Source organism: Paenibacillus helianthi (assembly GCF_001909055.1).
Taxonomy (GTDB): domain Bacteria; phylum Bacillota; class Bacilli; order Paenibacillales; family Paenibacillaceae; genus Paenibacillus_AQ; species Paenibacillus_AQ helianthi.
Genome location: NZ_LVWI01000046.1, coordinates 1 through 56,431 on the forward strand (window position 1 = coordinate 1; position 56,431 = coordinate 56,431).

Genomic DNA, 56,431 nt, shown 5'->3' on the forward strand with positions numbered 1-56,431 from the left:
CTTCCGTTCCCAGCGGATGAGGAATGTCCTCGAAACGGTATTTACCGCCGTGCTTCAGTTTCTGGCTGACGAAAAATACGTGTCTCTGGAGCATTATTTTGTGGACGGCACTAAGATCGAGGCGAATGCCAATCGCTACACCTTTGTTTGGGGCAAAGCGGTCAGCAAACACAAAGCGAAATTACAGGAGAAGGTACACGCTCTGTTTGCTGACATTGAAGCGGCAGAGCACCAAGAAGAACAGGAGTTCCAGGGAAAGGACCTCGCCGAATTCGGAGAATCTTGTGAGATGAACAGTGGCGGGTAGTTTTGTGATTTTGTATGAGGCGACATTTAAAAATTAATAGCATCGTCAACCGCCTCCATAGGCAGAATCAGCCGTGTCACGCCTTTGCCATGCCGCCAGGCAACGCGGGAAGGCAAACAGACATCTTTCAGTGATGCTGCCCAGGAATGGCTTGCAGACTACTCCAGAACCGAAGTTAAGTCAAGCTCCATTCGTCTAAGAACAAAAACATTGAAAGTGCTGGAAAAACATATTTCTAAGATCAACATTGATCAAGTTACACATCGGCAATATAAAAAAATACTAAACGATCTGTTTGATGAAGGATACTCAAAATCTTATTTGAAAAGCATACACGTTTGTGCGAATATGATCTTCGAATGGGCAATCCTAAATAATCTACGAGATGATAATCCGTGTAAAGGCGCAAAAATACCACAACGTGTACAGACAGTGGATGATATTGAAAATAGTTTGATCACCGAGAAATTTCTGGAGAAGAATGAAATCCAGGAGTTTTTAGCAGAGGTACGTAAAAGAGGATTGTACGGTGATTTAGAAGCCTTCTATTTGCTAATTTACTCGGCCTTCGTCTGGTGAGTTGTGTGCATTGAAGTGGTCAGACCTCAATTTTAGCACAGGGATGTTACGTATTAGCAAAACGCTATACAGTCCCGAAAGCAATATGTACAAGATTGAAATCACACCACCCAAAACAAATGCTGCAATACGAAATTTTGATTTGGATGATGTAATTATTAAGATGCTAAAGGCATATAAAGCAGACCAAGAAGAACGCCAAAAGCGCTATAAGCAAGTGAACGACGATTTCTATGATGAAAAATATATGTTTTCTCGTCCAAACGGCAGACCCTTAAACCAAAAGTTTTTGTTAAATCGTATGGATCGATTACTGAAACGGACAACTATTACTAAACATGCTACACCCTATATATTTCGACACACACACATCAGTATGCTCGCTGAGGCAAAGGTTGACCTAGCGGTTATCATGCAGCGGGTAGGACACGATGATTCAAAAACCACGTTAAAAATTTATACGCACGTTACAGCTGTCATAACCAGTGATGCATCGAATAAAGTGAAGATACACTTTGATAACATCATTAATCCTAAGAAATCGCCGGAAATGTGATTTTTGCGTGATTTTTGTTAATCAGATAAACACCTCAACTCGCAATACGCCAGTGTTTTCAGGCATTACTAACAAGCATCGGCGTCACCCAGCGCATCATCGATGGCGTCACCCAGGCTTCAAAACCGGAGACGCCCAACACCAGCACCGCCAGTCCAAGGGAAAGCAGGGTGTACATGGCGAATGGCCGGGTTACCGGAGAGCGCCGCTGACCCAGCACCCGGCTGCGGATCATCAGCAGGGAAAAAGCAATCGCTGCCGCGCTGCCTACCAGCAGTACCGGAATCAGCACGAGATTATGCGGCGCAACCGAGACCAGCGCGAACAGCATGCCATGCCAGGAATACTCGCTGACCAGAGTGCCGACGGTAAAGCCGATCAGCACGCCTTTGAGAAAATCAAGAATCAGAATACCGGGCAGTCCGATCACAGACAACCCCAGAATCCAAATCAGACCGATCCACTTCAGATTCAGCGCAGCAATGTCCCAGTAAGAATCCGGTGCTGTAGGAAGCCCCTGCTGATCAACGGTGACGAAGAAATTCCCCAGGTAATCCCCAAGCTCCTGCTGCTGATCCAGCGTCAGTGCACTCACAATCAAAGCCCCGAAAACGACCCCAACCAAAAACAATACCGCGACAAAAATATAAAGAGGCGTCTGTTCCTTCATCATCAGCCGTAAACTGCGCATCGGGACGTTCTCCTTTCCGGTCATATGTTACACCATATGAAGAAACGTCCCACTCTATGACTTGTCCGCTGCCGTTAGCTTTTCACTACCTTGCCGTAGGTCCCTCCGCCGCCCGACGACAGCGCAAGCGTGCCGGAACGGGCTCTCACAATCTGCGATGCCAGATCTGCTCCGGCAACAGCGGCCAATTCCGCCTCACCGGCAGAGTGCAGGATTCTCATCTCTGTGCCAAAAGCCTGCAGCAACAGCTCCAGCTTGCGCTTGCCCAGCCCCGGAATAAACTCCAGCGGCACCTGGTAATGGTACGCTGGCCGATGTGGAGGAATTAAAGGCTCATCGCGGTCTGCAATCGCCAGAATCCGGTCTAACACACCTTGCACCAGCTTTGGGCTACCGCAATACGGACAACGCTCCGAAGTGGCATATGCCTCGTCAACGATACTGCCACAGCCCGCACAATAGGTACGGTGATACTTGCCGAGCCGCGGATTCAACCCATAGTTGGCGCTGACCCTGCGCCCTTCCTGACGCGCCAGCGCGAGCCGCAACTCAGCGAAAGAGGGCTTTTCCATCTCAATCACATTATACTCGCGGCCGATTTTACCAAGTGAATGGGCATCGGAGTTGGTCAGGAAGGTGTAAGGGTCAAGCTCGGATATATAACCTGCCATTCCCGAATCGGCGCTCAGCCCTAGCTCCACCGCAGCAATCCTCTCCAGGTCAAATAGTTCGGCCATTCGTTCAGCGGCACACCCATACAGTCCTTTATGGGGGGTGAAAATATGTGCCGGAATGAGTATCCCGCCCCGCCCGCAGATCTCATCCTGCAGCTGCCGGGCCGGAACATACAGCCGCTGGGAGCTCAGGTTAATGTTACGCATATGCTTGCTCATCCAGTTGCTGAATGCCTCCATCGCCGTAAGATCCGGCAGGAAAGCCAGGACATGACACTCTTTACGCCCGGGCTCACGGATTTCGATTTCCGTTCCCAGTACAATCGTCGTTCCCTGGTAAGCGATCCCGCCTCCTTCTGCTTCGCTCATCTCACCTGAGGCCAGCAGTGTACGGATATCCGCCTGAACTCCCGGCGCATGGCTGTCGATAATGCCGATCAGCTCCATTCCTTTGCGCTGCGCCGCCTCTTTGGCGATGTTAGCAAAAGTAAGGCTGCTGCTTCCGCTGATTTTGACAGCTTGCCCTTCCGATGTCCGCCCGATATGCACATGAAGGTCGCAATAAAAGCCTTGAAGCTTAGCTCCTAGTGCCATTGGCCTGTAAGCGTATATAAATGCCAGGCGTAGACGGCCATCATGGTTTTGGCGTCGGCAATTCGCCCATCCGCGATGTATTGATACGCTTCCTCCAGTGTCAGCTCCGAGACCTCCAGAAACTCATCATCATCCAGCGACATATCTCCCGTCTGGGCATTGTCCGTGACATACAAGTGGATGATTTCATCCGCAAAACCGGGAGAAGTATAGAACGACTTCAGCAGCTTTAGCTCACCGCTATGAAAACCCGTTTCTTCCTGAAGCTCCCGCCCGGCTGCCACCAGCGGATCTTCACCTATATCCAGCTTGCCTGCTGGAATTTCCACTTCGGTGCGGTGCATCGGCTGACGGTACTGCTCAACCACCAGCATTTTACCCTTGTTCAGCGCCAGTACGGCTACAGCCCCCGGATGCTTCACGACCTCGCGCGTTGCGGTATTGCCATCAGGCAGCTTGACAGTATCCACCTGCAGCGAAATGATTTTACCTTCAAAAATCGGCTGTGTGGATAAAGTTTCTTCGTCCAGTGCGGGATTGCGTTTGATTTCATCATTTTTCATAGGTTAATGGTCTCCTTTGGCTTCAATCTGCATAGGGTGTATTATAGCAAACTTAAGAGGGAAGAAGGAATGCAGGCATGAATGATATCCTTGTCCATACAAGCTCATCCGCCGTCGCAATGGTAGGCAGACCGGAGCAAATTAAGGCTGTGATAGCCGGGTGGATACAGCAATATGGACGTGATATGCCGCTGGCCTATATCCTGCTGCTGCATTCCGAAGAACGGAACCGTAATGCGAACAAGGCCGGATAATCTCTTGGGCGCCCTCTCTGGTGTTCATCAGGGTGAGTAAACATAAGGAGCTGTTCCCGGGGATGGACCGGAGACAGCTCCTTCATGTATGTCACGCAGCAACCTAAGCTGCCCGTGGCTGGATCAGCCTTTTACACTTTCCTTCACAATAGCAACAACGAGTTCGGCCACCTTCGCGATATCCTCGGCTTTGATCCGCTCTTTGGTCGTATGGATATTTTGATAGCCGACCGCCAGGTTTACCGTTGGAACCTTCAATCCGTTGAACACATTGGCATCGCTGCCGCCGCCCGACGCGAACAATCTTGGGGACAGCCCAAGTGATGTAATCGCACGTTCCGCCAGCTTCACTACCGGATCATGCTCATTGAAGCTGAATGCCGGATAGATAATTTCACTGCGGAACTCACTTTCCGCACCGTATTCGCGGGCCGTAGTCTCCAGCGCTTCACGCATGGAAGCAATCTGCCGCTCTACCTTTTCCTGCACAATACTGCGCGCTTCGGCATCCAGCTGCACATGGTCACAGACCACATTTGTTGGGCCGCCTCCGGCAAATTTGCCGATATTGGCTGTTGTCTCCTTGTCGATGCGTCCAAGCTTCATCGCCGAGATAGCTTTGCTGGCGACTTGAATCGCGCTGATTCCATCCTCCGGATTCACGCCAGCATGAGCGGATTTGCCAAAAATCTGCATGGTCACCTTCGCCTGGGTCGGTGCAGCGACTGCTATCGCTCCCACTTCACCGTTGGAGTCCAGGGCAAAGCCGAACTCGGCATCCAAATGGCTCGGGTCCATGTTCCGGGCACCCAGCAGCCCTGACTCTTCACCTGCGGTAATGACAAACTGAATCTGTCCATGTGGCAGTTTGTGCTCCTGAATCACACGAATGGCTTCGAATACAGCAGCGAGTCCAGCCTTGTCATCCGAGCCAAGAATTGTGCTGCCATCGCTGGTAATCCAGCCGTCTGCGCCCAAGAAAGGCTTAATATTTTTACCCGGAACCACGGTATCCATATGGCAGGTGAACAGCATCTTAGGGGCAGAAGTCCCCTCCTCGGCTGGCCAAGTCACGAATAAATTGCCTGCTCCATGACCCGTGCGTTCTTTGGAATCATCTTCAATGGCGGTAAGGCCCAGGGCGCTGAATTTTTCTGTGAGCACATCGGCAATCTGCCGTTCGTTTCCTGTTTCACTATCTACACGGACAAGCTCCATGAATTCCTGAATCAAGCGGTCTTGTGAGATCATTGGACTTCCCTCTCTTTCACGGATACGTTACAATAGCATTATTGTGTTAAACCTTCCATACGCTTTTAACTTAAACTAATTTCAAAGGAGTCACTCATGCAACGTCAAAAATGGTTCCGCATCGTTATCTATGTTATGCTGATCGCCATGATCGCCTCTACCGTACTCTTCGTCCTTGAGCCCTTCCTGGCCGGCTGATCATCCCCTTGGCCCGTTAATAATAGCGTCCGGATGCTCCGGGCGCTATTTGACTTGAGCGTACCTGAGAATGCTCGTCGGCTTAATCGGTCTGCAGCGAATCCGCCTGAAGTACAGCATCAGACATCTCATAAGGAAAATACTTCAGGAAATAGGGAATCAATTCTCCGGCTACCTCCCGGAGTTCAAACGGACGCCCGGCGCATTCCTCCAGTGAGGTGACTCCATACTCGGTAATCCCGCAAGGAATGATCCCCTGAAATCCCTGTTCCCCGATTCCCGCTGTAATATTGAACGCGAACCCGTGGCTGGTGATAAAGCCTTTGCGGAATTTGCTTTTATTGAATTTGACTCCAATGGCACAGATTTTCTCATCGCCAACCCACACACCCGTATATTCCGGTTTGCGGCTGCCTTCAATGCCGTAAGAAGCCAAAAAATCAATAATTACAGACTCCAGACGGCGCAGATAGCCGTGCAAATCCACCTTGCCATCCACCCCAAGCTTCAGCAGCGGGTATCCAACCAGCTGGCCGGGACCATGATATGTAATATCTCCTCCCCGGTCGATTTCAAACAGCGAAATGCCTTTTTGCTTAAGCTGTTCGGCACTGAGGAGAAGATGTTCAGGATGATGCTGGGAGCCGATGGTATAGGTTGGCGGATGCTGCAAAAGAATCAGCCGCTCCGGCCCTGTACCGGCATCAATTGCCTGAACAGCCTCCTTTTGCAGCTCCCAGGCCGCCCCGTATTCCATCAGCGGAAGATATGAAACTTCCAGTAAGCTTAGATTCGTGCTGCTCATGCTCTCAGGTCCCCTTTGTATTACAGTCTCCTGTTACAGGGTTATACCATTCATTAATACACCTTCGTATCCGGTGTATAGCCCTCCACATTCTCCTTGACACGCTGCAGGAACCGTCCAGAAATAACGCCGTCCAGAATCCGGTGATCCAGTGACAGACAGATATTAGCCATGGAACGTACGGCGATCATATCGTTGATCACAACAGGTTTTTTCACAATGGATTCGAAGGTAAGTATAGCTGCCTGCGGGTAATTGATGATCGGATAGGACAGAATCGAGCCGAATGAACCGGTATTGTTCACTGTAAATGTGCCGCCCTGCATATCCTCCAGACGCAGCTTGCCTTCACGGGTCTTCATAGCCAGCTCGTCGATTTCGCGGGCAAGTCCCGCAACATTCTTCTGATCGGCTTTTTTGATAACCGGGGTCATCACTGAATCCTCAGTACCGACAGCCAGCGAGATGTTGATGTCGCGTTTGACGATAATTTTATCAACAGCCCATACCGAGTTCATGATCGGGTAATCCTTAATGGCACTTACGACAGCTTTCATCAAGAAGGCCAGATAAGTCAGGTTAATACCTTCTTTGCGTTTGAACTCATCCTTCAGCTTGTTACGCAGCATGACCAGATTGGTCACATCCACTTCGATCATCGTCCAGGCATGCGGAATCTCGGAGACACTCTGACGCATTCTTGTTGCAATCGTGTTGCGGATTGGGGTTACGTCGATCAGATACTCCGAACTGCTGCCCCGTCCCCCCTCTACCTCAATTGTAGGAATACGCGGTGTTTCACTTAGATGAAGCCCTGAATGGCGGACTGGTACCATTGCATCCTGTACTTCTTCCTGAATCCCCTGGATCGCAGGCTGCTGCGAAACTTCCGGTGCCTGCTGTCCAGCAGAGGCTGCTGGGGTAACAGACAAGCCAGCGGCGGATGCGCCGCCGTTATCAAGGAACGTCAGCACGTCCTTGCGCGTAATGCGGCCGCCAAGGCCGGTCCCCGGCACCGCCGTGAGATCAATGCCGTGCTCCGCGGCAAGGGTCTGCACCGCCGGTGAATACCGGGAGCGCATCGGTGCGGATGCGTCAAACGCAGCAGCCGGCACCGGTGGTCTGCCCGCTGCTGGCGCTTGATTGGGCGCCGGACGGGTCACGGATTGCGCTTGCGGCGCAGCATTCGCAGTAGGAGCGGCCGCTGGAGCAGCCGGTGCGCTTGATGCGGCAGGTGCAGCTACGGCTATGCGTGCAATCACCTCTCCTACGCTCACGGTCTGTCCTTCTTCCGCCAGCAGCTCCACCAGTGTGCCATCTACGGTGGCAGGCAACTCCGCATTGACTTTATCCGTAATCAGATCACAGAGCGGTTCGTACTGCTCGATGGAATCCCCTGGCTGCTTCAGCCATTTACCGATCGTCGCCGACACCAGCGACTCCGCCAGCTGCGGCATAATCACATCGGTCAGCATTGTGTTGTCAGACATAATGTCACTCCTTAAAGTTTTGTAAGCATATGCTTACAGATAGTACTTCGTACAAAACTCACTTCGGAAGCATTCGCTTAAGTTTTGTAAGCATATGCTTACAGATAGTTCTTCGTACAAAACTCGGCGAATTCTCTGAGAGCTATAAGATTCAACAAGAAATCAGGTTAGATTCTTAAGTTCACTCTATATTAAGTGGAAAAAGAAAGTAAAACTAATTTGCTGTAAACCTGACTCGATAAGGTTTTAGTGGGATTTTGTACACTTAAATCATACCTATTCATTACATACAGGGTTTTTCAGCCGGATTAGTGGTACTTTTTCCCACTTGGGTTATTCCATAAGCTGAATGAGTCCAATTCATGATACTTTTTCCACTAACGATGACTGCCCCTTCAAGCTCGGTCTAACTGGTATAAAACTTAGTACTGCGCAAGGCGCAGCATTTCCGCTTTCACTTTATCCTTGCTCAGCATAAAGAACTTCTCCATCGGCGGGCTGATGGGCATCGCCGGCACGTCCGGTCCGCAGAGACGGAAGATCGGCGCATCCAGTTCGAACAGGCAGTGTTCTGCGATAATTGCCGCCACTTCTCCGCCGATGCCACCGGTCTTGTTGTCCTCGTGAACAATCAGGACCTTCCCGGTCTGGCGGGCAGCGGCAATAATGGCCTCGCGGTCCAGCGGCTGCAAGGTGCGCAGATCAAGGATATGCGCGGTAATGCCTTCCTCGCGCTCCAGCTCTTCCGCAGCCTGCATGGCAAAATGCAGCGGCAGACTGTACCCGATTACTGTAATATCGCTGCCTTCACGCAGCAGATTTGCTTCACCGATCGGAACGGTGTAATCCCCTTCCGGCACATCTTCCTTAATCAGCTTATAGCACTTTTTGTTCTCGAAGAAGAGGACCGGATCAGGATCACGCACAGCTGCCTTCAACAGCCCTTTGGCGTCATACGCCGAGTACGGTGCTACTATCTTAAGCCCTGGCGTCCCGAAGAAAATCGATTCCGGGCATTGCGAATGGTACAGTCCGCCGAAGATCCCCCCGCCAATGGGAGCACGGATCACCACCGGACAGCTCCAGTCGTTATTGGAGCGGTAGCGGATTTTGGCAGCTTCGCTGATGATCTGGTTAGTCGCCGGAAGCATGAAGTCAGAATACTGCATTTCAGCAATCGGCTTCATCCCGTACATCGCTGCACCGATAGCCACACCGGCTATGGCAGATTCTGCCAGTGGTGTATCCATGACGCGTTCTTCCCCGAACTGCTCCTGCAGCCCTTTGGTGGTGGTAAAGACTCCACCCTTAACGCCGACATCCTCGCCGAGCACGAACACCGATTCATCGCGCTCCAGTTCTTCCTTCATTGCCAGCCGGATGGCATCGATATATTCCATAATCGCCATGGGTTAGGCTCCTCCCTTGAGGTCAGATTCACTGTATACATGCAGCAGCGTATCTTCCGGTTTCGGAAACGGCGCATTTTCAGCGTATTCAATGGCTGCCTTCAGCTCCAGATTGTATTCTGCAGCCAGATCACGTTCCTGCTCGTCACTCCAGAGTCCAAGTTCAATCAAGTAGGTGCGGAAGGCGGCAATGCCGTCTTTTTTCCAGTTGGCATCCACTTCCTCCTTCGTCCGGTAAGCCAGATCATTATCCGAGGTGGAGTGCGGAGATAAGCGGTACATCATCGCCTCAATCAGGGTCGGGCCTTCACCGGCTAGCGCACGCTCACGCGCTTCCTTCACCACGCGGTACACCTCCAGCGGATCATTGCCGTCTACCTGGATACCCGGGAAGCCGTAGCCCAGTGCACGGTCGCTGACTTTACCCCCAAGCTGCTTGTGGGCCGGAACCGAAATTGCATACTGGTTGTTCTGGCAAAAAATGATGACCGGCAGCTTATTCACCCCGGCGAAATTGCACGCTTCATGGAAATCCCCCTGGTTGCTGGAGCCTTCCCCGAAGGTGACAAACGAAACGAATTTCTTCTTCTGCATTTTGGCTGCCAGGGCAAAGCCCACGGCATGCGGCACCTGTGTGGTCACCGGACTTGATCCGGTCACAATCCGCAGGCGTTTACTTCCGAAATGGCCCGGCATCTGCCGGCCTCCGCTATTAGGGTCTTCGGCTTTGGCGAACACAGACAGCATCAGTTCACGCGTTGTCATACCCACAGTCAGCACAAAGGCATAGTCACGGTAATAAGGTAAAAAATAGTCATTCTCCCGGTCCAGCGCAAAAGCTGCTGCTACCTGGGCCGCCTCCTGGCCGATCCCGGAGACATGAAAGTTAATCTTCCCGGCGCGCTGAAGCAGCAGGCTGCGTTCATCGTACTTCCGCCCGAGCTGCATATATCTGTACATATCGATGACCTGGCCGTCACTGAGTCCAAGCGGCTTATGTCTGTTAACGGTTTCTACAGTACCTTGGGATTCCATATGAGGTACCTCCTAAAAGTTTGTTAAGCGATGCTTCCTTGATTTTCTTCGTACAACTTGCATCAAGCGGCATACACTCAAGCTAATCTGTGCCTGATCTTAAAACCAGGTACTAAATCGTACTCCAGTCCATTATAATCCCTTTTCCTCTAAAAAGAAAAGCCACGAAAAGCCGGTTTGGAGCTGTTTTGACGCATATGGCGCCTTCAGCTCCGCCCGGCATTCCCGTGGGGGCATTCATCGTTTCTTAGAATCCGATTGCTCTTCCATCCACAGCGAGCATAGCTTCGCCAATGATCTCGGAAAGTGTAGGATGGGCATGAATCGCTTCCCCGACTTCCCAAGGTGTGGCATCCAGCAGCTGTGCCAGTGCCGCTTCCCCGATTAGATCCGTAACATGGGGACCGATCATCTGCACACCGAGAATATCTCCGCTGCTCCGGTCGGCAACGACTTTGACGAAACCGTCCTTCATCCCGTAGACAATCGCTTTTCCAATGGCCGAAAACGGGAACTTACCAGTGACCACATCCGCTCCAATCGCCTTGGCCTCTTTTTCCGTATACCCTACGCTCGCCACTTCAGGACGCGTGTAGACACAGCGCGGAACCAGGTGCGGGTGATAGGGATGAAGCTTCTCCCCCGCCAAATGGTTCACTGCACGTATTCCCTCATGACTTGCAGCATGGGCCAGCTGGAGTCCGCCGATGCAATCGCCAATCGCATAGATATGCGGTTCATTAGTCTGCATGTTGGCATTAACTTCAATTACACCTTTATCAAAATGGATATCAGTATTCTCCATACCAATATTCTCAATATTAGCTACTCTGCCTACAGATACCAGGAGCTTCTCCGCCGTCAGGGTCTGGACCTGTTCACCCTTACGGGCTTCAATAGTAACTCCCGATTCTGAAATTACACAGGTCTCAGCATCTACAGTTGTCCCGGTCAGCACCTTCACGCCGCGTTTCTTCAACAGCCGCAGCAGTTCGCGGGCGATCTCCTCGTCTTCGAGAGGCAGCAATTGTCCTGCCGCTTCGACCACAGTGACCTGCACGCCAAAATCAGCCAGCATCGAAGCCCATTCCACACCGATGACTCCGCCGCCCACAATAATGATCGAGGCTGGCAGTTCTTCCAGTGTCAACGCTTCTTCGCTGCTCAGTATAACCTTGCCGTCCGGCTTCAGACCGGGCAGCACGCGTGGACGCGAGCCGGTTGCCACAATGAGATTGCCGGAAACCACAGTCTCCATCTCGCCATTCTCCAGCTCCACTGCCACGGCCCCGCTGCGCGGAGAGAAAATCGAAGGGCCAATAATGCGTCCTTTTCCCTTCAGCACCTGGATTTTATTTTTACGCATCAGAAACTGCACACCCTGATGCAGCTGCTCGACCACAGCTTCCTTGCGGGCCTGCACCTTCGGGAATACCAGCTGCACCCCCGCAGTCTCGATGCCATAACTCTCACTCTCTTGTATTTCAGCGTATACCTCGGCACTGCGCAGCAGCGATTTGCTCGGAATGCAGCCGCGGTGCAGACAGGTTCCGCCCAGTTTGTCCATTTCAATGACAACGACAGATTTCCCGAGCTGAGCTGCGCGGATCGCCGCCACATAACCTCCGGTACCTCCGCCAAGAATGGCCACGTCACATGAAATCGTCATATATGTATCCTCCATTCATCACTCGTAAGTTCTAAATTAACCTATTACATTGTACTCTCTTTTATCCCCATAACAAAGCTTACAAACGTCATATATACATGGACTTTTACCCGTTGAAGCGTTATCATATGGGTGAATTCAATGGGATACAAGTGGAAAAGGAGGAAATCATGAAACTGCTCACCACACGCTTCATTGCCATCCTGATTCTGGTGATTCCCGGCCTCCTCGCGATGACAGGCTTCCTGATGATGAAAGACGATATTTTCAACTATATTTCCATGCATGGCGACGATAACGCAACTCCTGTTTTTGCCTGGCTTCATTTTGGCGGAGGGCTGCTGCTGTTCCTGGCCGGAATGAGCTTCCTCGGCGGCTGGATTCTGACCCGTGACCGGAAGCGCAATTACGTCGGTCCCCGTTTCAAGGAGAAGCAAAAGACCCAGCAGCCCCCCTCACCGGATGCCTCCAGCTAAGCGATAGTAATCACAGGCGAGACTAGCATAGCCGTTCCCCTTATAGACAGCAAAGGCAGTTCCGAAGAATTTCGGACTGCCTTTTTTTTATAACCTACCCCGTCGCTGAATCCGAAGTCCCCCGTACCAGCTCACTGTACAATCCGCCCTCCTGCAGCAGTTCTTTATGCGCCCCCTGCTGCAGAATCCGTCCGCCCTGAAGCACCAGAATACGGTCTGCCGCACGGATCGTCCCCAGACGGTGGGCGATCACGAAGCTGGTCCGGCCTTTCATCAGCGCCTGCAGTCCCTCCTGGATCTTGATCTCCGTTACAGTGTCGATGCTGCTTGTCGCTTCATCCAGCACCAGCATGGACGGATTGGCAAGAATCGCTCGGGCTATAGCCAGCAGCTGCTTTTGTCCCTGGCTGATCCCTGTGCCGTCCACAGACAGCATCCGTTCGTAGCCGCCTTTCATCCGCATAATAAAAGAATGGGCATTCGCCAGCTTCGCCGCTTCCTCCACTTCCTCGTCACTGGCATCCAGCCGGCCGTAGCGGATATTATCACGGATCGTTCCCTTGAACAAGAAAGAATCCTGCAGCACAAAGGCCATGTGGCTGCGCAAGCTCTCACGGCGGATCGAAGACAGGTCCCTGCCATCCAGCGTAATGCTGCCCTTGTCAGGATCATAGAAGCGGGACAGCAAGCCGATCAACGTGGTTTTACCTGCCCCGGTTGGCCCAACTAGTGCAATCATCTCGCCGGGCTTGGCCTCGAAGCTGATATCCTGCAGCGTATCGGTTCCGTCATCATACGAGAAGGACACTCCGGAGAATTTCACCGCACCCTCCACGTGATCCAGCGCTCCCGCTGTTCCTTCATCCTTGGCTTCGGCTCCTTCATCCAGCACCTCAAATACCCGTTCTGCACCGGCAATCGCCGACAGCAGCGTGTTCCACTGGTTCGCCAGATCATTCAGCGGCCGCGTGAATTGGCGCGTGTATTCCACGAATGCGATAATAACGCCTACGGTAACTAAATCCCGGATAGCCAGCAGACCGCCGACTCCGGCTACAATGGCAAAGCTCAGATTGTTCAGGCCGTTCATCAGCTTGGGAATAAAGCCCGAAATCGCCTGAGCCCAGTAGCCCGACAGCATAATCCGCGTATTGCGCTCACGAAAGCCCGCAATGACCCGCTCCTCCTGCGAAAAAGCCTTGATGATTCTCTGCCCCGACAACGTCTCCTCAATAAACCCGTTAAGCTCGCCCATATTGCGCTGGCGTTCCTTGAACAGCGGACCGGTCCGCCGTGTAATCCAGCGCATGCCCAGGATCATCAGCGGTACTACGATGAAGGTCAGCAACGTGAGCAACGGGCTTAGCCACAGCATCACACCCACCGTGCCGAGCAGTGTCAGCACGCTTGAGAAAATCTGAATCGCCGAGCTGTTCAACGTGGAACTAATATTCTCAATATCATTGGTCAGACGGCTCATAATTTCACCCTGCTGCCTGCGGTTGAAGAACGGAATCGGCAACCGGTGCAGATGGGCGAACAGATCGGTACGCATCCGGAATACGGTCTCCTGGGCAATCTCGATCATCCAGATGTTCTGCAGCCAGGAGGTCAAGGAATTGAACAGATATACGGCGGCAAGCGTGATTAGGAAGAATCCCCAGGTTCTGCCTCCATTTCCTTCCAGATAGTGGTCCACCGCTCTGCTGATCAAATAAGGTCCGAGCAGAGCAAGTCCGGAGCTGAGAAACACCATCACCAGTACAAGCGCGAGCTTGGCCTTGCGTTTCGCCAGGTAGCTCCAGATTCTCTGTAGTGTGGCCGACCAGTTCTTGGCTTTTGCCTTTGGTTTACGTCCTCCCGGCGAACCGAAGCTTGCCGCATCACCAAGTCCGACACTCAGCTTCGGGTGGCGAAAAGGGTCAAGTAAAGCTTTGAACATGCTGCGCCACCTCCCTGTCTTGGGATTCATTGATCTTCCGGTACAGCTCCGAATCCTTCATCAGCTCATCATGCGTCCCCTTCGCAATCAGTCGGCCTTCATCCAGCAGTAAGATAAGGTCAGCAGAGACGGTCGAGCTGATTTTTTGCGTAATAAGAAATGTGGTGCAGGACATGTTTTTCAGTTCTGCCAGCAGCCGGCCTTCGGTAACCGCATCCAGTGCACTGGTGCTGTCATCCAGAATTAGAACCGCGGGTTTTCTAACCAGCGCTCTGGCAATCGTCAGCCGCTGCTTCTGCCCCCCGGAGAGATTGACTCCCCGCTGTCCCAGCATGGTGTCATAGCCATGCGGTAATTCTTTTACCGTATCATGTATTTGCGCGGCTGCAGCTGCCCGTTCAATCTCCTCCTGGGTGGCATCCGGCTTGCCCCAGACCATGTTCTCCCGCACCGATCCGGTAAACAGCAGGACCTCCTGGGGAACATATCCGATGGCGCCGCGCAGTCTGGACATTTCCATCTCTGAACTTGCCGTCCCGTCGATCCGGATGACACCGCTGTTCTGCTCATACAAACGGGGAATCAAGCCTACCAGAGATGATTTGCCTGAGCCGGTAGCTCCCATAATTGCCACCCGTTTTCCCGGCTGCACCGTAAACGAAATATCCTCCAGCACAGCAATATCACTCTCCGGATAACGGAAGCTAACATGCTGGAACTCAACTTCACCCTGAATAGGTGCTGTCTTTCTTATAGTTCCCGCCACTTCATTCTTAGCTTCCAGGTGATCTGCCGACATAACTTCCTGAATCCGCTGCGAAGAAGCCTTGGCCCGGGAAAACGTCGCCATAATCCAGGATAGTGCTGACAAGGCTCCGATCGTACGCAGGGAATAGTTAATTACTGCTACAGTCTGTCCAAGGGTTGCGTCTCCGGCGGAAATCTCGATACGTCCGAACCACAGCACCAGCATAATACCCGCATTCACAATCAGCATAATAAGTGGAGCCGAGGTCTCCGTCAGCCGCAGCGCAGCTACAGTGGAAGTCATCAGTTCCCTGCTGAATGATGCGAAACGGTAAGTCTCATGGCTCATACGCACAAACACCCGAATCAACCGGATACCGGTAAGGTTCTCCTGAATTACACTGTTGACTCCATCCAGCCGGCTCTGCACGCTGCGGAACAATACCGAGGCTTTTCTCATCACCCAGACCAGAAACACAATGAGTACCGGAAGGGTAACTGCCAGCAGCAGCCCCAGCTTCACATGTACGACTAACGCCATCACCACACTGCCCACAACAACGAGCGGCACACGAGTCATGAAGCGGAGTCCCATAAAAATCGTATCCTGCAGCTGTGAAACATCCGCCGTAAGACGGGTGATTAGAGATGAAGTGGGGAAACGGCTGAATACGGCATAGGCAAAGGACTGAACCTTCTCATATAACTTATCCCGCAGATCAAAGGCAAACCCCTGGCTGGCATGAGACGCAAAAAAAGAGCTGAGCACGCCCGCAATAAACGCCAAAACTGCGCTTACTACCAGCACACCGCCCCATAGCCAGACGACCCGGTTGTCCTGTTCCCTGATTCCGTCATCAATAATTTTGGAGATCAGCAGGGGCTGGGACAGCTCCACCGCCAGTTCGATCACCATCATCACCAGCGCGGCGATTGCAGCTACCCTGTATTTGTTGAGATAGGAAAAAATGATGTTCATCAGCGTTACCCCATTTGTCTATTCGTAGAGCGCTTCACGCAGGCGGGTGGACATCGATGAAGATTGTCCCTTCAAAATTACCCGGCGCAGCGCCTTGTTGCTTCGGTTCATTTCAACCAGCTCGCCTAGCATCTCTGTCAGCAAGCTTAACGTTTCCTGTGACAGCTCCCCGTTTTCTTGCAAAGCGGCTATCTTCTCTTTGTAACCTTCCATATGGTCCGTCAATGGTAAGCCTTCTTTCTATAAACGTTCTTCTGAATAAATACACATAACCGCGATCATTATAACATTCTTTAACCATTACCCGTAAATGTTTTCACTGGCTACATTTACTGAGAATATGCTAATCTAATAAAGTCGCATTTTTATAGATGAGGATTCATCAGGCTGATTAACGAAAGGATAGATGGAAGTGGCACAGTTGTTTTTCAAGTATGGAGCAATGAACAGCGGCAAATCCATTGAGATACTCAAGGTTGCGCATAATTACGAGGAGCAGGGCAAGTCGGTGCTCATTTTCACTCCATCCCTTGACGACCGGGACGAAGTCGGATATATATCCTCCCGTATCGGGTTGCGCAAGCAAGCGATCGCGATCGACGAGAATACGGATATATACAGCATTGTCAGCAGCAATTTGCCCAAACCCCATTGTGTACTGATCGATGAATGCCAATTTTTGACGAAGGATTGCATCCTCCAGCTGGTACGGATTGTCGACGAGCTGAATATTCCGGTCATGGCTTTTGGGCTTAAAAATGATTTCCAGAACAATCTGTTCGAAGGCAGCAAATACATGCTGATCTATGCAGACAAAATCGAAGAAATGAAAACAATCTGCTGGTTCTGCGAACGCAAAGCCACGATGGCGCTGCGCGTCGAGAACGGCAAGCCTGTATACAGCGGCAAGCAAATCCAGATCGGCGGCAATGAAGCCTACTACCCGGTATGCCGTAAATGCCACAAGAATCCACCGCTCTAAAAGAAACGAAAAAGCACACACTCTGCGGCAATGGCCGACCTTTCGCATAGTGTGTGCTTTTTGTATGGAGAGCGGAAGCCTTGCGTTAATGGATTGCCTGTGCTGCAAGGTACTCATCTTCCTTGCGGACATAGAGATCATGCTGAACGGAAGCTTTGCCGCCATATAGGACGCGCTGGACCGTAGCCTGCATTCCTCCATTGATTTTGGAACGATGGGGAATGCCAGCCTCAGTAAGGCGGCCTTTGGCTCTAAAATATTGAGCCTGATCAAAAGTCGTGAACACCAGCGTGCGTTCTCTTGGAATGAAGAAATGCAGTATACCTTTAAATAAGCCCACCCGCAGCTTCCTCCTCCCTTTTCACACGGTCTTCGTTGCACCTTATGCCTTACTTCAAGTAGCGTTCGTTCAGAACATTCAGATGATGAAGCTCATGCCCAATGATGACACAAGCTATTGCTCTGACGGAAATCGGATGATTACTGGCTGTCCCTATCCGGGTCCAGGCTTCCTCAGGCAGACTCTCCAGCAGAGCAATGGTAGACATGCGAACCAGCTTGTAGTGCTGTACCATTTCACTCAACGTGAACCGGTCAAATTCCCCTGCCGCCGCATAATCATTCTCCTCATACCCAGGCAGCGGAGCCTTTTCTCCCCTGGCAATAGCAAGCAGACGGTAGGACATGATGCGGTCGTTGTCGGTCAGATGCCCAAGCAGCTGCTTGATGCTCCATTTTCCTTCTGCATAACGGTAGTTCCCCTGCTCCTCGCTCAGCCCTTCTAGCAGTTCATAGATCAAACCGGATTGTTCTCTTAAGATAGACACAAGATCCCCTTCTGGAGGCACCAATGCAATGTATCGGGCCGGAAATTCGCTGTATTCCTTTAGTTCAGGACGCTGGTTCATAATTAACCCTCTCTCATGAAGAAATATTTACCGAAAAGTGTCAAATGCTGTTGTTGTATTTTAGTACATTATGTATAATATTTGCAAGAATAGAAGTTGAGTGAACCTGATCTCCGGGAGTGTAAGCATGCTGGAATTTTTGCTGTATATGGTGTTTTCGGTACTGGAAAGCTCCGCTTTATTTTATCTGGGATTCAAATTATTTAAGATCGATCTATATCCGAAAGAAATCATCTTTGCGGGACTAATAATGGCGTTTTTTTCTTATATCCTTCGTAATGATTACCAGTTGCCAGAGATTGATATCCTTGTTCAGTATACACTTATTATTTGCTTTCTTTGGCTTCTCTTTCGAATACATATTTTTTATTCTTTTATTATGACCGCTATGGCATATCAGTCCTATTTATTAATTCAGTCTGCTATATATTTTATTATGAATACAACGGGTATCTATAATCTTCAGTATCCATTCACATCTACAGGTATCTATATCTTACAGATCGTTACATCAACAATTACATTCATAGTTGGTCATTATACCGGCAAGAAGCGAAAAGGATTTGACTTCATACCAGATAAGCCTGATGCAAAGGTTATCATTTCTAAACGCGAGAAAATCATGCTCGCTTTAACCCTTCCCTCCATATTGTTTATTATGTTAATGCTATATTTTGCAGAACATTTATATCGATTTTTCTTCATAATCCCTTTAATCTATGCCGTTTTTTTATATGGATATTTATATCAATCTGATAAAAAGAACCGTGGTGAGGAATTCTGAACAGCTTAGCAATTAAAATATCTCTCGCTATTAAACGCGCTAATCCTGAGGAAACCTGTTCTATTGAAGTGATGCAATACGCTTTGAATATTCTTCTCAATACATTTTTCACTTTTATAGCTACCCTTATCATTGGCTGGACTTTAAATAATTTGACAGACACTCTAATATTCTATATTTCTTTTTCGTTGCTGCGTGTCTGTTCGGGCGGAAAGCACTTAAAGACCGCAGCAGCCTGCAACATCGTTACATTTTTATCCTGCTCCCTCATTCCATATTTCCTTAGCTTTCCGGGAAATTATCTTTGGATAATTAACGCTGTTTGCTTAATTATAATGATTTTTTTCGCTCCTAATCCAGATCAAAACGCGCAAATTCCTCTTAGATGGTTTCCAGCTTTGAAATTGATTTCAATGGGATTAGTTGGCTGTAATTTTTTCATTAATTCTTCTGTCATCGGATTGGCCTTTTTACTCCAATCCTTAACAGTAATTTCGAGGAAAGGTAGGGGAGAATTATGAAGGCAACAGTGGCCAAGCACGCTTCTATAGCGCTTGAAGCTTCCGCCCGTTTCTTTGTATCAATTATGAAGCTTGGATTTCACAGTCCAGAAGCACCTAAAGAATTGCGGAAGTAATTTACAAGGATGGGGAGAACATGCGGGTCTTGTTAAATGACGGGTTCTCCCGGGATATCCGGGAAGAAGATATATTGTATTTCTCCAGCTATAAGAATACAATATTCGTCCATACGAAAGAAGGCGAGTTTGTTCTCCCTACCACACTTTCCGATCTCTTGGCTGCTTATAAGGGCAAAGGTTTCGAGCGTCTTGACCGCAGCAATGTAGTTAGTCTAAGTAATATTGAAAGTTATGATTCGGAACGTAAAATTGTTACGTTTCAAGAGGGAGAACAATTCGCTACAGTATCAGAACCAAATGAAACAAGGCTCAAACGATTTTTAGCCTCACGCAAAGATACCTCTGAATCATAACATCATACTCAATAAGGCATCATCAGCCATCCCGACAACCACTGGTTTCGAGATGGTTTTTTAATTCCACCGAAAAAAGTTATATATTATCCCATAAGATGCATCAGTTGTAAAGAACTATTCACAGGGCGAATGACAGGAGACGGGTTACCTTCCAAATGGTACCATTTAAATAGATTCGCAGTATTTTCTCAATCTACCAAAATAACCGATGGAGGAATCTAATGGATTATTATTTTCATCCTTCTCCGCGCCCCTCATCCCTGGAGCTATTATCTGACGAACAACTGTTGAACATCTACGAATTGGCAGTGGAGGCCAAAGCCTCACTTGATTTCATTGAGATCATCGAAACTGTTCTGACCGGGAGAAACATGGGTGACTTTGACCGTTCCGAAGATTGACCGTTAATTTCTCAGCACTCCTACATATATCTTATGAACACATGATGTATGATCTGCAACTGACAGCAAAGAAGCCAGCCTCACTATTCAGTGGAGCTGGCTTCTTTATGAGGAACAATGGCAAAAGACTACTCAATAAACTCCGTTTTGAAGACGTTCTCCAGCTTACCGCCCAGTCTTTTTTTCAGGGGAACCTTAATATCCCGGCCCAGCTCCTTGAAGAAAGTATCCACATCACACTTCACGTTCTGTGCCATGGCTATAACCGTTCCGTCACTCACAATATTCTGGTTCACTTCAAGAGGTACATCCACTTCAATGTCATACTTCTTGGTCAATGTTTTGATATATCTGGCAAAGATCTCAAGCAGCTCTTCATTGTTGAAATTCTCAATCGCGGCTTTTCCCTTGCTGGTAAATTTCATATTAACTCTCATTAGGATTTCCCCTTTTCTGTCATACCATTTTTTGTTGGTTGCTATATGGTTCAAGATGAATAGATGGCTGCAAGAAAGGGCAACATTATTCATTATTGAAAACGGATGAGGTCAGCTGTTATTTGAAGGCTCCGTTAACCTGCTGCACTTTAAATTGGGTAAATTCCTTAAGGGCTTGAATGACCTGATCCTGCTCGTCTTCCTTCAGCTCGTAGATACATTCCCGAAGCCACTCTCCGAACATGTACGCCTGTCTGCCTTTACGGGGCTGCTTGCGCAGAGAGTCCAGACTGCCTTCAAATTTATCGTTCAGTACATCGTTAAGATTATATTTCTCAATTTTTTCTATTACCATTCCTGCCCCATATTCCGTTTCATAAACGATCACCTCGTTTGAGTCGAACGATACATAGGAGGTTTCCTTGCCTTCCTTCGCCCGGAATTCCTTCAGCTTGTTGAAAGCTGTCTCATAGATGTAATCCTGCGACTGATTGTGCTGCGGGTGCTTATATCCCTGCTTGAGGGTCTTGATATATTCAAGGTCAGGCATATAATCCGCCAGATGGTACATCCGGTTCTTGAGATCTGCTCCAAGCGCCTCAATAATCTTATCCAGATTATCTTTTAGCGGAATACTCTCGCCCCGTTCAATCTTGCTGAGCTGGGAATAGCTGATACCGCTCTTCTCCTCCAGCCCTCTTAAGGTCAACCCACGGGTTTTTCTGAAGTGCCGGATGAAGTTCCCCAGCTCATCGGGATAGTTATCGAAATCGTTCATAGGAGTCACCTCTACCTATATCATAACACAACATAACACTTTGTGTTTCATTATAACAATTAATACCTGAAAAACTTTGGCCGGAGAAGCCGGGTTTACTTATTTTCCCTTGTCCTATTACCGATATAGCTTTTATATGGAAAATAATTCTTTCATTTAGGAGGAAATCCTCGTGGCATTGATCTCATCTACATCTAATAACACCAGTCCTATTCAAAACCCCAGCCATCAAGCCATTTCAAATTCCAGAGACAAAGAAATTCAAGGCCTGATGGACCAGAAATCCAGACTCAACGAGCAAATTGAAGCCGTAAAATCTAATGAGAATATGGATAAAAAACTAAAGCAGGAACGGGTACAGGCCCTGAAAACATCCATACAGGAAATTGATGCACAGATCGCCCAGATTAAAGCCGAGGAAATGCAGGAAAAAATAGAGAACAGCAAGCCCAATAAGACCGAAACTATAAAGCCTGAAACGGACCCCGCAACGGATATTACCGCTGAATCCATGCATGTCCTACTGCAGAATCATACCACTTATGACCGTCTGGGTAAGCTGGTTGGCCTTAGCAAGAAGGTGGAAGGTGAAATCAAGCCTTTGGAGGGTGAGGTGAAGCTGGAGGAAGTCCGATTATCCAACAACCCAACCCATGATGCCGGAAGAGCCACTATGCTGGAAAATGCGGAACGCACAGTCCTTCAAGCCAAAAGAGACAGGGTGCAGGATATTAAATCTACTGTTCGCGGCATCGACAGCAAGATTGGAGATGTAGTATCCGAACTGAAAGACAACGACAACACGGCAGCAACAAGCAAAGATCTCCCCAGATCACTTTTACATCCCGAAGGTGAAGAGAAAGACGATCAGGACCATTCTTCGGCAAGCCAAAAGAAAACAGGCACCGCTGAGGCCCCAGCCACCGGCGTATCGGGTCAGCAAAATGATAAATCCTCTGGATCACCGTCGATCGATATTCGGGTTTAGGCTCTTAGGACTAGGAAAATAAATACATATATTTAAATTTGAATATTTTTAAATTAAATATAATTCCATTTATTAATAAATTTCCCTCTATTTCAACAATATATGATAGAATATTCCTAGGTGAAATTACCTATATTATTATTTGCTGGAGGAATATAAAATGTCTGGTTCTAACCTAAGAACAGCACAACCAACGAATTCAACTCAAATGAAATTTTGCTTACACTGCGGGGAGAAAATACCTCTAAGAGCAGTCGTGTGTAATAAGTGCGGACTGCAAGTAGAAGAGTTGAAAGGAGCTGCCTCTCAACCCCATATTGTTATTAATAATTCTAATATGAACACTAATGTAAACAACAATGCAGGGTCTGGTAGAAGAAAAAGCAAATGGGTTTCCGTTCTTCTCTGTTTCTTCCTTGGTGTCTTTGGAGTACATAGATTTTATGAAGGCAAAATTGGGACTGGGATCCTTTATCTATTTACTGGAGGGTTGATGGGAATCGGAGCTTTAGTTGATTTCTTCATTCTTTTATTTAAACCAGATCCTTATTTTGTATAGAACAGAAGGACTGGCTCTACATGGGGAGTGTTAACAAAAGGAGGTTGTGGGTGAAAATCCACAACCTCCTTTTGTTGTATGTTACGTTTCTCTCCGTTCTGTCCTCCTTAGATTTTATATGCGACCTATCAATACATCACCGGTCGACGTGGTCGAATAATAACCCGATAAACTTTTTGGTTTATCGGGTGTGTCATGAAAAGTAATCAGATTTCAAAACCCCTCACATATCCTAATCCTTACCCTTTCAAGAAACCTTATGCTCAATCCGCAGCTTGTCAGCTACCATGGCAATAAATTCCGAGTTAGTCGGCTTGGATTTGGAGATATTAATGGTATAGCCGAACAGGTGGGAGATGCTGTCGATGTTGCCACGGGTCCAGGCCACTTCGATGGCGTGGCGGATGGCGCGTTCTACACGAGACGGCGTTGTCTTGAATTTTTCGGCTATTGCCGGGTACAAGGTCTTGGTGATGGCGCCCAGGATCTCAATGTTGTTATAGACCATGGTAATGGCTTCACGCAGATACTGATAACCCTTGATATGCGCAGGTACGCCGATTTCATGAATGATCGAGGTAATGTTGGCATCCAGGTTCTTGCCCTTGGAGAGCGGCACTACGTTGCTTCCTCTGGAGCCCGAATAATTGGACATGCTGGATGAAGTGCTCATGCTGCCCTGTGTACCGGCGAGTTGCCGCACACGGTTGGCGAGAACCTCCATATCGAATGGCTTCAAAATATAATAAGATGCGCCTAACTGCACAGCACGCTGAGTGATGTTCTCCTGACCGAAGGCGGTCAGCATAATGACCTTTGGTTCCGGCTTCAGATCCATATCGCGCAGGCGCTCCAGGACACCCAATCCGTCCAAATGAGGCATGATGATATCAAGGATAAGGACATCGGGAATTTTGCGTGCTTCGCTCAGCATTTGAAGTACTTCTTCCCCATTATAGGCGATGCCCGTCACGGTCATATCTTCTTGTTCCGTAATGTACTCGGCAAGCAAATTCGTAAACTCCCTGTTGTCATCGGCCAACAACACTTCAATGTTCTGCACTGGCTGCTTCCTCCTTATTTATATCTGCTATTCGAAAATAATCATTTATCTTCGCTCCCTTACAGTTTCGACATACTGATTCAATATCCTTCTGTCGAAAATTATTTTTCTTTATTTTTTTTTAGAGTTGGATTATAATTAATTATTTTATTTCATGGTTCGATCTTGTTCGCTGGCCTTCGACAAAAAAATCTTAAGGCTAAACCGCCTTAAGATCATAGGGAAAAGTATGTTCTTGCAGGGCTGCACCGGAATCCTGAAGCATCCATTCGATAAAACAGCCATAACCTGATTTGGGATCATTGACGAATACATGGGTTACCGCACCGACCAAACGCCCATTCTGTACAATAGGACTGCCGCTCATGCCTTGGACTATGCCACCAGTCTTATCAATCAGACGGGGATCGGTAATACGCAGCACCATGCCTTTGGTTGCTGGTGTATCCTGACGTGCTACATGAATGATCTCTACATTAAATCGTTCCACCTGCTGTCCATCCACAACCGTCAGAATTTGCGCCGGACCTTCCTTCACCTCATTGCTCATAGCCACCGGGATTGGTTTCTCGTATAGGCTATGCTCCGGATTACGGGTCATTTTACCGAAGATTCCGAAATCCGTATTACTCTCCACATTCCCGAGGACCTGACTCTCCTTAAGAAAATGTGCCCGTTTCTCACCTGGATCGCCATCCTGGCTCTTGGAAATGGAGGTCACGCTGGATTGCACAATGTGTCCGCTGCCGACGACAATGGGCGTCCCGGTGTTCATATCGGTAATAACATGTCCCAGTGCACCATACACTCCCTGCTCCGGCGCATAAAAGGTCAAAGTCCCGACACCCGCCGCAGAATCGCGGATATAGAGGCCCAGGCGCCATACCTTGTCATTGCGGTCATACGCTGGTGTCAGCTGAGCTGTATGCTCTTTGCCAGCACGTTTGTACACAATGGTAAGGGGTTGATGGGATTTGCCTGCATGCTCCACCAGCCTGGAAACCTTGGACACCTCGTCCAGCTTCACCCCATTGATGGAGATCATCAAATCCCCGGGCAGTAAACCGCTGTTCTCTCCAGGGGAAAGCTTGGACTGCTTTGACACTTCAATTAAATGATGTCCTACAACAAGCACGCCTGCAGACTTTACTTTCACACCAATCGTTTGCCCTCCCGGGATTACCCTGAGGTCACGGGTTTCCCCCAATACGGTCTTGCCAGGCTGGGTATCCTGAGCTGCGGCATAGCTCTGATGAGGACCCGTTATTCCTGATAAGCTGAGAAAGAAGGCAAATAAAAGGCCGGGCATTAACTTCCTGAGGTTTGGCTTCAATGGCTGTCACGCTCCCTTTTGCTTCTTTCGCTTGACGAAAAAGGTGGTCGCCAATTGCGTACCTATAAGATAACCTTGCCCCCAGGCTTTTATTACTGTCAATCATTGTCCCGCTTACCCTGCAGCCGCCTTGCTGGCCTCAGCCAGACCGAGCATTTCCTGTGCGTGGTGCAAGGTTTTTTCGGTAATTTCCACACCGCCCAGCATTCGGGCCAGCTCCATGACGCGGCCTTCCAAGGGCAGCGACTCCACTTCGGTCATCGTTCGTCCGTCTTCCACTTTTTTGCGGATTAGATACTGATGATCAGCCATGCACGCTACCTGAGGCAGATGGGTAATGGAGAACACCTGACAGGTGGCTGAAAGCTTGTACAGCTTGTCAGCGATCGACTGGGCTGCCCTTCCGCTGACCCCGGTGTCCACTTCGTCAAAAATGAGTACAGGGATCGCATCATGCCGGGCAAAAATACTCTTCATCGCCAGCATAATCCGCGACAGCTCACCGCCTGAAGCGATTTTGCCCAACGGGCGGAGCGGCTCACCTGGATTTGGAGAGATCATGAACTCTGCACTGTCGATGCCTTGGCGGGTCAGCCGGTAGCGGCGGTCCTGGTATTCCACACCGCGGGGGTCTTCCAGAATATCCATTTTTACCTGAAGCGAGGTCCGTTCCATCTGCAGGTCCTTCAGTTCACTTTCAACTTGGGTAGCCAAATCTGCTGCACACTGCCGGCGTGCTTCACTGAGCGCTTCCGCTGCTTCCATTAGTGTGTTCAGGAGTCCGTTGCGCTTTACGGTCAGCTTCTCAATATATTCGTCCTTATTCTCCAGCAAATCGGTCTCCCGGCTAATTTGTTCATAATAAGCCAGAATCTGCTCTACACTATCTCCATATTTGCGCCGAAGTCCAGAGATCTGATCCAACCGGTTCTCAATATCCTCGAGCCGTGCCGGGTTGAACTCAATATCCTCACGGTAATCCCGCAGCTGAAAGGCGGCATCCTCCAGCTGGTAATACGAGGATTGAAGCTGGTCCAGGACACCCTTCAGACCCTTCTCATCGTACCGAACCGCATCCTCCAGCCGGGAAATCACATTTCCGATGGATTCCAGCCCCTGCCTGTCATACAGTAGCTCGTATGCGCCAGATACGGAATCCATCATTTTCTCGCTGTGGGATAGTTTGACCCTTTCTTCGGCAAGTAATTCATCTTCCCCAGGTTTTAGTCCTGCGGAAGAAATTTCCTCCAGCTGAAAACGGTATAAATCCAGCATCTGATAGGCCTTCTGGCTGGTTTCCTGCAACTCACGGAGTTCTTTTTCCACCTTGGCAAAGGCGGTATATTTCTCTTGATAGTCGGCCTTGAGCGGTCCAATAACAGCTTCGCCGTAAGTATCCAGCAGGCCCAGATGGCGCTCTGCCTTCAGCAGATTCTGATGCTCATGCTGTCCGTGAATATTAACCAGCTGTTCACCGATTTCCCGCAGCATGCTGAGATTCACCATCTGTCCGTTGACACGCGAAGTGCTTTTGCCTTGAGAGGTAATCTCACGGCGGATAATCAGATGCTCCTCCGGGTCCGCCGTGATACCAAGACGCTCCAGCGTCTCCCATACGGGATGCGAAGTAGGCAGGCTGAAGAGCGCTTCCATCTCCGCCTTGTCCGTGCCGTAACGGATGGAATCCGCTGAGCCACGGCCTCCGACCACAAGCCCAAGCGCATCGATAATGATTGATTTCCCTGCACCGGTCTCCCCTGTAAGTACATGAAAACCGGGATAAAAATGCACATCTACCGCTTCAACAACGGCAAGATTACGGATCGATAATGTGTCTAACACGAATACAGCACCTCCGAAAAGATGATTGCGACATCTATGATTCTAGGATATATATCCCATAATTTGCGAAATTACGTCTTTGCTGTTCTCTGGCTGGCGGCAGATAATCAGGATCGTATCGTCACCGGAAATGGTGCCCATAATCTGCGGCCAATCAATATTATCGATCAGGGCTGCGACAGAGTTAGCCGTTCCCGGGAGACATTTCATCACCACCAGGTTCCCGGAGGAATCAATATGCACAAAATTGTCCACCAGCACACGTTTCAGCTTCTGTGTCGGGTTGTACCGCTGATCTGTAGGCAGCGAATATTTGTATCTCCCGTCGTCCATAGGGACTTTTATCAGCAAAAGCTCCTTAATATCCCGCGACACCGTAGCCTGGGTAACCTGAAAACCGGCCTCGCGCAGTGCTTCCACCAAATCGTCTTGCGTCTCAATTTCCTGTTGGGTAATGATTTCACGTATCTTAATGTGCCTGTGACCCTTCATTATTGCCTCCTGTATGGTTAAGTTAACTTTCTAAGTGGATTCGCCGTCATCTTTGCCAAGCCTGATCTCATGGATCACGGAAGTGACGGTATTGACATATAGCACTCCGCTGCAGTCCGGATAAATCAGCAGGTACGGCAAAAGTGAATCCCGGAGGCTGCTGCCGGTAAAGTCGAGCGTTTTGCGCGGGCGGGATAGAATGACTAAATAGTAGGAGTCCTCTTCCTTGCTCGCAACATAATCAATAAACAGTCTGCTGTACATGGAAGCCCCGTCTACATTAAAAGACAGCGGAATCTTCAGTTTGCCTCCAATCACTTCGTAGCCCGCTGCTTCCAGCAAATCAATGGAAGGATGAGACAAAATGACTTTATTCAGCGGAAGCCTGTCCTTAATGAACGAACGCGGGGAGCTTTGCAGCCATATGTAAATCCGATAAATGATAAATATTGCGACTGCCAGTCCAATTAGCACCATTACGGCTTTATCAGAGCCCGCCACCTTCATCACCTCGGTGATTAATTCGCGTGAACCCCGTCAAAATCCTGCTTCGATCCCCGAAATCGCGGCTGAATGTGAAGCAGAAGTCCCTTATTAGAGGAAATATAAGGATAGACTACCTTATTCCTCAGTATATTGCAAAAAAGCCTTACTACAGCAAGTAGAAACGGCTACGCCGTCCTTTTAAGGATGGTAGCCGTTTCAGCGAGAAATATACAGATAATTTATTGTGCTTAACGTATAAGTTCTTAAATTTCCAAAAAGAAACTCATCGAAGTGATGAGTTTCCAGATTTGCTGACTTTGAAGGTTGCTGCCGCTTCCTTGATCACGGCCTCAGCAAGTGCTGCGAAATTGTCCGGCTGTAGTTCTCCTGAAGGCTGTTCATCGCCGGACTCCACTGCCTCAGGCAGGAGCTTCCAGTGGGCCAAAAACTCGATATTGCCTTCACCGCCAGTGATGGGGGAGAAGGTTAAGCCTTTCAGCCGGTAGCCCAGTTCTGCAGCCATGCCCAGAACGTTCATGAGCACCTCTTTGTGGACAGCCGGTTCGCGGACCACACCGGATTTCCCGACCTTTTCCCGGCCGGCTTCGAACTGCGGCTTAATCAGTGCGGCAATATCTGCAGGGCGTTCAAGAAGCGCCATCAGCGGCGGTAAAATAATCTTCAAAGAAATAAATGATACATCTATACTGGCAAAATCGGGAACAGGGCCTTGAAGGTCGGGTGGGGTCATATAACGGAAATTCGTCTGCTCCATCACACTTACCCGTTCATCATTGCGCAGACTCCAGTCCAGCTGATTATAGCCTACATCAATAGCGTATACGTGGCTTGCTCCGTTCTGGAGTGCGCAATCGGTAAAGCCTCCTGTAGAAGAACCGATATCCAGCATGGTGCGCCCGTTCAGGTCAATACCAAACTGCCGCAGCGCCTTCTCCAGCTTCAGCCCGCCACGGCTGACATAGGGGTGTACCGCACCTTTCACCCTCAGAACGGCGTTACGCAGCACCTTCATCCCGGCCTTCTCAATCCGTTCCTCATTCGCAAGCACCAGCCCGGCCATGATAGCTGCCTTGGCCTTCTCACGGCTTTCGTAAAATCCTTGTTCCACTAACAATACGTCAATCCGTTCCTTAGGGTGTTCCATGGTCATCTCCTGATTGTTCTTAGGCTTGCCGCTTCAACTGTCCTGTTCAGGAGGTTGAGGTCGTCTTATAGGCAAATGAGCTAGATGCCTTCATCGTCTTGATCCGGCTGACTACTGCTTCAACAGTCAATCCGGTTTGCTGGCGCTGTTCTTTGATGGAGCCATGCTCTACAAAGATATCCGGCACGCCCATCAAATGAACACGGGCATCATAAATTTCATGCTCCGCATAAAATTCAAGCACCGCGCTGCCCAGACTTCCCGCCTGGCTGGCTTCTTCCAGTACAATCATGCCAGTGCCCGCGTGGGCCAGATCGAGGAGCATGGAGCTGTCAAGCGGCTTCAGGAAGCGGGCGTTGACAACACTCAACTGAATGCCTTCCCGCTTCAGCTGCTCTGCCGCTTCTTCAGCCACCTGAACCATAGGTCCGCAGGCGAGTACAGCGTAGTCATCGCCTGGACGAAGCCGCTCCCAGGAACCGATTGGAAGTACCTGTAGCTCGGTATCCATGTCAACACCGGTGCCGTCAATCCGCGGATACCGGTAAGCGATCGGGCCATCATTATATTCAAGAGCTGTCTTCATCATATGGCGCAGCTCGTTCTCATCCTTCGGCATCATCATCACCATATTCGGAATATGGCGCATAAAGGCTATATCATATACCCCTTGATGTGTCTCGCCGTCAGCACCGACAAAGCCTGCACGGTCGATAGCGAACATAACATTGGCGTTATGACGGCAGATATCATGCACAATCTGATCATAGGCCCGCTGCATAAAGGTAGAGTACACTGCATACACAGGTTTCATCCCCTCCATCGCCAAGGCTGCACATAAAGTTGCCGCATGCTGCTCGGCAATGCCTACATCAATCATCCGGTCGGGAAATTCCTTAGCGAACGGGAACAGTCCTGAGCCGCCAGGCATCGCCGGCGTCACGGCGATCAGCCGCTTGTCCTCACGGCCCAGTTCGATTAATGTCTGACCAAACACTTCAGTATACATAGGATTCCCGACAGCTTTTAAGGACTGGCCGGACTCAATTTTATAAGGAGAAATGGCATGTGATTTGTAGAAATCGGTTTCAGCAGGTTTGTACCCCTTACCCTTAGTAGTTAGAACATGCACCAGTACAGGACCGGATACATTATCGGCCTGATGGAAGGTGTCTATCAGCTTCTCCATGTCATGACCGTCGACCGGTCCAAGGTATGTGAAGCCAAGCTCCTCAAACAGCACACCGGGAACCATCATATATTTAAGACTGTCTTTCACATTCTGGGCAGTCTTGGCGAGCCTTCCACCGATGGCAGGAATCTTCTTCAGCAGTCCTTCGACTTCATCCTTTGCTCGCAGGTAGTGGCGGTCCGAACGGATTTTGCTCAAATAGTTGTGCATTGCCCCCACATTCGGCGCAATCGACATTTCATTGTCATTGAGGATAACCATCAGCTTGCGGCGTTCGTGGCCGATGTGGTTGAGTGCTTCAAACGCCATCCCGCCGGTCAGCGCTCCGTCCCCGATGACAGCTATAACCTTGTTGTCTTCGCCTTTTAGATCACGGGCCATGGCCATACCCATTGCCGCTGACAGCGAAGTACTGCTGTGCCCGGCTTCCCAGACATCATGTTCACTTTCCGAACGCTTAACAAAGCCGCACAATCCGTCTTTTTTGCGCAGCGTGTCAAAACGGTCCTGGCGGCCGGTCAATATCTTATGGACATATGCCTGGTGGCCTACGTCATATATCATTTTGTCCCGGGGACTATCATAACAGTAGTGCAGGGCCAGTGTGAGCTCCACTACCCCCAGATTGGAGCCGAGGTGCCCGCCTGTTGCAGTAAGTTTCTCGATCAGAAACCGGCGGATCTCCTCCGCAAGAGTAGCCAGCTCCTCGACTGACAAAGATTTAAGTTGCTGAGGATCATTTATTTGTGGAAGCAGCACGAGTATTCCCCGCTTTCCTAGATGTTGTAAAATATATATAAACCCCATTATAACACAAACGAAACGGCTGTCGAAATACAGCCGTCCCGGAATTCATGCTAGTGATCACGCTTCATCAGGTATTCCGCGATGTCCAAGAGGCGGGTACTATCTTGAAAACCGCCTTCAAGTATAGCATTACGAGCGGCTTCTGTCAGCCGCCGGACCTCTTCACGGGAGGCGTCCAGCCCGATAAAGTACGGGTAAGTCACCTTCTGCTGCTTAACGTCGCTGCCTGTTTTTTTGCCAAGCTTACCTTCGTCCCCTACCAGATCAAGAATATCATCCTGAATCTGAAAGGCCAGTCCGATATGGGTTCCGAAATCACGCAATGCTTCAAGCTGTCTGCTGTCTGCTCCTGCAATTCGTCCGCCTGCCACAAGGGAGAATATGATCAGATCCCCTGTCTTATGTTGGTGGATATACTGAAGCTGCTGCAGATCGGTAAGCCCCTGTTCGCCCTCCATATCGGCGATTTGTCCTCCGACCATGCCCCGCGGGCCTGCCATTTCTGCCAGATCCTCAACAACTGAAAGGGCTCTGTCCGCTGAAATGCTATGTCTTCGTGAAGCCTGGACAACACTGTAAAAGGCATGTGTCAGCAGAGCGTCTCCGGCCAGAATCGCCGTAGCCTCGCCAAACACCTTGTGGTTGGTCAGTTTGCCGCGACGGTAATCGTCATTATCCATTGCGGGCAGATCATCGTGGATCAGCGAGTAGGTATGTACCATCTCGATTGCAGCTGCTACCGGCAGAGCCGCTTCACGGCTGCCTCCCAGTGCCTCGCAGGCTGCGACTACCAGCAGTGGACGGAGACGTTTGCCCCCGGCTTGCAGAGAATAGTTCATCGCATCCTTCAGACTGCCGGGCACCTTCCAATGCTCAGGCAAGGTCGCCTCCAGCTCCTTCACAACCAGGCCGCTGATCTCCGTAATATATTCACTGAGCGGCTGACGCTGCAGATTCCCCGTAGGCTCTGCCGCCTGCTTGGGTTCAAAGCGATTCATCGCCGTCACCTTCCAGCCGGGCACCGAACGGTTTTTTGCGCAGTTCTCCATCCATCTCGGTGATCATTTCGATTTTGCGCTCCACCTGCTCCAGCTTACTTCCGCACAGCTGCGAGAGCTTCATGCCCTGCTGAAACAAATCGATTGCCTTTTCCAGGGGAACGTCGCCGTGCTCGAGCTCACGCACGATTTCTTCCAGCCGCTCCATGGCTCCTTCAAAGTTAAGTTCAGCTTCCTTCGCCATTTGTTATGCCATCCTCCTTCATTCCCCATACCTGGCAGCTTAGCTGTCCGTCGTTCAGCTTTATGTTGACCATGTCGCCGAGCTCTACTTCGTTCAGCGATTTGATTAAGTGCTCTTCCTGCTCGTCATAGACGAGACTGTACCCTCGCGACATCACCTTAAGCGGACTGAGCGCATCGAGATGGCGCAGCTCGGCAGCGAAGTGCGAGCGCTTCTCCTGCAGGCGCACCTGCATAGCACCCGCAAGCTCGCGGGTGATGCTCTCGGTGCGCCGCCGCGCCGCGCTGACACTCGCCTGCGGGTGGAAGCGCTGCAGGCTGTGGTGCAGCACGGCCTGGCGCTCCCGCGCGCGGCCGTGCCGGTCTCTCGCTGCGCGGAGCAGGCCCCCGCGCAGCATGTCCAGCCGCTGCGCGTGCTGGGCCAGCTGGCGGCGTGGGCCGACCAGCTCCAGCGAGCGCTGCAGCGAGGCCAGGCGCTCGCCGCCACGCTGCGAGCGCCGCAGCAGTCCCTGGCGCAGGCGCTGCTGCGCCGTGCGGAGCTGTGCCGCCAGCTCCGCGGCATGCGGTACGGCCAGCTCGGCCGCCGCCGTCGGGGTTGCCGCCCGAAGATCGGCGGCGAAGTCGGCGATCGTGAAATCGGTCTCATGGCCTACGGCCGAGATGACCGGAATACGTGAGGCTGCAATCGCTCGGGCTACAGCCTCCTCATTGAAGGCCCATAGTTCTTCCAGGGAGCCGCCCCCGCGTCCGACAATGAGCACATCGGCTTCGCCCATAGCGTTCAGGTTATCAATCGCCTTCACAATGGAAGGCCCTGCACCTTTCCCCTGTACCAGGACTGGATACAGTACAACTGCAACCTGCGGAAACCGCCGCTGCAGCGTGATGATAATGTCCCGCACAGCCGCACCTGTCGGGGAAGTCACTACCCCGATACAGCGGGGAAACCGAGGGAGCGGCCGTTTGCGTGCCGCCTCAAACAGGCCTTCCAGCTCCAGCTTATTCTTCAGCTGTTCATATGCCAGATACAAACTGCCGATGCCATCGGGCTGCATATGTGTGGCATAGAACTGGTACTGCCCGTCCCGTTCGTAGACCGTCACATTGCCTCTTGCGATTACCTTGGTCCCTTCCTTCGGTACAAAGGGCAGCCGCTGGTTATGGGAAGCAAACATGATGGACTTGATCCGGCTGCTCTCATCCTTAAGGGTAAAATACATATGACCGCTGCCGTGGTGGGTGAAATTGGAGATTTCCCCGCGAACCCATACATCAGAGAGCACTACATCCGAATCGAGCTTCATGCGGATATAACGATTAAGCTCTTTAATCGAATAAATCTGCCGATCTGCCGCCATGGGCGCTACCTATTCCTTATCCAGGCCGCGGCGGCGTTTGGCTGCAGTCAGCGTATTGGCCATCAGCATGGTAATGGTCATCGGTCCTACGCCACCAGGTACCGGAGTAATGTATCCGGCAACTTCCCTCGCGCTTTCATAGTCCACATCTCCAGCCAGCTTGCCGTTATCCAGACGGTTCATTCCAACATCGATAACTACCGCGCCCGGCTTCACAAAAGAGCCGTCAATGAAGTTGGCCCGGCCAATAGCAACAACTAGAATATCTGCCTGACGGCTAAGTTCAGCCATGTTCGCAGTCCGCGAATGACACATCGTTACCGTAGCATTCTCGCGCTGAAGCAGCAGGGATACCGGTTTGCCGACAATGTTGCTCCGTCCGATTACGACTGCATGCTTGCCGGACATTCCGGTGCCTGTGCGTTTGATCAGCTCGATCACACCCGCAGGCGTGCAGGGCAAGAGGCTGTCATCCCCGATAACCAGATTGCCGACGTTAATCGGATGGAAGCCGTCCACATCTTTTTCCACAGCAATGGCATTAATTACAGCCTTCTCGTCAATGTGATTTGGAAGTGGAAGCTGAACCAGAATACCGTCAATTTCATCCCTGCGGTTCAGTTCAGCTACAAGCGCCAGCAAATCTTCCTGACTTGTCGCAGCATCCAGTCTGTGCACTTCGGAATGGAACCCCAGTTCAGTACTGGATTTTTCTTTATTGCGCACATAGACCTGAGATGCAGCGTCTTCGCCAACGAGCACAACAGCAAGACCAGGCTTTACGCCCCGTTCGGCTAATGAGGCAACTTCCCGGGCAATGTCGATACGAATTTCGTCAGATACTTGTTTACCGCTGATAATTGCTGCTGTCATGTAATTCTCTCCCCTTTTATCTGCTTTGAAAGTTTGGATGAAGCGTGAAACCTGTACATTCTTATATTTCGAAAAAAACAGCTTTTACAGATCCGTCTTAAGCGTATCAATCTCCTGAATCATCTTCCCAAGCACACCGTTAACGAACTTTCCAGAATCATCAGTGCCAAAATGTTTGGCCAGATCAATGGCTTCATTGACAGAAACCTTGGCTGGCACATCATTCGCAAAGACCATCTCATAAGTAGCGAGACGGAGAATCTGGCGGTCCACCCGTGAGAGCCGGCTCATCTGCCAGCCCTTCAGGTAATGCTCCAGCATATCATCAATGGCCATCTTATGTTCCCACACACCGTTCACATGCGCTACAACATATGCTTTCAGCTCGATTTCGTCTGTAATTACACGCTCGGTCTCATTTTCTTCCGAAGCTTCGGCTATCAGCATTTCCACCGCTTCCGAACTTTCCACTTCATTCATTTCCATCTGATACAGGCTTTGGACAATAATTTCTCTTGCTAAACGTCTTTTCATGTGTTCCTCCTACAAACATATCTTGTTTGCTTATATTGGGTGTATCATTGTTTCTTCCTGCAACTATTGTAAGCTTAATGGAGCAGGTTCTATCCTCTAAGAGAGCACCAACTGCAAAAAAAACCGCGCAGCCCTTCCTCCGGCATCAGGCAACTCATACGTACGGGTTCCAGGCTCCGGAAGAAAAACTATCGCGGTTCATTTGAAAGGGCGCCAGCGTCCGGACAACCGCCCTACCAGCTCCTGCCACTGAAACAGCGGGGGCTGAGCGGTGTCCTTTCTTTTGCCAAGCGTATATCCTATGAACACAACCAGTGCAAAGAACAGCATATCCCAAAAACCGCTAATCAAATAAATCAACCCGAGAACGACACCGAAGGTGACTCCGGCAATTCTACCCCCGTGACTTTCCCATACTGCTTTCCACAACATAAGGGAAACTCACCTCTATTCCACTCGACTTTTGAAGCTTGGAGACTGTGTGAGGTTAGCAATGTATACCGAGACGTCCGCTACCGGAATACCGGTCGTTTCCTGCACAAAATCATGCACCTGGCGCTGAACCTCGGTAGTCAGAAGCGGAAGGGAATGCTCCCCGTCCACCACTGCGCGGATCATAATCTCAAGACCCGCCTGCGAAACCCGGATTCGCGACTTCAGATCTCTGATGCCCTTGACTTTGCCGGCAGCCTTCAGGCTCAGGTTCTCAATCGTTTCCATGGAGATTTGAATGTCACCATACTCTGTGCGCTGATCGACCGAAGGCAAGGATGCCCGGTCACGCCGCAGTGAAATGTAGAAGAAACGGATGCTCAGCAGGAACAAAATGACAGCAACAGCTATGGCAGCTATATATGCCTCAGGTCTGTCCAGCATTTCAAAGGAGTCCGGAATGGCACCGCTTAACAGGAGGATGGCAATTACAGATAATATTCCGATGCATAAGCTGTAGAGGAACAGCAGGAGCCTGTCCAAAATTTTTGCCACGAGTCTCATAACCTCCTTAAATTAGAGTAAACCCTCGACGGTGCTGTCGGGGGTTTATGGAAGAAAGCTGGCTTTATTTCACGCGGAGAACCGCGTCCGTTTCTTCGTTCTTGTCTACAGCGGTATTGCTGCGGAACTGAACATCATGAATATGCACATTCACTTCAACTACGGTCAGACCAGTCATGGTCTCAATGGAACGCTTCACGTTGCGCTGAATTTCAGCAGCCACTTCCGGGAGACGGTTGCCGTACTCGATAATCACGGACACATCCACTGCAGCTTCGCGTTGCCCAACCTCTACCTTTACACCTTTGGAGAGGTTCTTACGGCCAAGAAGCTCAACAATGCCTCCGGCAAAACCGCCGCTCATGCCTGCCACGCCTTTAACTTCCACGGTTGCCAAACCTGCGATTACCTCAATCACTTCTGGAGCGATCTGGATTTCACCGATTTCCGTACGTTCGTATTCTGTCGGCAATGTACTCATTGTGGACTCACACCTTTCAAAGAAAAAGTTGTTCAATATTTCAAGCGCAAAGCACGTCTCTTATTAAACATACTATATCATTTGGCGAACTTTATGACAAACAAAGCAAAGCCGTCCTAAATTTCATAATCCTCCAGGAATTTAATATCAAAATTACCGTCCAAAAACACCGGATGCTCCAGCAATTTCTGGTGGAATGAAATCGTTGTATGTATGCCTTCCACAGCAAATTCGGAGAGCGCCCGCTTCATCTTGGCGATGGCTTCCTGGCGGGTCGGAGCCCATACAATTAGCTTGGCAATCATCGAGTCATAAAAAGGGGAGATCGTATACCCCGGATATGCTGCGCTGTCCACCCGTACACCTAAACCTCCCGGCGGCAGATAAAAACCGATTTTGCCCGGTGAAGGCATGAAGTTCTTCTCCGGATCTTCCGCATTGATCCGGCATTCCATGGACCAGCCATTAATATGAATGTCTTCCTGGGTAAAGGATAAAGGGTTGCCTTCCGCAACAGAAATCATCTCTTTGATCAGGTCGACACCCGTGACCATTTCTGTTACCGGATGCTCAACCTGAATCCGGGTGTTCATTTCCATGAAATAAAATTGGCCATCCGGTCCAAGCAGGAATTCGAGTGTACCCGCACCCGAGTAATTCACGGCTTGTGCCGCACGTACGGCAGCCTGGCCCATGGCATCGCGGATATCCTGAGTCAGAACCGAGCAAGGTGCTTCTTCAATCAGCTTCTGACGCCGGCGCTGCACAGAACAGTCCCGTTCCCCCAGATGCACCACATTGCCATGGTTGTCGGCAATAATCTGAATCTCCACATGCTTCATACCCGTCAGGAATTTCTCCAGGTAAACCCCGGCATTGCCGAAGGCCTTTTGCGCTTCCTGCTGGGCAGCTGTGATCTGCTTCACCAGGGATTCCTCATCCTCGGCTATGCGGATGCCCTTGCCTCCGCCGCCTGCAGTAGCCTTGACGATAATCGGGTAGCCGATATCGCGGCCCAGCATGACTGCCTCCTCCACATCGCCCACAAGCCCGTCAGAGCCCGGAATAATCGGAACACCTGCCAGCTTCATCGTTTCCTTGGCCACAGCCTTGTCACCCATGCGGGTGATGGCATCCGGCGAAGGTCCGATAAAAGTGATGTTGCAGGATTCACAAATCTCTGCGAAATCCGCATTCTCGGCCAAAAATCCGTAACCGGGATGAATGGCGTCGCATTCCGTCAATGTAGCTACACTCATAATATTGGTAAAGTTCAGATAGCTGTCCTTGGCTGGCATCGGGCCAATGCAGTACGCTTCATCAGCCAGCCGGACGTGCAATGAATCCCGGTCAGGCTCCGAGTAAACCGCAACGGTGGATATGCCCAGTTCACGGCAAGCTCTGATAATGCGGACCGCGATTTCACCGCGGTTGGCAATCAACACTTTTTGAATGTTCATGCGTTTCCTCCCAAAGTTTAACGAAGCTAGCTAGCTCCTCATGATTCTCGCGGCTGTTATTCCGGTTTGACCAGGAACAGCGGCTGGCCATATTCAACAAGCTGGCCATTCTCCGCGAGTACGGACACGATTTCGCCTCTGACTTCCGCCTCCAGCTCATTCATCAGCTTCATGGCTTCAATGATGCAGACCGTTGACTTTTCACTAACCCGGTCGCCCACATTGACAAAGGATGGGGTTTCTGGAGAAGCGGCACTATAAAAGGTCCCTACCATCGGCGAGACAATTTTATGCAGTGTGCCTTCCGTAGAGACCGGCTGCTGAGCTGCTGCCGGAATTTCGGTCACTGCCGCAGGTGCAGCATACTGCTGGCTTTGCGGCTGAGGGGCTGGCGTATAAGGATAGGCATAGGGAGTCGCCTGAATCGCCATTGCATCCGCTTCAGAGCGATCCGGTTTGCGGATAGCAAGCTTCATTCCTTCGCTTTCAATCTCCAGTTCGTGTACGGAGGAGGTTTGGTCCAGCAATTTAATCAATTCCTTAATTTCGCTTAACTTGAACATTCAATAGTTCACTCCTTCAGCTTTCTCTCGAAGCCACAAGCAAAAAAGGCTTCTCCGTTCTTCTCAGGAAGCGTATGCTTCAAATGACATGCAGTTTTACCCGAAACGCTTTCAGATACCCGCTTCTTGCAAGAAATATAAAAAAGAAAAACAATGTGTCACTTATTCTTCTTATATTCCAAGATAACTTTATGTATTATATCACAAACGCTAGAAATGGAAAGAGCCCGGGATAACCCGAGCTCTTTCGGCATTTTCTGTTATTTTTCTCAAATGGATATTATTGCTCGGATACATATTGGACTCTGATCTTATCCTGTGGAACACTCAGTTCCTTCATAACGAGGTCTACAATTCCAACCGCCTGCTTCACATCGAGCTTGTCGCTGAGGACAACAACAGTATAGGTATCGCCGGATTCCTCTTTGACAATGGCTTCACCGTACTTTTGCTGCAGCTGATCCTCAACGCTGGTAATTTTGGATTCCTTTTCCTCCAGCTTATTCAGTTGCTCATTGGCTGCCGCATTCTCGGCAGGAGTCTTATCCATGTTATTGATTGTGGCGAGCAGATCGTTCTGGTCTTTCAGATTCTTCTGCTCGCGTTCGTACAGATAGTTGGTGAATAGGCTGCTGGCTGAAACACTTTGTGAAGCTACTTCGTCCAGGATTGCAGCGTCGCCTTTAGCTGGATTCTTCTCCGTATTGGCGGCTGCGCTGTCTTTGCCTGTTTTCGTGTTATTTTTGTCTGTTTTGGAGGGACTTGCAGTAGGGTCTGAAGTCGGAGCCGGTGTCTTATCGGCTTCTGCTGTAATCGCTTTTTCTGCGGAATTGCCGGCATCAGCGGCTGTGCTAGCCTCATCGGTTACTGCATTGGCAGCCTTGTCTTTATCATTCGATGTGGTCGCCTTACTACTGTCATCTGTAACGGCAGCTGTGCTGCTGTCTTTCTTCACTGTGGCATTGCCTGCATCCCCGGCAACCCCTTGGGTAGATACTTCGTTGATAACCAGTCCGCTGTCCAGAGCAGGAGACTGGGCTCCGTCAGCTCCGCTTTTAATATTATCCACCTGCATACTGCCAGCCGTTTCTTTGGGAAGAGAGACGCCCGAGTCTTCCGTGAATAAATAGTATGCGGAGAGAACCACCATCAAACTGAGCATGGAAACCAACCAAATTGTCTGTCGTTTGCCCTTCATTTTTAATTCCTCCTAAAAGTTTTGTTAGCATCTACTCCCTGGATTCACTTCGTACAAAACTCACTCCGGAAGCATTCGCTTAGTTTTGTTAGCATGCACTTCAGTACTTATGAATCGGCTATTCCTGCTTGCGCGGAACTACGGAAATACGGTAGCTTGGCACGTTCAGGCCTTTCTCTATCGCCTCTTCAATCAGACCCCTGACAATTTTGTTCTCTGCCCCTTTGGCGACAACCAGTACACCGCGCACCTGGGGTTTGATCCGCTTGGTAATAATCGGAGTTTCATCGCCTGACTGGCTGTAGGTGACGATTTCGCCATCCCTTGTGTACTGTGTGGTATGACGTTTACCGCCGCTGGCATCCGTCTCTTCGCTCTGCTGCTGGGAATCGTTCATATTGCGCTGTACTACGATTTCCTCTGTAGAATCCACAGTAACCATGATGTCCACTGTGCCGACGCCGACGATTTTCTCCAGAATCTCTTTGGTGCGGTTCTCCATCGCCTGTTCAATGGTGCCAAAAGAATTAGAGGCTGCTCCATCCCCCTGCTGCAGGGTCGCCTGTGAACTTTCGATTGGCGGTGGCTCACGCCCCGTATTCTCGCTGTCCAGCTTCTTCACATTCACGAAGGAGTTGAACAGCATAATCGCAGCGCCGAGCAGCCCGAGAATGATCAGCCAGCGGAAGGTATGACTCCTCTTCGGACTGCCGGAACCGCCGCCTCCTGCCCATTGCTCCAGTTTTTTCAGCCAGTTGCCCATCTCTTATCCTCCCTGCATTTGCGTGATTGGTCAGGTTTACAGTTTTGCTTCTCCGGCAGTGCTCTTCTGCACCTGAATGACTTCCCGGCTCAGATTCCAGTTCTGCTCCAGCAGCTTGATGATCGACTCGGTTTGGTCTTGGTCCGTCCCTTTTCCAGGTGTGGCACTGCTGCCCTCCGGTATGTCAGGTGAGGATGTTGCGGATGCTGCAGCGGAATCCTCATCGGTATCAGAGCCCAGATTAACCTGTACCGGCTCTACTGGTGTAATAACAATCGGCTCTGAGGGGGAGCCTGTTGTTGTGCCCGCCGCCGGCCCGCTACCGCTGCCTGAGGCAGAGACTGCTGGTGGAAAAGAAACCTTCACCGAAGCTATCACCGGCACTGCTTCACCCTGAGTGGTATCAGAGGCTTTTCCCATCCCCAGTGTCACCGTAACCTTGGCACCCTGCACCCCAGTGATCCCGGCAATCTGGTTACGCATCTGCCCGGCAACCTCTTCAGCAGCTAGCTTCAGGCTCTGCTCCTGCGCTCCTGCCGCCAGCACCCGGCCGTCTGCCAGAATCTTCTCCAGAGAACCGGCTCCTTTCCCTGCTCCCGAGAACACTCCGCCTTTCTTCTCCTGCTGATTCATAGCCAGGCTAAGCTCTCCGGTGACATCCCCCTTCAGCAGGGCCACAATCGGGCTAAGCAGGGTCAGCAGCACCAGAAGGCTAAGCACCAGCCTGGCATACCGCTCCATGGATTTGCTAGGCAGCAGCATTTCCACAAAAGCGGCCAGCAGCACCACCAGAATAAGTTCCCTAAGCCAACCGCCCAACCAGGTCATTGACTTTCCTCCCTACAGTTTGTGCCTCACCTCATCATGACGGTGACATTTCCGGCGGTCAGCATGATCGTGACGGCCAGGAAGAACATGAGCGATACGGCGGCCAGTGCCGCGAACACGTAGATCATGCTCTTGCCGATCGTCTGCAGACAAGTAACAATCGGCGTCTCGCCCAAGGGCTGCATTACGGCTGCAGCCACGTTGTAGATGAGGGCGAGCACGAGTATTTTAATGGCCGGAAATGCGCAAAGGAACAAAATGATAATGACACCTGAAAGCCCGATGGCGTTCTTCACCAGAAGCGATGCAGAAATCACCGTATCGGTGGCATCCGCGAACATTTTGCCGATGACCGGCACAAAGTTTCCTGTAATATATTTGGCGGCGCGGAGGGTTACTCCATCCGTCACCGAACTGGTAATTCCCCTGACGGAGATGACTCCAAGAAACACGGTCAGCAGTACACCCAGCAGTCCGGCACCGACATTTCGCAGCAGATTGGCGAGCTGGGTTAACTTGTATTTCTCCGACATCGCGCTCACCAGATGCAGCACCGCCGAGAAGAAGAACAGCGGGAAAATCACGGTATGAATGAGCGTGCTCACGGTATGGATCATGAATACAATCAGCGGATGGGTGACAGAGACTGTCACGATATTCCCCATGGATGCCAGCAGCGCGAACAGCAGCGGGATCATGGCCATCATGAAGTCAGACATATGGTCGATGGCATCCTTTGCATATCCTATAGCTACATTAAAACTGTTCACGGCAATGACCAGCACAACCATGTAACAGAGCATATAGGCGATTTTGCTAACCGATTTGCGTTCAAAAGCGGTCTGCAGCGTCTCAAGAATCATGCTGAGCACACTGATCATAACGATCGTTACCAGCAGCTTGCCATTGAAAAGCACCTCATGCCACATGTAGGAGGTCAGGCCGGACATTACGCTTTTGAAGCTTAGGCCGTTGTCTCCCGGAAGCAGCATATCCATCAGCGAAGGTGTTTTGCCTTCCGGAAAAAATCCCCCGTAGTCCTTCATCAGCTGATTCCAGTACGACTCTACCTCGCCTGTAGGCAGATTCTGCACCTGCCCCTTCACCCAGTGGTCTACTGCGGAAGAACCTCCCTGAGCTGAGGGCTGCGGTGAAGGTGTAGGTGGTGTAGTGGGGGCTGCAAAGGCCGTTCCTGAGCCCCACACTAACAACAGGAGGAAGGGCAGAAGGAGCAGGATTGTTTTTAGTTTTGGTGGCCGAAAAACATTGCGCACGCACATACCCTTTCCCCCGCTCTGCTTCTAACTTCTTCTGCCGTGAAGTGGCTAGCTCATGCCGGCAGAAGCTTCATCACCGTCTCGATAATAATGCTGATAATCGGCACGGCCAGCACCATAATCAGCACCTTGCCGGCCAGCTCTATCTTGGAAGCAATGGATTCCTGCCCGGCATCGCGCACTATCTGCGCTCCAAACTCTGCGATATAGGAAATCCCGATAATTTTGAATACGGTTTTGATGTAGATCATTTCCATTCCCGAGGACTCCGCCACCCGCTCCAGCGTCCCCAGAATCGTTCCGATCTTGCCGATCAGGAACAGGAAGATCAGAATGCCTGCGGCAGTGGTCAGCAGGAAGGCGAACATCGGCTTTTGTTCCTTTAGTACGAGTATCAGGACCGTCGACAAGAGCCCAATTCCCACCACTTGAATGATTTCCATAACCTTGGCCTATTGAAAAAGAAAAATCGTTTTAATTTCCTGGAGCAGGCCGTCCAGCATGCGGATGACCATAAACAACACGATGATAAAGCCGACAATGGTTACCCAGTGGGCGATGTCTTCCTTGCCCATCTGCTTTAGCACCGTGTGGATCATGGCGATAATGATGCCGATGCCGGCAATTTGGAAGATTGCGTTGACTTCAATATTCATTCCTGGCACCTCGCTAAAAGATCAATATGACGATCAATGCTCCAAGCAGCAGACCCAGGCTTTTGCTCATTTTTTCATATTTGCCCTGATCTTCTCTGGCCACTGTCTCCTCCTGTTTCAACTGCTGCAAAGCCAGCGCGATGTGAGTGCTCTGATTCGATCTGTCGCTTGTGCCCAGCGTGCAGCTGAGCTGACGGAGTATCTCCTTCTCCGTGCCTTTCAACGAAGCCGCCTTCCAGTGCTCCTCCATCGCCTTCGAGATCGCTTCTTCGGCGCTCCGGTCCAGCGGGGGGCTCATCTCCACGGCCGCAGTGGTGAAAAAAGCTTTCAGCGGCTCCTTCGACTGCATCCCGATGCGGCGCAGCGCTTCCGGCAGCGGGGTATAGCCGTACTGAATCTCGGTCTCCAGCCGCTGCAGGGCTGCAATCAGGCCTCTGATATGCCGCGGCCTGTCTGCATACTGTGCAGCCCGCTTGAAGCCGGCCAGCGTGCCTGCCAGGACGATAAGCACCGCTCCGAAGAGCTTAAGCATGGCGTTCACCGCCCAGCGCTTCCCCAGGCGAGACCAGCAGCAGGCTGCGCTTCTGCCCGTCCAATATCCGGAAGGTCAATCCCGCTTCTGCCCGGTGCAGGATGACATAGCGCTCGAACATCCGATGCTCCAAGAGTGCGCCTAGGCCGGGCCGCCGGGCCAGCTCGGATACTTCCTTGCCGTGAGCCGAAGCTACGACCGAGATACCCGCGTGCAGCGCTTCGGTCACCGCTTCGGCATCCTCAAGGCGGCCGATCTCATCGGCGATCAGCACATCGGGCGAGAGCGAACGGATCATCATCATCATGCCTTCGGCTTTGGGGCACCCGTCGAGGATATCTGTCCGGGGTCCGACATCAAAAGCGGGAATGCCGCGACGGCTGCCGGCGATTTCAGAGCGTTCGTCAACGATGCCGACCTTCAGACCGGGCCGGCTGCCCTCTCGCACGTTCTTTCCACCTGCTGAGATCTGTCTGGCAAGATCGCGCAGCAAAGTGGTTTTGCCATGCTGCGGCGGCGAGAGAATCAGCGTATGCATGATCCGCTGCCGGCCCTTGTCGAGCAGGTAAGGCAGAACGCCGTCGGCAATGCCCGGCACCTCCCGTGCAATTCGCACATTGAAACCGGTAATGTCCCGTAGATGCTCCACGCCCCCGCCGCTCAGCACAGTCCGCCCGGCCAATCCAATCCGGTGCCCCCCGGGGATCGTAATGAACCCCTTGCGAAGCTCCTCTTCCATTGTATAGAGCGAATGATTGCTGATCAGGTCCAGCAGCCGGTGCGCATCTTCCCGGTCCGGCTTGTACGCTTCTTCAGGGTTCAACGTCAGACTTCCACTTGGGCCGAGAAAATGGTATTTGCCCCCGGAATAATTAATTTCCAGCGGACGTCCTTCGCGGACGCGGATCTCTTCCACTTTTTCGAGCAGCGGAGCCGGTAAGCCTCTCAGCAACGCCCTAACTTTTTCAGGAAACAATAGCAGCCATTCATTAGCCATGCAGAGTACCCCCAAGTTGTCCTCTTCTTTAATAGCTTTAATCCATACTTATGCTTGTACGCGTGCTTTATGACTATCATCTATCATTTTTTTAGAATTCCGATTAAGAGAAAGGCTACCCCGCAGCCAATCCAGCCAAGCTTGCCCCATGACAGCTCCTGCGCCATCCCCGTCAGACCGACCGCCGTAGTCAAAATCAGAATAGTCGGTCCTACGAGAGCCAATCCGGAATTAACCGCCAGTGCCTTGTCCACCTGGTTCAGCTTCAACATGATCAGGGCCGCCGCTATTTCCACACTGCCCGAGAGCAACCGCAGCGCTGCCATCCAGCTCACATACTTGTCCAATCCTTTTCACTCCTTTCCAAAAATCTTATCCTAGAATTCTCACGATATTTCGTGCTGTTATCCATAGATATGCGGGACGGGCTCGCTTTAGACAAGAAGAAATGAACGATTATACCAATCAAAGTGTGAAAGAAATCATAGTGCCCCCCTCTATAAAAAAATATCATCAGTATGATAAAATAAATTTTGCACGTTTCAAATAAGTTGATTTGGAAAATATAAGTGTTCGTTGTTGGACAGACTATTTAGACATCGGAAGAAGAGGGGATTCATGTCATGCAAGTTCGCAATGTTGTAGTGCCGCTCGTTTCAGGGCCCGTAGCCAAACAAGTCAAAGAAGTCGCTATCATTATTTTCTCGGCCTTTCTGTTAGCGAGCGGGCTGCGCCTGTTCCTCATTCCGCATCAGCTACTGAGCGGCGGAGTTGCGGGAACGGCATCCGTCATCGGTTATCTAACCCATCCAAAGTACATTTCACTGTATTATTTCGCCATCAATCTGCCCATTCTGATTTGGGGTTTTGTCGCTGTGGGAAAAAAATACATCTGCTATAGTCTGCTGTCGGTCGTGTCGACCACATGGTTTCTCAACATTATTCCGTTAATCAAGCTGACCAAAGACCCTATTCTGGCAAGTATCTTTGGCGGAGTTATCATCGCAGGGGGGGTAGGCTTCTCACTTCGTGCCGGAGGATCTTCCGGGGGATTTGATATCCTGGGCTCCATCATTACCCGCAAACGCGATATTCCGATGGGCACAGTACTGTTTGTAATGGATGGACTGGTCATACTGAGCCTGGGCTTCTTCAAAAGCTGGGACTCCGCCCTGTACGCCATGCTCTGTATTTTCGTCAAAAGCCGCGTAGTCGATATGATTCATATCCGCCATATCAAGCTGACCTGCTTCATTGTCACCAAGGAGCGCGAAAAGATGCTGAGCCGTCTTACTTGCCTGCCCCATGGCGTCACTGTAGTCAATGCGGAAGGCGGATACAGCCACGAGGGCAATACCATGCTCATGACCGTAACCACCCGCTACGAACTGGCAGAGCTGCGCAAGACAATCCTTGAGACAGACCCCAAATCGTTCGTCAACGTACTGGAGACTGTGGAGATTGTTGGCCGGTTCAGAAGATTGGGATAAAAAAATGCCCCGAGGCCAATTAAGGCTTCGGGGCATTTCATATGAGTAAGGCTTCTAGCGGCGGTCTTTGGGTCCACCCACAAATGCCTGCTCTTCTGTATCCAGATTGTAGGCGGTGTGAAGCGCCTGGATGATCTTTTGCAGATTGCTGGACTCAATGACACACGACACTTTGATCTCGGAGGTGCTGACCATCTTGATGCTCACACCTTCCTTGGAGATCACTTCGAACATTTGCGCCGCTACACCAGGATGGCTGACCATCCCTGCGCCGACAATGGATACCTTGACCAGATTATCCTCGGAAGTGACTTCGCGGTAAGGAAGCGCGCTATGGAGCCCCTCGATCACCTCTTTGGCATGCGCCAGCTCGCTCAGTGCGACGGTAAAGGAGAAGTCAGCCTTCTCGTTCTGAACACCGCTCTGTACGATAATATCGACGTCAACCCCCTCTTCGGCAAGCTTGCCGAAGACCTGGGCCAGCACACCCGGCTCATCGGGCACGCCCAAAATACTAATCCGCGCCACATTCTTGTCATAAGCAATTCCGCTAACTACTACACCCTGCTCCATGCTTGCTTCCTCCTTCACAACAGTACCTTCATTATGATTAAAGCTCGATCTGACGACCAGCTTCACTTGATATCGCTTCGCATATTCTACAGCCCGTGGATGCAGCACAGCTGCTCCCAGATTAGCCAGCTCCAGCATCTCATCGTAAGAGATTTCCTTCAGCTTGCGCGCTGTCTTTACAATACGCGGATCCGTTGAATAAATGCCGTCCACATCCGTGTAGATTTCACAGACATCCGCTTTGATGGCAGCGGCCAACGCTACTGCTGTGGTATCCGAGCCTCCACGGCCCAGTGTGGTAATCTCACCGTCCAGGGTCATCCCCTGAAAACCGGCTACAATTACGATCTGTTCACGCTCCAGTGACTCCAGGACGCGGCGTGGAACGATTTCATTGATCCGTGCCCGGCCATGTGTCTCGTCCGTCCGAAAGCCTGCCTGCCATCCTGTATAGGATACAGCGCTGCGGCCAATCCCATGCAGGGCAATGGAGAGCAGTGCCACTGAGATTTGTTCTCCGGTGGTCATTAGCATATCCATTTCGCGTGCAGGCGGCTGCCCGTTCAGCTGCTTGGCCTGATCGATCAATTCATCCGTAGTATCTCCCATAGCGGATACAACCACAACACAGCGGTGACCCTCATCCTGCTTGGCTGCGATGCGCCCCGCAACGCGTTTCATTCGTTCAATGTCGCCGACGGAGCTGCCTCCGAATTTCATGACATAAAGTGACAAAGTCCATTTCACTCCCTATTTCGGTCTATGTAACAGCCTAGAATTAATTTCGTGCTTTAAACCAGTATAATACGAAAAACACCTCATGCGTTAATGGTTTCACAAAAATTCTTAACTCAACACAGTTTCTGCCGAACCGAATAGTACCAAAAAAGCCCCTCCGCATATGCGGGGAGGCTGGTGTAGAAAAAATGGCATCTCTGCTCTGGGAAGTTCTACGCGCGGGAAATGTATTTGCCTTCACGTGTATCAACCAGCAGAACATCGTTTTCATTGATGAACAGCGGAACCTGAACCGTATGGCCTGTTTCCAGTACAGCCGCTTTGGTTGCGCCTTGCGCGGTGTTCCCTTTAACGCCCGGTTCTGTTTCGGTAACCTTCAGTTCAACGCTGGTAGGCAGGTTAATACCTAGGATCTCACCTTTGAAGCTGACGATATTTACGGTCATATTTTCTTTGAGGAAGTTAAGCTCCCATTCCAATTGTTTGGCGGACAGCTCGAATTGATCGTAGGTTTCATTGTCCATGAATACATGCTCCGATCCGCTTGCATACAGATATTGTACTCCACGGTTTTCGATGATGGCGCGGCCAATGGTTTCACCTGCACGGAAGGTACGCTCAACGGTGTTGCCGTTGCGCAGGTTCTTAAGCTTGGAGCGCACGAATGCGGCACCTTTACCTGGCTTCACATGCTGGAAATCGATGACAGTAAAAATATCACCCTCTACTTCTACGGTCAAGCCTGTTTTGAAATCGTTAACTGAAATCACTAAAAATCCCTCCTGGAATCAATAATTTACCTGATTAAAGCAGTCTTACAGTACCAAATAATCCTTTGAAGAATGAGTCAGCAGCGAAATACCGCTCTCGGTGATTACGATATCATCTTCGATCCGCACACCGCCAAGTCCGGACAAGTAAATGCCCGGCTCCACAGTAACGACCATGCCCGGTTGCATAATTTCATCAGCCAGCTTGGACAACCGAGGGTATTCATGAACCTCCATACCCAAACCATGCCCTGTGCTGTGTCCGAAATATTCCCCATAGCCATAGCGGGTGATAATATCACGCGCCAACGCATCGCACTCCCGTCCGGTCATTCCCGGCTTGATATTTGCCAGCGTATGGAGCTGAGCTTCAAGCACAATATCGTAAATTTCTTTCAGCTTGGGGTCCGGAGAACCCAAAGCTATGGTACGAGTTACGTCCGAGCAGTAGCCGTCCAGCAGTGCACCGAAATCGAAGGTTACGAATTCATTGTTCTGAATGACCTTGCTGCTTGCCACACCATGCGGCATCGCCGACCGTTCACCGGAAGCGACAATCGTATCGAACGAAGAACAGGTTGCGCCGTGGGTGCGCATGTAGAATTCCATTTCAAGATCCACGTCACGTTCAGTCATGCCGGGCTTGATCACATTCAGGATGTGGCTGAACGTAGCATCCGCCAGATCGGCCGCACGCTGCATAACCGCCAGTTCGTCTTCATCCTTGAACGCCCGCAGATTCTCTACAGCCTTGGAGACCGGCACCAGCACCGCCGGCTGCAATGCAGCCGCATAAGCTGTATAGGCACTGAAAGTCACATCATCCTGCTCGAAGCCGATACGGACATCCGCACCCTGCAGCAGCTCGCGGACAGTGTCAATAAACTTCGAACCATGCTGAACAATCTTCATGCCTGTTACCTGTTCCGCCGCCTGCGTCATATACCTGAAGTCTGTCAGCAGATAGCTGTCATCGCCAGTAACCAGAACATAACCGGAAGAACCGGTGAATCCGCTCAAATAGCGGCGGTTAATGCCGCTGGTTATTAAGATTGCATCCAATCCCTGTTCCTGCAAAACCTTCCGCAGCTTGGAGACACGCTTGTTGCCCATTTTCATTCTCCTCTCGAAATAGCCACATTGTATTTTAACATAGGGTCATGCCCTTGAGAAGTTTTTTCGGGCGTTCAGGCAAGCTTTGTCTGCTGTTCACGTTTTCGTTCATCCGTATACTCGATTGCCGCCGTATATCCAATAAATAATCCCCAGAGTAAAAAGATGCAGAACTCACTGATTACGGAGTTCCACGGCAGCCGAAATGGCCGCTGTTGGAGGAACAGCCATGATCCGGCAAGGAAGATCACCGACCACCACAGCACCCCGTATATCATTCCTGGCCACGGCCCCTTCAGCTTGCGGAAGAGCAGTACATAGAGCAAGGTCGCTATAACCGAACTGGCAATAAAAAATAGATATCCTATAAGATGTCCCGCCGAAGTCTTCAAAAAATCATGTTTAAAAAAAGGCTCGGCCAAAAATCCGGGGAGCACTTTTGTAAAATGCATGGCATACATCAGCCAGCGCGCTCCTCCCCAGATCAGTCCGGCGAAATAACCCAGTTCCAAGGAGAAAGTCCATAGGTTGGTATGCTCCGATTTTTGTGTATAGGGTTTGCTCATTCTGCTACCTCACTTTCAATGGATGGAATGCTTTTGCTGTCTCTCTGCTCCCTGTTCCTAGTATGTACAGCAAAAGGCAATCCAACTAGCAATGTCAGCATAAATTAGTTACAATGTATTATATAAATCACATTAATACACGGGAAGGTGAATTGGTTGTCCCAAGAAACTCCAAGTTACGGCGGGCAGGCCGTCATTGAAGGCGTTATGTTCGGCGGCAAGCATATTAACGTAACAGCCGTAAGAAGGAAGAATCAGGAAATCACATTTTTGGAGGTGCCGAGAAGCGATAAGAGCTGGGTTGTCAAGCTGCGCAAGATTCCGCTTCTCCGCGGCCTTGTCAGTATTATAGATTCCAGCGCCAAAGGCTCCAAACACTTGAATTACTCTGCAGAATCCTATGCAGAGGATTCTGCAGAGCCTGAAGATCTAGCCAAACAGCAGGAGAAAGCCAAGAAGAAGGAAGAGGGCTGGAGCCTGGGGATGATTTTTGGCGTAGCAGTTATGGGTATTTTATCATTCCTCTTCGGCAAGCTGATCTTCACCCTTGTTCCTGTCTTTGTAGAAACTTTTTTGTTTAAGGATGCATTTGATAACTACATTCTGCACAACCTCGTAGAAGGCGGAATTAAGCTGATTCTATTGCTCGTCTATCTCTGGGCTATTTCCCAGACTCCTGTGGTCAAGCGGTTGTTCCAGTACCATGGTGCCGAGCACAAGGTCATCAGCGCTTTTGAAGCCGGTGAAGAGCTCACTGTAGCGAATGTCCAGAAATACAGTCGTCTGCATTACCGCTGCGGAAGCAGCTTCATGATGCTGACGATCATCCTGGGTGTCATCATCTACTCGGTGTTCCCTTGGGATAGCCTGGTGGAACGTGTAGTGCAGCGTATTGTACTGCTGCCGGTCGTAATCGGCATCTCCTTTGAGGTTCTGAAAGGAACCAATGCCGTGAGAGATATTCCGGGACTGAAGTACCTGGGCTATCCCGGACTGTGGCTGCAGTTGCTCACTACCAAAGAACCCAAAGATGAAATGGTAGAGGTCTCCATCGCCTCGTTCAACCGGATGCGGGAGCTGGATGCCGCAATCGAAGCAGGGGCTTATTCGGAAGCAAGTGTGTCAGGCGGAATTTTGGATCCTGCGAAAGGATGAGTGGTCTATGATCAAACATGCTTTGATTTTTTGGATAACAGTATCACTTGCGGTATTGGGTCTAGTATCACAGTTTATGATGTTTGGGTTCCGGGCACTGACGTCTTTGATTATACCGTTACTGCTTTTAGGGATTGTGTTTTATGCTTACCGGTCAGCTAAGACGGGCTATGGACAGGGTTCTGGCAGATCCAAAACCAAAGTAAAACCTTCGCAAAAAACCATGGCCAAGGTCGCCGGTCTTCGCAAGACGCAGCCAGTTACAACGGGGAAACGCAAGACCTATCCGTTTCAGGTGATTGAAGGCAGCAAGGGGAAGAACGACGAGCAGCTTCCCAAATATCATTAGAAGCTTCGCTGTCCTCTAAAAGATAGATTTCAAAAGGCCTTTCCACGTTACAGCTAATGTGGAAAGGCCTTTTTTTATACTAATAAGCCTATTAGAAAATCGTTGGCTTCGGAATCGGCCGCCAATTTTTGAAAAAATCCTCCCCAGCCTTGTACCCTGCGGTATAAAGCTCGTCACTTTTCTCTGTTGAGATATTAAATTGAGTCATCGAGATGCCCAAGGTGGGGATTTTGACCGTACGCACAAATTTCTCAGTTTCAATGTATCGTTCATCATGGGCGGATAACATGGTGCCTACCATCGCCTGCAGCATGCTGAAAGGTCCCGTAATCCGATGGGGCTGCGGTTCTGTTCTGCCGATCAGCTGATAGCCTACGGTTGGAACTCTGCGTCCAGGGCTCTTGAAGCCTTCTTCTTTCTCATCGAACAGCCACAGCGGAAAGTTACTGAGCAGGCCCCCGTCCACCATATAGACAAATTGGTCGGCAAATGGCTTACCCTTGGCTGCCTCTCCGCTCAGCCTCAGCCTCACCGGATCAAAAAAATACGGAATACTGCAGCTCATCCGCACAGCTTTGGATACCTCGAAGCCTTCCGGTGATATACCATACTGCTCCAAGTCATCAGGCAGTACAATAAGACGCCCATTCGTAATATCGGAAGCGATAATGGATAACTTGCCTCGGGGCAAATCCCCAAAGGTGACAAGCCCCCTTTCCTTCAGAATCCCCCGTATCCACGACTCCAGTGCCTCTCCGGAATACAGCCCTTTTTTGATCAACACGCGCACTGCAGGGCCCACATAAGCCGTATTGTAGAGCGCCCCCCGTTTCAGAAAAGAGGAAAAGCTTGTTCCCTTAATGATCCGGCTCATCGCCTCTCCGTCATAACCTGCCGCAAGCAGCGCGGCGATGATGGAGCCTGAAGAGGTTCCCGCCACCCGCTTAAACACCGCCCCCGCCTGCTCTGAAGCCTGAACTGCTCCTGCGAGCGAGATCCCTTTGACACCCCCGCCTTCAAACACGGCATTGATCTCCATAGATAGCAATCCCCCGTTCCATAGATCCTATAGCTTATCTATGAGCACGGGGGAATTTTCATGACTTGAAATAAAAGGTCAGTAAACTGGCTAATCCAAATGGATCACGGGTCACAATATCATTCGCTCTGAACATAATGCTGCCGGCTACCTCATCATATTTCTCATTATATTTCAGCTGGTTGATAATCTGTTCTCCGCTTTGCCATTCGGCACTTTTATCGGTTCCTACTTTGTAGGTGGCCTGTCCTATGTACAGCTTGACTCCCGTACCCTTCACCTCATTCACCCACCAGTCCACCAGCTTATCATAACGGGCGGCACTGAAGGACAGGCTCCAATAAATTTGCGGTGCAATATAGTCGATCCAGCCGCTGCGTATCCAGGTCCGCGTATCTGCATACATGTCATCATAAGCAGATACACCTGCCGTGGTGTCGGAACCGGTACTGTCGGCTTTCTTGTTGCGCCAGACCCCAAACGGGCTGACACCAAAAGAGACATTGGACTTCACTCCATGAATCGCTTGACCCAGCCGGCTGATGAAATCGTTGATATTATCCCTTCGCCAATCCCCTTTGGAGCTGATCGCTTTGGGATTATAGGCCTTGAATGCCTCGTCGTCGGCAAAAGATACACCGGATGGATAAAAATAATCATCCAGATGAACGCCATCAATGTCATATCCTTTTACCACTTCCATTACGGTATCGATGATATGCTGACGCGCTTCAGGAATACCTGGATTGATGTAGAGCTTGTTCTCTGCTGAGACGACCCACTCCGGATGGGCTTTCGCCACATGATTACTGGCCAGGCCTGACGTGCTGGCATCTGTAGTCGCACGGAACGGATTGAACCAGGCATGGAACTGCATGCCTCGGTTGTGGGTGGCACTGACCATATATTCCAGTGGATCATAACCCGGATTCTTACCCTGCGTCCCAGTCAGCACCTTGGACCAGGGAACGAGCACAGAAGGATACAGGCTGTCGCCAGAGGGTCTGACCTGTACGAATACAGCGTTAAATCCGGCACTTTGCAGCTTGTCCAGCAAAGTGTCGAATTCCTTCTTCTGCTTGGTCTCATTGCCTGCTGAAGATGTAGACGGCCAGTCCAGATTGAACACTGTGGAGATCCAGGCACCCTTCATTTCTTTGGACGTCTTCGCCCCAGGAATTGAAGGAACCGTCGGTGTTGGTGGTACCGTCGGTTTCGGCACGGCCGGTGTTGGTACGTTTGGCGTTGGCACTGCAGGCACTGACGGTGTGGAGGGTCCGCCAATCTCGGCGTTAGAATATAGCGCGATATGTTTAGCTGCCTGATTCCATACCACCTGCAGCCCAAGCTGTTCACTCACGAAGCGCAGAGGAACCATCACCCGTCCTTGCACAATTTGTACCGAGGTATCCAGGCCTACTGCGTTATCATTGACAAGTGCAGTCTTTAAGCCGCTGGTCAGTTTAAGTACGTTCTCCCCTTTGCTGATCGTCGCCGTCCTGGTGTTCTGATCCCATTCTACTGCTGCACCCAGCCCCTTGCTGACTACACCTGCAGGAACCATAGTTACATTCGATGATGTAATATAAGGCGGCACATCAGGACTTAGCGTCTCGCCATCCAGCTCAATCGTGATTTGCAGAGCCGCTGCTCTAACGCCGGTCATCCCTATAGGCAGGCACAACAACAACACTAACACTCCTAGCATCCATTTACGGTAGTTCATATTTCCTCCCCGGTATAATATAAGATTGTGGTATAAACAAAAGAAAACGGCCCTCTCGTCCTTGTTAAAGGGAGACGGCCGTTTCACTTGTCAAACGGAGTCCTGAAAACAAAAAAAGAACGTTACCCGTTATGACGTAAAAAAACTGGAAAGGTTGCGGTATACATACAAAAACTGCATCATTTATGAGTCGCTGACGAGTTCAAGATGAATATCGTATAAGGTCTGCAGGCGCGCTTCATCACGGCGAAAATACTCCACTAGCGTCTCAATACGCGTAATGGAGTCCCAGCTCAAATGATGCTCGATTCCTTCGACATCCTTATAAATATGCTCCTGCTGCACTCCGATGAGGCCGAGAAATTCCTCCAGCAGCTGGTGACGGTCAACGAGACGTTTTCCCACTTTTTTCCCTTTGCTTGTTAGGACAAGCCCACGATATTTCTCATAGATGAGATATTCGTCCTTATCCAGTTTTTGGATCATCTTGGTCACAGAGGAGGGGTGTACTTCCAGTCCCTCGGCAATATCCGAGACCCGCGCATAACCCTTCTCGTCGATGAGCTTGTATATGCGCTCCAAATAATCCTCCATGCTGGGTGTTGGCATTAAACTTTACCTCTTTTCTATAATGAGCGTGGCGCGGGGGCCAACCTTGCTCTAACAATGATACATGTTTCTGCCGCTCCTTGGCAAGTCCTGCGACACAGTTCCCGCATCCATTAGCGATGTTTACCACGGTTTCCGCAGGCCTTTGTTCGGCACAATAACCATATCCTCATTCATAAGGAGCGTGAATTCATGACTTTAGCAGTGCCTGAACACCCTTCCGCCAAGAAACCAAGAAAGCCCACCGGACTGTTTATTCCAGAACTTGTTTTTTTTGAGCCGGAGGCACTAAAGTTCCCCAAAGGCGCGCGGATTATGGAATGGGTCAAATCACAGAATATCCCATACCGCATGACTACCTCACACAACCGGATCACGAATCTTCCGGGAGATTCGGAGGTCGAGCAATATAAAATTGCCAAACGGACCCTCGTAGTGGGCATCCGCAAAACCTTAACCTTCGACCAGTCCAAGCCCTCTGCCGACTATGCAATTCCTATTGCCACCGGTTGTATGGGGCATTGTCATTACTGCTACCTGCAGACAACGCTGGGTGCCAAGCCGTATATCCGTGTCTATGTAAATACAGAGGATATCATCGGCGCTGCCAAAAAGTATATTGAGGAGCGCGCTCCAGAGATTACTTCTTTTGAAGCAGCATGTACCTCTGACCCACTGGGGCTTGAGCATATCACAGGTTCTCTTGCAGAACTAATTAACTACATGGCAGAAGAGCCGCTGGGAAGATTGCGTTTTGTTACCAAATACCAGCATGTCGAGCCGCTGCTCCATTTGAAGCATAACGGACATACCCGGGTCCGGTTCAGCGTAAACGCTGATTATGTAATTAAAAATTTTGAGCCGGCGACCTCACGCTTCGAGGAACGGATTGAAGCTGCCGGAAAAATCGCCCGTGCAGGGTATCCGCTTGGCTTCATCATCGCTCCGATCATTTGGCATGAGGGCTGGCAGGAAGGCTATGCCGAACTGCTTGAGAAGCTGGCTAAGACGCTGCCGCCGGAGACGGGCAAAGGCCTCACTTTTGAGATGATTCAGCACCGGTTCACCAAGACGGCCAAGACCGTCATCGAGAAGCGTTATCCGAAATCGAAAC

Annotated in this window: 65 protein-coding genes and 1 pseudogene (1 of these 66 cut by a window edge); 17 read left to right on the forward strand and 49 right to left on the reverse strand. The window is 50.4% G+C overall.

Going from position 1 to position 56,431, the window contains the following annotated elements:
- The 3 genes and pseudogenes from A3844_RS34005 to A3844_RS16955 form a co-directional block, all read left to right on the forward strand.
- A pseudogene (locus tag A3844_RS34005) lies at nt 1-185 on the forward strand (transposase); the annotation flags it as partial.
- 206 nt (nt 186-391) lie between these two features.
- Nucleotides 392-886, forward strand: coding sequence for a phage integrase central domain-containing protein (locus tag A3844_RS16950; protein ID WP_167374691.1), 495 nt, complete (start codon nt 392-394; stop codon nt 884-886).
- Nucleotides 887-896: 10 nt separating this feature from the next.
- Nucleotides 897-1,442, forward strand: coding sequence for a site-specific integrase (locus tag A3844_RS16955; RefSeq protein WP_167374692.1), 546 nt, complete (start codon nt 897-899; stop codon nt 1,440-1,442).
- Nucleotides 1,443-1,500: 58 nt separating this feature from the next.
- Here A3844_RS16955 and spoIIM read toward each other — a convergent pair whose 3' ends face one another.
- The 3 genes from spoIIM to A3844_RS16970 all read right to left on the reverse strand — a co-directional run bounded on the left by spoIIM (nt 1,501) and on the right by A3844_RS16970 (nt 3,964).
- On the reverse strand, nt 1,501-2,133 hold the full coding sequence (gene spoIIM, locus A3844_RS16960; RefSeq protein WP_074085250.1) for a stage II sporulation protein M: 633 nt from the start codon (nt 2,131-2,133) through the stop codon (nt 1,501-1,503).
- 74 nt (nt 2,134-2,207) lie between these two features.
- Complete coding sequence (locus A3844_RS16965; RefSeq protein WP_074108031.1) at nt 2,208-3,401, reverse strand: endonuclease Q family protein; 1,194 nt, start codon at nt 3,399-3,401, stop codon at nt 2,208-2,210.
- Nucleotides 3,392-3,964, reverse strand: coding sequence for an NUDIX domain-containing protein (locus tag A3844_RS16970; RefSeq protein WP_074101100.1), 573 nt, complete (start codon nt 3,962-3,964; stop codon nt 3,392-3,394). The genes A3844_RS16965 and A3844_RS16970 overlap by 10 nt, the downstream gene beginning before the upstream one ends.
- 77 nt (nt 3,965-4,041) lie before the next feature.
- Here A3844_RS16970 and A3844_RS32805 point away from each other — a divergent pair, with 77 nt between their 5' ends.
- A complete protein-coding gene (locus A3844_RS32805; protein WP_167374693.1) occupies nt 4,042-4,218 on the forward strand; it encodes a hypothetical protein in 177 nt (58 codons plus the stop codon).
- 123 nt (nt 4,219-4,341) lie between these two features.
- On the opposite strand, the gene A3844_RS16975 is transcribed toward A3844_RS32805, so the two are convergent.
- Complete coding sequence (locus tag A3844_RS16975) at nt 4,342-5,469, reverse strand: tripeptidase T (RefSeq protein WP_074108032.1); 1,128 nt, start codon at nt 5,467-5,469, stop codon at nt 4,342-4,344.
- 96 nt (nt 5,470-5,565) lie between these two features.
- On the opposite strand from A3844_RS16975, the gene prli42 reads away from it, so the two are divergent.
- On the forward strand, nt 5,566-5,667 hold the full coding sequence (gene prli42, locus A3844_RS32370; RefSeq protein ID WP_143186211.1) for a stressosome-associated protein Prli42: 102 nt from the start codon (nt 5,566-5,568) through the stop codon (nt 5,665-5,667).
- Between the two features lie 82 nt (nt 5,668-5,749).
- On the opposite strand, the gene lipB is transcribed toward prli42, so the two are convergent.
- The 5 genes from lipB to lpdA all read right to left on the reverse strand — a co-directional run bounded on the left by lipB (nt 5,750) and on the right by lpdA (nt 12,075).
- The gene (lipB, locus tag A3844_RS16980) at nt 5,750-6,472 is read right to left on the reverse strand and encodes a lipoyl(octanoyl) transferase LipB (protein ID WP_074108033.1); all 723 of its coding nucleotides are present in this window, start codon (nt 6,470-6,472) and stop codon (nt 5,750-5,752) included.
- Between the two features lie 53 nt (nt 6,473-6,525).
- Nucleotides 6,526-7,962, reverse strand: a complete 1,437-nt coding sequence (locus A3844_RS16985) for a dihydrolipoamide acetyltransferase family protein (RefSeq protein WP_074085255.1) — start codon at nt 7,960-7,962, stop codon at nt 6,526-6,528.
- 422 nt (nt 7,963-8,384) lie between these two features.
- Nucleotides 8,385-9,371, reverse strand: coding sequence for an alpha-ketoacid dehydrogenase subunit beta (locus tag A3844_RS16990; protein ID WP_074085256.1), 987 nt, complete (start codon nt 9,369-9,371; stop codon nt 8,385-8,387).
- A 3-nt stretch (nt 9,372-9,374) separates the two neighbouring features.
- Nucleotides 9,375-10,406, reverse strand: coding sequence for a thiamine pyrophosphate-dependent dehydrogenase E1 component subunit alpha (locus A3844_RS16995; RefSeq protein ID WP_074085257.1), 1,032 nt, complete (start codon nt 10,404-10,406; stop codon nt 9,375-9,377).
- A gap of 247 nt (nt 10,407-10,653) precedes the next feature.
- On the reverse strand, nt 10,654-12,075 hold the full coding sequence (gene lpdA / locus A3844_RS17000; RefSeq protein WP_074108034.1) for a dihydrolipoyl dehydrogenase: 1,422 nt from the start codon (nt 12,073-12,075) through the stop codon (nt 10,654-10,656).
- A 170-nt stretch (nt 12,076-12,245) separates the two neighbouring features.
- Here lpdA and A3844_RS17005 point away from each other — a divergent pair, with 170 nt between their 5' ends.
- Nucleotides 12,246-12,551, forward strand: coding sequence for a DUF2627 domain-containing protein (locus tag A3844_RS17005; RefSeq protein ID WP_074085259.1), 306 nt, complete (start codon nt 12,246-12,248; stop codon nt 12,549-12,551).
- A gap of 94 nt (nt 12,552-12,645) precedes the next feature.
- On the opposite strand, the gene A3844_RS17010 is transcribed toward A3844_RS17005, so the two are convergent.
- From A3844_RS17010 to A3844_RS17020, 3 genes are read right to left on the reverse strand one after another with little or no spacing between them, the layout of a single operon-like run.
- Complete coding sequence (locus A3844_RS17010) at nt 12,646-14,493, reverse strand: ABC transporter ATP-binding protein (protein WP_074085260.1); 1,848 nt, start codon at nt 14,491-14,493, stop codon at nt 12,646-12,648.
- Complete coding sequence (locus A3844_RS17015; protein WP_074101095.1) at nt 14,474-16,219, reverse strand: ABC transporter ATP-binding protein; 1,746 nt, start codon at nt 16,217-16,219, stop codon at nt 14,474-14,476. Before A3844_RS17015 ends, A3844_RS17010 begins: the two co-directional genes overlap by 20 nt.
- Nucleotides 16,220-16,237: 18 nt before the next feature.
- Complete coding sequence (locus tag A3844_RS17020) at nt 16,238-16,444, reverse strand: hypothetical protein (protein ID WP_074085262.1); 207 nt, start codon at nt 16,442-16,444, stop codon at nt 16,238-16,240.
- Between the two features lie 187 nt (nt 16,445-16,631).
- Here A3844_RS17020 and A3844_RS17025 point away from each other — a divergent pair, with 187 nt between their 5' ends.
- A complete protein-coding gene (locus A3844_RS17025) occupies nt 16,632-17,201 on the forward strand; it encodes a thymidine kinase (RefSeq protein WP_074085406.1) in 570 nt (189 codons plus the stop codon).
- 85 nt (nt 17,202-17,286) lie between these two features.
- Here A3844_RS17025 and A3844_RS17030 read toward each other — a convergent pair whose 3' ends face one another.
- Nucleotides 17,287-17,541 carry a hypothetical protein gene (locus A3844_RS17030; protein ID WP_074085263.1) on the reverse strand — a complete coding sequence of 85 codons (255 nt, stop codon included), beginning with the start codon at nt 17,539-17,541 and terminating at the stop codon, nt 17,287-17,289.
- A gap of 49 nt (nt 17,542-17,590) precedes the next feature.
- Nucleotides 17,591-18,109 carry a DinB family protein gene (locus A3844_RS17035; protein ID WP_074101093.1) on the reverse strand — a complete coding sequence of 173 codons (519 nt, stop codon included), beginning with the start codon at nt 18,107-18,109 and terminating at the stop codon, nt 17,591-17,593.
- Nucleotides 18,110-18,236: 127 nt separating this feature from the next.
- Between A3844_RS17035 and A3844_RS17040 the strand changes: the two genes are divergently transcribed.
- The 4 genes from A3844_RS17040 to sda all read left to right on the forward strand — a co-directional run bounded on the left by A3844_RS17040 (nt 18,237) and on the right by sda (nt 20,290).
- Nucleotides 18,237-18,893 (forward strand): hypothetical protein, encoded by a 657-nt coding sequence (locus A3844_RS17040; RefSeq protein ID WP_074085265.1) that lies wholly within the window; start codon nt 18,237-18,239, stop codon nt 18,891-18,893.
- Between the two features lie 29 nt (nt 18,894-18,922).
- The gene (locus A3844_RS34010) at nt 18,923-19,414 is read left to right on the forward strand and encodes an accessory gene regulator B family protein (protein ID WP_425270608.1); all 492 of its coding nucleotides are present in this window, start codon (nt 18,923-18,925) and stop codon (nt 19,412-19,414) included.
- 136 nt (nt 19,415-19,550) lie between these two features.
- On the forward strand, nt 19,551-19,886 hold the full coding sequence (locus A3844_RS17050; protein ID WP_074085267.1) for a LytTR family DNA-binding domain-containing protein: 336 nt from the start codon (nt 19,551-19,553) through the stop codon (nt 19,884-19,886).
- 224 nt (nt 19,887-20,110) lie between these two features.
- Nucleotides 20,111-20,290, forward strand: a complete 180-nt coding sequence (gene sda, locus A3844_RS17055) for a sporulation histidine kinase inhibitor Sda (protein WP_074085268.1) — start codon at nt 20,111-20,113, stop codon at nt 20,288-20,290.
- A gap of 128 nt (nt 20,291-20,418) precedes the next feature.
- Here sda and A3844_RS17060 read toward each other — a convergent pair whose 3' ends face one another.
- Nucleotides 20,419-20,727 (reverse strand): hypothetical protein, encoded by a 309-nt coding sequence (locus tag A3844_RS17060; protein WP_074085269.1) that lies wholly within the window; start codon nt 20,725-20,727, stop codon nt 20,419-20,421.
- A gap of 118 nt (nt 20,728-20,845) precedes the next feature.
- On the reverse strand, nt 20,846-21,505 hold the full coding sequence (locus A3844_RS17065) for a helix-turn-helix domain-containing protein (protein ID WP_074085270.1): 660 nt from the start codon (nt 21,503-21,505) through the stop codon (nt 20,846-20,848).
- Between the two features lie 172 nt (nt 21,506-21,677).
- On the opposite strand from A3844_RS17065, the gene A3844_RS17070 reads away from it, so the two are divergent.
- Nucleotides 21,678-22,493 carry a FlxA-like family protein gene (locus tag A3844_RS17070; protein WP_074108035.1) on the forward strand — a complete coding sequence of 272 codons (816 nt, stop codon included), beginning with the start codon at nt 21,678-21,680 and terminating at the stop codon, nt 22,491-22,493.
- 160 nt (nt 22,494-22,653) lie between these two features.
- A complete protein-coding gene (locus tag A3844_RS17075; protein WP_074085272.1) occupies nt 22,654-23,052 on the forward strand; it encodes a TM2 domain-containing protein in 399 nt (132 codons plus the stop codon).
- Between the two features lie 247 nt (nt 23,053-23,299).
- Here A3844_RS17075 and spo0A read toward each other — a convergent pair whose 3' ends face one another.
- The 26 genes from spo0A to A3844_RS17205 form a co-directional block, all read right to left on the reverse strand.
- Entirely contained in the window at nt 23,300-24,115 is an 816-nt protein-coding gene (gene spo0A / locus A3844_RS17080) for a sporulation transcription factor Spo0A (RefSeq protein ID WP_074085273.1), read from the reverse strand.
- 199 nt (nt 24,116-24,314) lie between these two features.
- A complete protein-coding gene (gene spoIVB / locus A3844_RS17085; protein WP_074108036.1) occupies nt 24,315-25,448 on the reverse strand; it encodes a SpoIVB peptidase in 1,134 nt (377 codons plus the stop codon).
- 114 nt (nt 25,449-25,562) lie between these two features.
- Nucleotides 25,563-27,290, reverse strand: coding sequence for a DNA repair protein RecN (gene recN, locus A3844_RS17090; RefSeq protein ID WP_074085275.1), 1,728 nt, complete (start codon nt 27,288-27,290; stop codon nt 25,563-25,565).
- 42 nt (nt 27,291-27,332) lie between these two features.
- Entirely contained in the window at nt 27,333-27,782 is a 450-nt protein-coding gene (ahrC, locus tag A3844_RS17095; protein ID WP_074085276.1) for a transcriptional regulator AhrC/ArgR, read from the reverse strand.
- 30 nt (nt 27,783-27,812) lie between these two features.
- Nucleotides 27,813-28,283, reverse strand: a complete 471-nt coding sequence (locus A3844_RS17100) for a hypothetical protein (protein WP_167374694.1) — start codon at nt 28,281-28,283, stop codon at nt 27,813-27,815.
- 268 nt (nt 28,284-28,551) lie between these two features.
- Nucleotides 28,552-29,433: a TlyA family RNA methyltransferase gene (locus A3844_RS17105; RefSeq protein ID WP_074108038.1), complete on the reverse strand. Its 882-nt coding sequence runs from the start codon at nt 29,431-29,433 to the stop codon at nt 28,552-28,554.
- 46 nt (nt 29,434-29,479) lie between these two features.
- Nucleotides 29,480-31,384: a 1-deoxy-D-xylulose-5-phosphate synthase gene (dxs, locus tag A3844_RS17110; RefSeq protein ID WP_074108039.1), complete on the reverse strand. Its 1,905-nt coding sequence runs from the start codon at nt 31,382-31,384 to the stop codon at nt 29,480-29,482.
- Nucleotides 31,385-31,482: 98 nt separating this feature from the next.
- Nucleotides 31,483-32,430, reverse strand: a complete 948-nt coding sequence (locus A3844_RS17115; RefSeq protein ID WP_074108040.1) for a polyprenyl synthetase family protein — start codon at nt 32,428-32,430, stop codon at nt 31,483-31,485.
- Entirely contained in the window at nt 32,417-32,674 is a 258-nt protein-coding gene (gene xseB, locus A3844_RS17120; RefSeq protein WP_074108041.1) for an exodeoxyribonuclease VII small subunit, read from the reverse strand. The genes A3844_RS17115 and xseB overlap by 14 nt, the downstream gene beginning before the upstream one ends.
- The gene (gene xseA / locus A3844_RS17125) at nt 32,658-34,031 is read right to left on the reverse strand and encodes an exodeoxyribonuclease VII large subunit (RefSeq protein ID WP_074108042.1); all 1,374 of its coding nucleotides are present in this window, start codon (nt 34,029-34,031) and stop codon (nt 32,658-32,660) included. Before xseA ends, xseB begins: the two co-directional genes overlap by 17 nt.
- Before the next feature lie 9 nt (nt 34,032-34,040).
- Complete coding sequence (gene folD, locus A3844_RS17130) at nt 34,041-34,904, reverse strand: bifunctional methylenetetrahydrofolate dehydrogenase/methenyltetrahydrofolate cyclohydrolase FolD (RefSeq protein ID WP_074101084.1); 864 nt, start codon at nt 34,902-34,904, stop codon at nt 34,041-34,043.
- An 84-nt stretch (nt 34,905-34,988) separates the two neighbouring features.
- Complete coding sequence (gene nusB / locus A3844_RS17135; protein ID WP_074085284.1) at nt 34,989-35,438, reverse strand: transcription antitermination factor NusB; 450 nt, start codon at nt 35,436-35,438, stop codon at nt 34,989-34,991.
- 198 nt (nt 35,439-35,636) lie between these two features.
- Entirely contained in the window at nt 35,637-35,870 is a 234-nt protein-coding gene (locus A3844_RS17140) for a DUF2273 domain-containing protein (protein WP_074085285.1), read from the reverse strand.
- A 15-nt stretch (nt 35,871-35,885) separates the two neighbouring features.
- Nucleotides 35,886-36,425, reverse strand: coding sequence for an alkaline shock response membrane anchor protein AmaP (amaP, locus tag A3844_RS17145; protein WP_074085286.1), 540 nt, complete (start codon nt 36,423-36,425; stop codon nt 35,886-35,888).
- 73 nt (nt 36,426-36,498) lie between these two features.
- A complete protein-coding gene (locus tag A3844_RS17150; protein WP_074085287.1) occupies nt 36,499-36,915 on the reverse strand; it encodes an Asp23/Gls24 family envelope stress response protein in 417 nt (138 codons plus the stop codon).
- A 116-nt stretch (nt 36,916-37,031) separates the two neighbouring features.
- Nucleotides 37,032-38,375 carry an acetyl-CoA carboxylase biotin carboxylase subunit gene (gene accC / locus A3844_RS17155; RefSeq protein WP_074085288.1) on the reverse strand — a complete coding sequence of 448 codons (1,344 nt, stop codon included), beginning with the start codon at nt 38,373-38,375 and terminating at the stop codon, nt 37,032-37,034.
- Between the two features lie 56 nt (nt 38,376-38,431).
- On the reverse strand, nt 38,432-38,938 hold the full coding sequence (gene accB, locus A3844_RS17160; protein ID WP_074085289.1) for an acetyl-CoA carboxylase biotin carboxyl carrier protein: 507 nt from the start codon (nt 38,936-38,938) through the stop codon (nt 38,432-38,434).
- A 280-nt stretch (nt 38,939-39,218) separates the two neighbouring features.
- Nucleotides 39,219-40,136, reverse strand: coding sequence for a SpoIIIAH-like family protein (locus A3844_RS17165; protein ID WP_074108043.1), 918 nt, complete (start codon nt 40,134-40,136; stop codon nt 39,219-39,221).
- Nucleotides 40,137-40,254: 118 nt separating this feature from the next.
- Nucleotides 40,255-40,899 (reverse strand): stage III sporulation protein AG, encoded by a 645-nt coding sequence (gene spoIIIAG / locus A3844_RS17170; protein WP_074085291.1) that lies wholly within the window; start codon nt 40,897-40,899, stop codon nt 40,255-40,257.
- Nucleotides 40,900-40,935: 36 nt separating this feature from the next.
- Nucleotides 40,936-41,727 carry a stage III sporulation protein AF gene (gene spoIIIAF / locus A3844_RS17175; protein WP_074101081.1) on the reverse strand — a complete coding sequence of 264 codons (792 nt, stop codon included), beginning with the start codon at nt 41,725-41,727 and terminating at the stop codon, nt 40,936-40,938.
- 26 nt (nt 41,728-41,753) lie between these two features.
- The gene (spoIIIAE, locus tag A3844_RS17180; protein WP_425270609.1) at nt 41,754-43,001 is read right to left on the reverse strand and encodes a stage III sporulation protein AE; all 1,248 of its coding nucleotides are present in this window, start codon (nt 42,999-43,001) and stop codon (nt 41,754-41,756) included.
- A gap of 56 nt (nt 43,002-43,057) precedes the next feature.
- The gene (gene spoIIIAD / locus A3844_RS17185; protein ID WP_039875230.1) at nt 43,058-43,447 is read right to left on the reverse strand and encodes a stage III sporulation protein AD; all 390 of its coding nucleotides are present in this window, start codon (nt 43,445-43,447) and stop codon (nt 43,058-43,060) included.
- Between the two features lie 9 nt (nt 43,448-43,456).
- Entirely contained in the window at nt 43,457-43,660 is a 204-nt protein-coding gene (gene spoIIIAC, locus A3844_RS17190) for a stage III sporulation protein AC (protein WP_020426549.1), read from the reverse strand.
- Between the two features lie 13 nt (nt 43,661-43,673).
- Nucleotides 43,674-44,192 carry a stage III sporulation protein SpoIIIAB gene (spoIIIAB, locus tag A3844_RS17195; protein WP_074085294.1) on the reverse strand — a complete coding sequence of 173 codons (519 nt, stop codon included), beginning with the start codon at nt 44,190-44,192 and terminating at the stop codon, nt 43,674-43,676.
- Entirely contained in the window at nt 44,185-45,189 is a 1,005-nt protein-coding gene (spoIIIAA, locus tag A3844_RS17200) for a stage III sporulation protein AA (protein WP_074085295.1), read from the reverse strand. Before spoIIIAA ends, spoIIIAB begins: the two co-directional genes overlap by 8 nt.
- Nucleotides 45,190-45,272: 83 nt before the next feature.
- Nucleotides 45,273-45,536, reverse strand: a complete 264-nt coding sequence (locus tag A3844_RS17205; RefSeq protein ID WP_371915991.1) for a YqhV family protein — start codon at nt 45,534-45,536, stop codon at nt 45,273-45,275.
- 276 nt (nt 45,537-45,812) lie between these two features.
- On the opposite strand from A3844_RS17205, the gene A3844_RS17210 reads away from it, so the two are divergent.
- Nucleotides 45,813-46,679: a YitT family protein gene (locus tag A3844_RS17210; RefSeq protein ID WP_074085296.1), complete on the forward strand. Its 867-nt coding sequence runs from the start codon at nt 45,813-45,815 to the stop codon at nt 46,677-46,679.
- A gap of 54 nt (nt 46,680-46,733) precedes the next feature.
- On the opposite strand, the gene A3844_RS17215 is transcribed toward A3844_RS17210, so the two are convergent.
- The 4 genes from A3844_RS17215 to A3844_RS17230 form a co-directional block, all read right to left on the reverse strand.
- On the reverse strand, nt 46,734-47,987 hold the full coding sequence (locus A3844_RS17215) for an aspartate kinase (protein ID WP_074085297.1): 1,254 nt from the start codon (nt 47,985-47,987) through the stop codon (nt 46,734-46,736).
- A 215-nt stretch (nt 47,988-48,202) separates the two neighbouring features.
- A complete protein-coding gene (efp, locus tag A3844_RS17220; protein ID WP_074085298.1) occupies nt 48,203-48,760 on the reverse strand; it encodes an elongation factor P in 558 nt (185 codons plus the stop codon).
- Between the two features lie 45 nt (nt 48,761-48,805).
- Entirely contained in the window at nt 48,806-49,873 is a 1,068-nt protein-coding gene (locus tag A3844_RS17225; protein WP_074085299.1) for a M24 family metallopeptidase, read from the reverse strand.
- A gap of 74 nt (nt 49,874-49,947) precedes the next feature.
- Nucleotides 49,948-50,439 (reverse strand): YqhR family membrane protein, encoded by a 492-nt coding sequence (locus A3844_RS17230; protein WP_074101080.1) that lies wholly within the window; start codon nt 50,437-50,439, stop codon nt 49,948-49,950.
- A 207-nt stretch (nt 50,440-50,646) separates the two neighbouring features.
- Between A3844_RS17230 and A3844_RS17235 the strand changes: the two genes are divergently transcribed.
- Nucleotides 50,647-51,594, forward strand: a complete 948-nt coding sequence (locus A3844_RS17235; RefSeq protein ID WP_143186213.1) for a DUF1385 domain-containing protein — start codon at nt 50,647-50,649, stop codon at nt 51,592-51,594.
- A 7-nt stretch (nt 51,595-51,601) separates the two neighbouring features.
- A complete protein-coding gene (locus A3844_RS17240) occupies nt 51,602-51,943 on the forward strand; it encodes a hypothetical protein (RefSeq protein ID WP_074085302.1) in 342 nt (113 codons plus the stop codon).
- Nucleotides 51,944-52,034: 91 nt separating this feature from the next.
- Here A3844_RS17240 and A3844_RS17245 read toward each other — a convergent pair whose 3' ends face one another.
- The 3 genes from A3844_RS17245 to mntR form a co-directional block, all read right to left on the reverse strand.
- A complete protein-coding gene (locus A3844_RS17245; protein WP_074108045.1) occupies nt 52,035-52,982 on the reverse strand; it encodes a patatin-like phospholipase family protein in 948 nt (315 codons plus the stop codon).
- A gap of 58 nt (nt 52,983-53,040) precedes the next feature.
- On the reverse strand, nt 53,041-54,708 hold the full coding sequence (locus A3844_RS17250; RefSeq protein WP_074108046.1) for a family 10 glycosylhydrolase: 1,668 nt from the start codon (nt 54,706-54,708) through the stop codon (nt 53,041-53,043).
- 183 nt (nt 54,709-54,891) lie between these two features.
- Complete coding sequence (mntR, locus tag A3844_RS17255; protein WP_019909637.1) at nt 54,892-55,317, reverse strand: transcriptional regulator MntR; 426 nt, start codon at nt 55,315-55,317, stop codon at nt 54,892-54,894.
- Between the two features lie 192 nt (nt 55,318-55,509).
- Between mntR and splB the strand changes: the two genes are divergently transcribed.
- Nucleotides 55,510-56,431, forward strand: partial view of a spore photoproduct lyase gene (gene splB / locus A3844_RS17260; protein WP_074108047.1) — the 5' portion only. 155 nt of this gene lie beyond the right edge of the window; the window shows 922 of its 1,077 coding nt (coding positions 1-922); the start codon lies at nt 55,510-55,512; its stop codon lies off the right edge, out of view.

Bases quoted from the DNA above. Each gene is read 5' to 3' on its own strand.
- spoIIM (WP_074085250.1), bottom strand. From the start codon at position 2,133: ATGCGCAGTTTACGGCTGATGATGAAGGAACAGACGCCTCTTTATATT.
- A3844_RS16965 (WP_074108031.1), bottom strand. From the start codon at position 3,401: ATGGCACTAGGAGCTAAGCTTCAAGGCTTTTATTGCGACCTTCATGTG.
- A3844_RS16970 (WP_074101100.1), bottom strand. From the start codon at position 3,964: ATGAAAAATGATGAAATCAAACGCAATCCCGCACTGGACGAAGAAACT.
- A3844_RS32805 (WP_167374693.1), top strand. From the start codon at position 4,042: ATGAATGATATCCTTGTCCATACAAGCTCATCCGCCGTCGCAATGGTA.
- A3844_RS16975 (WP_074108032.1), bottom strand. From the start codon at position 5,469: ATGATCTCACAAGACCGCTTGATTCAGGAATTCATGGAGCTTGTCCGT.
- prli42 (WP_143186211.1), top strand. From the start codon at position 5,566: ATGCAACGTCAAAAATGGTTCCGCATCGTTATCTATGTTATGCTGATC.
- lipB (WP_074108033.1), bottom strand. From the start codon at position 6,472: ATGAGCAGCACGAATCTAAGCTTACTGGAAGTTTCATATCTTCCGCTG.
- A3844_RS16985 (WP_074085255.1), bottom strand. From the start codon at position 7,962: ATGTCTGACAACACAATGCTGACCGATGTGATTATGCCGCAGCTGGCG.
- A3844_RS16990 (WP_074085256.1), bottom strand. From the start codon at position 9,371: ATGGCGATTATGGAATATATCGATGCCATCCGGCTGGCAATGAAGGAA.
- A3844_RS16995 (WP_074085257.1), bottom strand. From the start codon at position 10,406: ATGGAATCCCAAGGTACTGTAGAAACCGTTAACAGACATAAGCCGCTT.
- lpdA (WP_074108034.1), bottom strand. From the start codon at position 12,075: ATGACGATTTCATGTGACGTGGCCATTCTTGGCGGAGGTACCGGAGGT.
- A3844_RS17005 (WP_074085259.1), top strand. From the start codon at position 12,246: ATGAAACTGCTCACCACACGCTTCATTGCCATCCTGATTCTGGTGATT.
- A3844_RS17010 (WP_074085260.1), bottom strand. From the start codon at position 14,493: ATGTTCAAAGCTTTACTTGACCCTTTTCGCCACCCGAAGCTGAGTGTC.
- A3844_RS17015 (WP_074101095.1), bottom strand. From the start codon at position 16,219: ATGAACATCATTTTTTCCTATCTCAACAAATACAGGGTAGCTGCAATC.
- A3844_RS17035 (WP_074101093.1), bottom strand. From the start codon at position 18,109: ATGAACCAGCGTCCTGAACTAAAGGAATACAGCGAATTTCCGGCCCGA.
- A3844_RS17040 (WP_074085265.1), top strand. From the start codon at position 18,237: ATGCTGGAATTTTTGCTGTATATGGTGTTTTCGGTACTGGAAAGCTCC.
- A3844_RS17050 (WP_074085267.1), top strand. From the start codon at position 19,551: ATGCGGGTCTTGTTAAATGACGGGTTCTCCCGGGATATCCGGGAAGAA.
- sda (WP_074085268.1), top strand. From the start codon at position 20,111: ATGGATTATTATTTTCATCCTTCTCCGCGCCCCTCATCCCTGGAGCTA.
- A3844_RS17060 (WP_074085269.1), bottom strand. From the start codon at position 20,727: ATGAGAGTTAATATGAAATTTACCAGCAAGGGAAAAGCCGCGATTGAG.
- A3844_RS17065 (WP_074085270.1), bottom strand. From the start codon at position 21,505: ATGAACGATTTCGATAACTATCCCGATGAGCTGGGGAACTTCATCCGG.
- A3844_RS17075 (WP_074085272.1), top strand. From the start codon at position 22,654: ATGTCTGGTTCTAACCTAAGAACAGCACAACCAACGAATTCAACTCAA.
- ahrC (WP_074085276.1), bottom strand. From the start codon at position 27,782: ATGAAGGGTCACAGGCACATTAAGATACGTGAAATCATTACCCAACAG.
- A3844_RS17105 (WP_074108038.1), bottom strand. From the start codon at position 29,433: ATGGAACACCCTAAGGAACGGATTGACGTATTGTTAGTGGAACAAGGA.
- A3844_RS17115 (WP_074108040.1), bottom strand. From the start codon at position 32,430: ATGAATCGCTTTGAACCCAAGCAGGCGGCAGAGCCTACGGGGAATCTG.
- xseB (WP_074108041.1), bottom strand. From the start codon at position 32,674: ATGGCGAAGGAAGCTGAACTTAACTTTGAAGGAGCCATGGAGCGGCTG.
- xseA (WP_074108042.1), bottom strand. From the start codon at position 34,031: ATGGCGGCAGATCGGCAGATTTATTCGATTAAAGAGCTTAATCGTTAT.
- folD (WP_074101084.1), bottom strand. From the start codon at position 34,904: ATGACAGCAGCAATTATCAGCGGTAAACAAGTATCTGACGAAATTCGT.
- nusB (WP_074085284.1), bottom strand. From the start codon at position 35,438: ATGAAAAGACGTTTAGCAAGAGAAATTATTGTCCAAAGCCTGTATCAG.
- A3844_RS17140 (WP_074085285.1), bottom strand. From the start codon at position 35,870: ATGTTGTGGAAAGCAGTATGGGAAAGTCACGGGGGTAGAATTGCCGGA.
- A3844_RS17150 (WP_074085287.1), bottom strand. From the start codon at position 36,915: ATGAGTACATTGCCGACAGAATACGAACGTACGGAAATCGGTGAAATC.
- accC (WP_074085288.1), bottom strand. From the start codon at position 38,375: ATGAACATTCAAAAAGTGTTGATTGCCAACCGCGGTGAAATCGCGGTC.
- accB (WP_074085289.1), bottom strand. From the start codon at position 38,938: ATGTTCAAGTTAAGCGAAATTAAGGAATTGATTAAATTGCTGGACCAA.
- A3844_RS17165 (WP_074108043.1), bottom strand. From the start codon at position 40,136: ATGAAGGGCAAACGACAGACAATTTGGTTGGTTTCCATGCTCAGTTTG.
- spoIIIAG (WP_074085291.1), bottom strand. From the start codon at position 40,899: ATGGGCAACTGGCTGAAAAAACTGGAGCAATGGGCAGGAGGCGGCGGT.
- spoIIIAF (WP_074101081.1), bottom strand. From the start codon at position 41,727: ATGACCTGGTTGGGCGGTTGGCTTAGGGAACTTATTCTGGTGGTGCTG.
- spoIIIAD (WP_039875230.1), bottom strand. From the start codon at position 43,447: ATGGAAATCATTCAAGTGGTGGGAATTGGGCTCTTGTCGACGGTCCTG.
- spoIIIAC (WP_020426549.1), bottom strand. From the start codon at position 43,660: ATGAATATTGAAGTCAACGCAATCTTCCAAATTGCCGGCATCGGCATC.
- spoIIIAB (WP_074085294.1), bottom strand. From the start codon at position 44,192: ATGCTTAAGCTCTTCGGAGCGGTGCTTATCGTCCTGGCAGGCACGCTG.
- spoIIIAA (WP_074085295.1), bottom strand. From the start codon at position 45,189: ATGGCTAATGAATGGCTGCTATTGTTTCCTGAAAAAGTTAGGGCGTTG.
- A3844_RS17210 (WP_074085296.1), top strand. From the start codon at position 45,813: ATGCAAGTTCGCAATGTTGTAGTGCCGCTCGTTTCAGGGCCCGTAGCC.
- A3844_RS17225 (WP_074085299.1), bottom strand. From the start codon at position 49,873: ATGGGCAACAAGCGTGTCTCCAAGCTGCGGAAGGTTTTGCAGGAACAG.
- A3844_RS17230 (WP_074101080.1), bottom strand. From the start codon at position 50,439: ATGAGCAAACCCTATACACAAAAATCGGAGCATACCAACCTATGGACT.
- A3844_RS17235 (WP_143186213.1), top strand. From the start codon at position 50,647: ATGTTCGGCGGCAAGCATATTAACGTAACAGCCGTAAGAAGGAAGAAT.
- A3844_RS17240 (WP_074085302.1), top strand. From the start codon at position 51,602: ATGATCAAACATGCTTTGATTTTTTGGATAACAGTATCACTTGCGGTA.
- A3844_RS17245 (WP_074108045.1), bottom strand. From the start codon at position 52,982: ATGGAGATCAATGCCGTGTTTGAAGGCGGGGGTGTCAAAGGGATCTCG.
- A3844_RS17250 (WP_074108046.1), bottom strand. From the start codon at position 54,708: ATGAACTACCGTAAATGGATGCTAGGAGTGTTAGTGTTGTTGTTGTGC.
- mntR (WP_019909637.1), bottom strand. From the start codon at position 55,317: ATGCCAACACCCAGCATGGAGGATTATTTGGAGCGCATATACAAGCTC.